General features: G+C 30.5%; 56 protein-coding genes (2 of these 56 cut by a window edge). 21 read left to right on the top strand and 35 right to left on the bottom strand.

Features of this window, described 5'->3' with window-relative positions; translation table 11 throughout:
• From J3S90_RS10045 to J3S90_RS10065, 5 genes are all read left to right on the top strand, one after another.
• A protein-coding gene (locus J3S90_RS10045) for a DUF1684 domain-containing protein (RefSeq protein WP_210646090.1) crosses the window boundary here: on the top strand, positions 1-541 show its 3' portion. 62 nt of this gene lie to the left of the window's left edge; only the last 541 of its 603 coding nucleotides appear in the window; the start codon falls outside the window, past its left edge; its stop codon occupies positions 539-541.
• The gene (locus J3S90_RS10050) at positions 541-1,209 is read left to right on the top strand and encodes a TatD family hydrolase (protein ID WP_210646091.1); all 669 of its coding nucleotides are present in this window, start codon (positions 541-543) and stop codon (positions 1,207-1,209) included. Before J3S90_RS10045 ends, J3S90_RS10050 begins: the two co-directional genes overlap by 1 nt.
• A 43-nt stretch (positions 1,210-1,252) precedes the next feature.
• Complete coding sequence (locus J3S90_RS10055; protein WP_210646092.1) at positions 1,253-1,969, top strand: tRNA threonylcarbamoyladenosine dehydratase; 717 nt, start codon at positions 1,253-1,255, stop codon at positions 1,967-1,969.
• Between the two features lie 197 nt (positions 1,970-2,166).
• Positions 2,167-2,841, top strand: coding sequence for an HAD family hydrolase (locus J3S90_RS10060; RefSeq protein WP_210646093.1), 675 nt, complete (start codon positions 2,167-2,169; stop codon positions 2,839-2,841).
• Between the two features lie 56 nt (positions 2,842-2,897).
• The gene (locus J3S90_RS10065; RefSeq protein ID WP_188050700.1) at positions 2,898-3,743 is read left to right on the top strand and encodes a DUF2911 domain-containing protein; all 846 of its coding nucleotides are present in this window, start codon (positions 2,898-2,900) and stop codon (positions 3,741-3,743) included.
• Between the two features lie 238 nt (positions 3,744-3,981).
• On the opposite strand, the gene J3S90_RS10070 is transcribed toward J3S90_RS10065, so the two are convergent.
• The 15 genes from J3S90_RS10070 to J3S90_RS10140 form a co-directional block, all read right to left on the bottom strand.
• Entirely contained in the window at positions 3,982-4,392 is a 411-nt protein-coding gene (locus tag J3S90_RS10070; RefSeq protein WP_210646094.1) for a hypothetical protein, read from the bottom strand.
• Between the two features lie 183 nt (positions 4,393-4,575).
• Positions 4,576-5,409: a prolipoprotein diacylglyceryl transferase gene (gene lgt, locus J3S90_RS10075; RefSeq protein WP_210646095.1), complete on the bottom strand. Its 834-nt coding sequence runs from the start codon at positions 5,407-5,409 to the stop codon at positions 4,576-4,578.
• Between the two features lie 131 nt (positions 5,410-5,540).
• A complete protein-coding gene (locus J3S90_RS10080; protein ID WP_188050698.1) occupies positions 5,541-7,280 on the bottom strand; it encodes a sodium:solute symporter in 1,740 nt (579 codons plus the stop codon).
• A gap of 123 nt (positions 7,281-7,403) precedes the next feature.
• Positions 7,404-9,932, bottom strand: coding sequence for a PIG-L family deacetylase (locus tag J3S90_RS10085; RefSeq protein WP_210646096.1), 2,529 nt, complete (start codon positions 9,930-9,932; stop codon positions 7,404-7,406).
• Positions 9,933-10,087: 155 nt separating this feature from the next.
• Positions 10,088-10,612, bottom strand: a complete 525-nt coding sequence (locus tag J3S90_RS10090) for a hypothetical protein (RefSeq protein WP_210646097.1) — start codon at positions 10,610-10,612, stop codon at positions 10,088-10,090.
• A 179-nt stretch (positions 10,613-10,791) separates the two neighbouring features.
• Positions 10,792-11,274: a hypothetical protein gene (locus tag J3S90_RS10095; protein ID WP_210646098.1), complete on the bottom strand. Its 483-nt coding sequence runs from the start codon at positions 11,272-11,274 to the stop codon at positions 10,792-10,794.
• A gap of 225 nt (positions 11,275-11,499) precedes the next feature.
• Entirely contained in the window at positions 11,500-11,817 is a 318-nt protein-coding gene (locus J3S90_RS10100; protein WP_188050694.1) for a hypothetical protein, read from the bottom strand.
• A gap of 202 nt (positions 11,818-12,019) precedes the next feature.
• The gene (locus tag J3S90_RS10105; protein ID WP_210646099.1) at positions 12,020-13,666 is read right to left on the bottom strand and encodes a serine hydrolase domain-containing protein; all 1,647 of its coding nucleotides are present in this window, start codon (positions 13,664-13,666) and stop codon (positions 12,020-12,022) included.
• Between the two features lie 37 nt (positions 13,667-13,703).
• Positions 13,704-15,524, bottom strand: a complete 1,821-nt coding sequence (locus J3S90_RS10110; RefSeq protein WP_210646100.1) for a BamA/TamA family outer membrane protein — start codon at positions 15,522-15,524, stop codon at positions 13,704-13,706.
• A 90-nt stretch (positions 15,525-15,614) separates the two neighbouring features.
• A complete protein-coding gene (locus tag J3S90_RS10115; protein ID WP_210646101.1) occupies positions 15,615-16,811 on the bottom strand; it encodes an AI-2E family transporter in 1,197 nt (398 codons plus the stop codon).
• Between the two features lie 186 nt (positions 16,812-16,997).
• Positions 16,998-17,528 carry a mechanosensitive ion channel domain-containing protein gene (locus tag J3S90_RS10120; RefSeq protein ID WP_188050690.1) on the bottom strand — a complete coding sequence of 177 codons (531 nt, stop codon included), beginning with the start codon at positions 17,526-17,528 and terminating at the stop codon, positions 16,998-17,000.
• A gap of 14 nt (positions 17,529-17,542) precedes the next feature.
• Positions 17,543-18,127, bottom strand: a complete 585-nt coding sequence (locus J3S90_RS10125) for a Maf-like protein (protein WP_210646102.1) — start codon at positions 18,125-18,127, stop codon at positions 17,543-17,545.
• Complete coding sequence (locus J3S90_RS10130) at positions 18,120-18,989, bottom strand: geranylgeranylglycerol-phosphate geranylgeranyltransferase (protein ID WP_236023928.1); 870 nt, start codon at positions 18,987-18,989, stop codon at positions 18,120-18,122. Before J3S90_RS10130 ends, J3S90_RS10125 begins: the two co-directional genes overlap by 8 nt.
• Positions 18,990-19,130: 141 nt before the next feature.
• Positions 19,131-19,658, bottom strand: coding sequence for a KdsC family phosphatase (locus J3S90_RS10135; RefSeq protein ID WP_210646104.1), 528 nt, complete (start codon positions 19,656-19,658; stop codon positions 19,131-19,133).
• Entirely contained in the window at positions 19,651-20,415 is a 765-nt protein-coding gene (locus J3S90_RS10140) for a Rossmann-like and DUF2520 domain-containing protein (RefSeq protein ID WP_210646105.1), read from the bottom strand. The genes J3S90_RS10135 and J3S90_RS10140 overlap by 8 nt, the downstream gene beginning before the upstream one ends.
• Before the next feature lie 199 nt (positions 20,416-20,614).
• On the opposite strand from J3S90_RS10140, the gene ccsA reads away from it, so the two are divergent.
• Positions 20,615-23,821: a cytochrome c biogenesis protein CcsA gene (ccsA, locus tag J3S90_RS10145; protein ID WP_210646106.1), complete on the top strand. Its 3,207-nt coding sequence runs from the start codon at positions 20,615-20,617 to the stop codon at positions 23,819-23,821.
• Positions 23,822-23,875: 54 nt separating this feature from the next.
• Here the strand turns inward: ccsA and J3S90_RS10150 are convergent, their stop codons facing one another.
• Positions 23,876-25,048 carry a helix-turn-helix domain-containing protein gene (locus tag J3S90_RS10150; RefSeq protein ID WP_210646107.1) on the bottom strand — a complete coding sequence of 391 codons (1,173 nt, stop codon included), beginning with the start codon at positions 25,046-25,048 and terminating at the stop codon, positions 23,876-23,878.
• Between the two features lie 267 nt (positions 25,049-25,315).
• Between J3S90_RS10150 and J3S90_RS10155 the strand changes: the two genes are divergently transcribed.
• The 4 genes from J3S90_RS10155 to J3S90_RS10170 are packed head-to-tail and all read left to right on the top strand — an operon-like array spanning position 25,316 to position 32,633.
• Entirely contained in the window at positions 25,316-25,792 is a 477-nt protein-coding gene (locus J3S90_RS10155; RefSeq protein WP_210646108.1) for a T9SS type A sorting domain-containing protein, read from the top strand.
• Positions 25,789-26,400, top strand: coding sequence for an outer membrane beta-barrel protein (locus tag J3S90_RS10160; RefSeq protein WP_210646109.1), 612 nt, complete (start codon positions 25,789-25,791; stop codon positions 26,398-26,400). The genes J3S90_RS10155 and J3S90_RS10160 overlap by 4 nt, the downstream gene beginning before the upstream one ends.
• Positions 26,401-26,410: 10 nt before the next feature.
• Positions 26,411-29,890, top strand: a complete 3,480-nt coding sequence (locus J3S90_RS10165) for a beta strand repeat-containing protein (RefSeq protein ID WP_210646110.1) — start codon at positions 26,411-26,413, stop codon at positions 29,888-29,890.
• Positions 29,891-29,927: 37 nt separating this feature from the next.
• Positions 29,928-32,633 carry an NHL repeat-containing protein gene (locus J3S90_RS10170; RefSeq protein ID WP_210646111.1) on the top strand — a complete coding sequence of 902 codons (2,706 nt, stop codon included), beginning with the start codon at positions 29,928-29,930 and terminating at the stop codon, positions 32,631-32,633.
• A 135-nt stretch (positions 32,634-32,768) separates the two neighbouring features.
• On the opposite strand, the gene J3S90_RS10175 is transcribed toward J3S90_RS10170, so the two are convergent.
• Positions 32,769-33,554, bottom strand: coding sequence for an anti-sigma factor (locus tag J3S90_RS10175; RefSeq protein WP_210646112.1), 786 nt, complete (start codon positions 33,552-33,554; stop codon positions 32,769-32,771).
• Positions 33,554-34,084, bottom strand: a complete 531-nt coding sequence (locus tag J3S90_RS10180) for an RNA polymerase sigma factor (RefSeq protein WP_188050678.1) — start codon at positions 34,082-34,084, stop codon at positions 33,554-33,556. The genes J3S90_RS10175 and J3S90_RS10180 overlap by 1 nt, the downstream gene beginning before the upstream one ends.
• 607 nt (positions 34,085-34,691) lie before the next feature.
• On the opposite strand from J3S90_RS10180, the gene J3S90_RS10185 reads away from it, so the two are divergent.
• Positions 34,692-35,282 (top strand): glutathione peroxidase, encoded by a 591-nt coding sequence (locus J3S90_RS10185; RefSeq protein WP_210646113.1) that lies wholly within the window; start codon positions 34,692-34,694, stop codon positions 35,280-35,282.
• A gap of 81 nt (positions 35,283-35,363) precedes the next feature.
• On the opposite strand, the gene J3S90_RS10190 is transcribed toward J3S90_RS10185, so the two are convergent.
• From J3S90_RS10190 to J3S90_RS10200, 3 genes are all read right to left on the bottom strand, one after another.
• Positions 35,364-36,314: a tRNA dihydrouridine synthase gene (locus J3S90_RS10190; protein WP_210646114.1), complete on the bottom strand. Its 951-nt coding sequence runs from the start codon at positions 36,312-36,314 to the stop codon at positions 35,364-35,366.
• A gap of 67 nt (positions 36,315-36,381) precedes the next feature.
• Positions 36,382-36,879 (bottom strand): GNAT family N-acetyltransferase, encoded by a 498-nt coding sequence (locus J3S90_RS10195; RefSeq protein ID WP_210646115.1) that lies wholly within the window; start codon positions 36,877-36,879, stop codon positions 36,382-36,384.
• Positions 36,880-36,885: 6 nt separating this feature from the next.
• Positions 36,886-38,061, bottom strand: coding sequence for a thioredoxin family protein (locus J3S90_RS10200; protein WP_210646116.1), 1,176 nt, complete (start codon positions 38,059-38,061; stop codon positions 36,886-36,888).
• A 112-nt stretch (positions 38,062-38,173) separates the two neighbouring features.
• On the opposite strand from J3S90_RS10200, the gene menD reads away from it, so the two are divergent.
• Together menD and J3S90_RS10210 are read left to right on the top strand one after the other, a co-directional pair.
• Positions 38,174-39,835 (top strand): 2-succinyl-5-enolpyruvyl-6-hydroxy-3-cyclohexene-1-carboxylic-acid synthase, encoded by a 1,662-nt coding sequence (menD, locus tag J3S90_RS10205; protein ID WP_210646117.1) that lies wholly within the window; start codon positions 38,174-38,176, stop codon positions 39,833-39,835.
• Positions 39,836-39,923: 88 nt separating this feature from the next.
• Positions 39,924-40,265, top strand: coding sequence for a DUF2853 family protein (locus tag J3S90_RS10210; protein WP_210646118.1), 342 nt, complete (start codon positions 39,924-39,926; stop codon positions 40,263-40,265).
• Positions 40,266-40,387: 122 nt separating this feature from the next.
• On the opposite strand, the gene J3S90_RS10215 is transcribed toward J3S90_RS10210, so the two are convergent.
• The 3 genes from J3S90_RS10215 to J3S90_RS10225 form a co-directional block, all read right to left on the bottom strand.
• The gene (locus J3S90_RS10215) at positions 40,388-41,740 is read right to left on the bottom strand and encodes a M28 family metallopeptidase (protein ID WP_236023929.1); all 1,353 of its coding nucleotides are present in this window, start codon (positions 41,738-41,740) and stop codon (positions 40,388-40,390) included.
• A 222-nt stretch (positions 41,741-41,962) separates the two neighbouring features.
• Positions 41,963-42,301, bottom strand: coding sequence for a cupin domain-containing protein (locus J3S90_RS10220; RefSeq protein ID WP_188050671.1), 339 nt, complete (start codon positions 42,299-42,301; stop codon positions 41,963-41,965).
• Positions 42,301-42,771, bottom strand: coding sequence for a hypothetical protein (locus J3S90_RS10225; protein ID WP_210646119.1), 471 nt, complete (start codon positions 42,769-42,771; stop codon positions 42,301-42,303). The genes J3S90_RS10220 and J3S90_RS10225 overlap by 1 nt, the downstream gene beginning before the upstream one ends.
• A gap of 175 nt (positions 42,772-42,946) precedes the next feature.
• Between J3S90_RS10225 and J3S90_RS10230 the strand changes: the two genes are divergently transcribed.
• From J3S90_RS10230 to J3S90_RS10265, 8 genes are all read left to right on the top strand, one after another.
• The gene (locus tag J3S90_RS10230; RefSeq protein WP_188050669.1) at positions 42,947-43,801 is read left to right on the top strand and encodes a CvfB family protein; all 855 of its coding nucleotides are present in this window, start codon (positions 42,947-42,949) and stop codon (positions 43,799-43,801) included.
• A gap of 730 nt (positions 43,802-44,531) precedes the next feature.
• On the top strand, positions 44,532-45,362 hold the full coding sequence (locus tag J3S90_RS10235) for a 1,4-dihydroxy-2-naphthoyl-CoA synthase (protein WP_210646120.1): 831 nt from the start codon (positions 44,532-44,534) through the stop codon (positions 45,360-45,362).
• 190 nt (positions 45,363-45,552) lie between these two features.
• The gene (locus J3S90_RS10240; RefSeq protein ID WP_210646121.1) at positions 45,553-46,074 is read left to right on the top strand and encodes a PH domain-containing protein; all 522 of its coding nucleotides are present in this window, start codon (positions 45,553-45,555) and stop codon (positions 46,072-46,074) included.
• Complete coding sequence (locus J3S90_RS10245) at positions 46,074-47,576, top strand: PH domain-containing protein (RefSeq protein ID WP_210646122.1); 1,503 nt, start codon at positions 46,074-46,076, stop codon at positions 47,574-47,576. Before J3S90_RS10240 ends, J3S90_RS10245 begins: the two co-directional genes overlap by 1 nt.
• A gap of 111 nt (positions 47,577-47,687) precedes the next feature.
• On the top strand, positions 47,688-48,647 hold the full coding sequence (gene menA / locus J3S90_RS10250; RefSeq protein WP_210646123.1) for a 1,4-dihydroxy-2-naphthoate octaprenyltransferase: 960 nt from the start codon (positions 47,688-47,690) through the stop codon (positions 48,645-48,647).
• Positions 48,648-48,828: 181 nt separating this feature from the next.
• On the top strand, positions 48,829-49,506 hold the full coding sequence (locus tag J3S90_RS10255; RefSeq protein ID WP_210646124.1) for a metal-dependent hydrolase: 678 nt from the start codon (positions 48,829-48,831) through the stop codon (positions 49,504-49,506).
• 125 nt (positions 49,507-49,631) lie between these two features.
• Positions 49,632-50,837 (top strand): tetratricopeptide repeat protein, encoded by a 1,206-nt coding sequence (locus J3S90_RS10260; protein WP_210646125.1) that lies wholly within the window; start codon positions 49,632-49,634, stop codon positions 50,835-50,837.
• A 103-nt stretch (positions 50,838-50,940) separates the two neighbouring features.
• Positions 50,941-51,981, top strand: coding sequence for an o-succinylbenzoate synthase (locus tag J3S90_RS10265; RefSeq protein ID WP_210646126.1), 1,041 nt, complete (start codon positions 50,941-50,943; stop codon positions 51,979-51,981).
• Between the two features lie 182 nt (positions 51,982-52,163).
• On the opposite strand, the gene J3S90_RS10270 is transcribed toward J3S90_RS10265, so the two are convergent.
• The 11 genes from J3S90_RS10270 to J3S90_RS10320 all read right to left on the bottom strand — a co-directional run.
• Positions 52,164-52,634 carry a nuclear transport factor 2 family protein gene (locus tag J3S90_RS10270; protein WP_210646127.1) on the bottom strand — a complete coding sequence of 157 codons (471 nt, stop codon included), beginning with the start codon at positions 52,632-52,634 and terminating at the stop codon, positions 52,164-52,166.
• A 289-nt stretch (positions 52,635-52,923) separates the two neighbouring features.
• Positions 52,924-53,277, bottom strand: a complete 354-nt coding sequence (locus J3S90_RS10275) for a hypothetical protein (RefSeq protein WP_188050658.1) — start codon at positions 53,275-53,277, stop codon at positions 52,924-52,926.
• A 1-nt stretch (position 53,278) separates the two neighbouring features.
• Entirely contained in the window at positions 53,279-53,626 is a 348-nt protein-coding gene (locus J3S90_RS10280; RefSeq protein ID WP_188050657.1) for a zinc ribbon domain-containing protein, read from the bottom strand.
• Between the two features lie 44 nt (positions 53,627-53,670).
• Positions 53,671-53,997, bottom strand: coding sequence for a YtxH domain-containing protein (locus J3S90_RS10285; protein ID WP_188050656.1), 327 nt, complete (start codon positions 53,995-53,997; stop codon positions 53,671-53,673).
• Between the two features lie 50 nt (positions 53,998-54,047).
• Positions 54,048-54,200, bottom strand: a complete 153-nt coding sequence (locus tag J3S90_RS10290; protein WP_188050655.1) for a lmo0937 family membrane protein — start codon at positions 54,198-54,200, stop codon at positions 54,048-54,050.
• A 38-nt stretch (positions 54,201-54,238) separates the two neighbouring features.
• Complete coding sequence (locus tag J3S90_RS10295; protein WP_121926380.1) at positions 54,239-54,391, bottom strand: lmo0937 family membrane protein; 153 nt, start codon at positions 54,389-54,391, stop codon at positions 54,239-54,241.
• A gap of 40 nt (positions 54,392-54,431) precedes the next feature.
• Positions 54,432-55,070 carry a porin family protein gene (locus J3S90_RS10300; protein ID WP_236023930.1) on the bottom strand — a complete coding sequence of 213 codons (639 nt, stop codon included), beginning with the start codon at positions 55,068-55,070 and terminating at the stop codon, positions 54,432-54,434.
• 192 nt (positions 55,071-55,262) lie between these two features.
• Positions 55,263-55,727, bottom strand: coding sequence for a sll1863 family stress response protein (locus J3S90_RS10305; protein ID WP_210646128.1), 465 nt, complete (start codon positions 55,725-55,727; stop codon positions 55,263-55,265).
• A 334-nt stretch (positions 55,728-56,061) separates the two neighbouring features.
• A complete protein-coding gene (locus tag J3S90_RS10310) occupies positions 56,062-56,274 on the bottom strand; it encodes a hypothetical protein (protein WP_188050653.1) in 213 nt (70 codons plus the stop codon).
• Positions 56,275-56,411: 137 nt separating this feature from the next.
• On the bottom strand, positions 56,412-57,296 hold the full coding sequence (locus tag J3S90_RS10315) for an MlaD family protein (RefSeq protein ID WP_210646129.1): 885 nt from the start codon (positions 57,294-57,296) through the stop codon (positions 56,412-56,414).
• Positions 57,297-57,313: 17 nt separating this feature from the next.
• On the bottom strand, positions 57,314-57,671 hold the end of the coding sequence (locus J3S90_RS10320) for an ABC transporter ATP-binding protein (protein WP_188050651.1). 419 nt of this gene lie beyond the right edge of the window; the window shows 358 of its 777 coding nt (coding positions 420-777); the start codon falls outside the window, past its right edge — the gene reads right to left on this strand; it ends in the stop codon at positions 57,314-57,316.

Consider the following 57,671-nt stretch of genomic DNA (forward strand, 5'->3'; position numbering starts at 1 on the left):
ATTTGATGTTAATGCAGTGACTAAATTCCAAGAGGAATTAAATGCAGAATATGCAGATGCTAAAACGAGCCCACTAATCCCTGAAGATTTAACAACATTTAAAACCTTAGACTTTTATCCTGCTAATGAAAAGTTTTTTGTTGTTGCGAAATTTGTTCGTACCAAAAAGGAGAAACCTTTCGAAATGAAAACTTCTACCGATAGAAAACCTATGTATGTAAAATACGGTGTAGTTTATTTTACAATTGATGGATCCAATTTCAACCTAAATGTTTACAAGAATATTGCACTTTCACAACAAGAAAAATACAAAGATCATTTGTTTTTACCATTTTCAGATTTGACTTGTGGTAACGAAAGTTATATTGGTGGAAAATATATTGATTTAAAAATTCCAAAAGGAAAGACGTTGGTGATCGATTTTAATACTTCATATAATCCTTATTGTGCTTACAATCATAAATATTCTTGTCCGATAGTTCCTTTAGAAAATGATTTGAATATTGAGATCAAAGCAGGAGTCAAAAAATTTCATGACTAATGGATTTTTTTAATCTACATACGCATAAAGGAACAAACCAAGCGAATGTTACGGAATTAGTGAATCAATATCCTCGAGAATTTGATTCTGAAATACCGTATTATTCGATCGGAATTCATCCATGGTACATTTATAAAGAGCAAGTAGAAGCTAATTTAGCAATTATTGAAACCAAATTAAAAGAAAGAAATTGTCTTGCTGTTGGTGAATGTGGATTGGATAAAAGAATAGAAATTCCGTTAGATTTGCAACAAATAGTTTTTGAAAAACAATTACTTTTGGCACAAAAATATAATAAACCAGTTGTTATTCATTGCGTAGCTGCTTTTCAAGAAATTATCGAAACCAAAAAAAGATTGCTTATTTCAGTTCCGATGATTATTCATGGATTTTCAAAAAACGAACAGCTAGCAAAACAATTATTGGATAACGGATTTTATCTTTCCTTTGGGAAATACTTATTACAATCCCGAAGTTTGGGTACAGCATTGGAAACTGTTTTTAAAAATGTTCCTAATAATCGTATTTTTCTAGAAACCGATACGGTTGAGGAAGGAATTGAAAAAGTATATGAAGTAGCTGCCAATTGCAAAGAAATCTCAATTGTTGCGATGCAGGAAATAGTAAGAAGTAATTTCACAGCAGTTTTTAATAATAAACATCAATAAAATACTTTAAGTTTTCAAAAATTTAAAGAGTAAATAATAAAAAATGGCAGAGTGGACAGAAAGAAGTGAACTTTTATTTAAAAAAGAAGGTTTAAATAATTTACAAAATGCAAATGTTTTAATAGTAGGATTGGGCGGTGTAGGTTCGTTTGCAGCGGAGTTTTTGGCTAGAGCAGGAGTAGGAGCGATGACAATTGTAGATGGGGATGTTGTCGATATTACCAACATTAACAGGCAATTACCAGCGCTACATTCTACTGTTGGCCAACCCAAAGTAACTATTGTTGGAGATCGTTTGATGGATATTAATCCCGAATTGAAACTAATACGTGTAGAGGAATTCCTTTCGCCGGAACGTGCTTTTGAAATCGTTACTGAAGAGTTTGATTATGTTTTGGATTGTATTGATAGTGTTACTCCAAAACTGAATTTAATCATTGGTGCCAAACGAAAAAGAGTGAAAATCATTAGCAGTATGGGTGCTGGTGGGAAAATGGAAGCCGCTAAAGTAAAAGTAACAGACATCAGTAATACGGTAAATTGTTTTTTAGCAAAAACCATCAGACGACGTTTGAAAGAAGTTAAAATTGACAAGTTAAAAGTGGTTTTTTCATCAGAAATTCAAGATGACGCGAGTTTAAAAATGACAGACGGTTCTAATTATAAAAAATCATTTTACGGAACCAACAGTTATATGCCAGGATTATTTGGTTTATATGCTGCCGAAACGGTAATTCGTTACTTGCTTAAAAAAGACTGATCAGTTTTTAGTGCTTAGTATTCAGTGGTAAAGTAATAAGTTTTAATCTTTTCAATCATTGGCAAATTTTATTTTTTGGGAAATATTGAAAAAAAAAATGACTTTATTACTTTGTGTATTGATGGCAATACCGAATTTGTCTTCTAATAATAATTAAAAAAGACTTCGTGTCTTAGCGCCTTAGTGGCAAAACAAGAATGATACAAACTGTAATTTTCGATATGGATGGCGTAATAGTAGATACAGAACCCGTACACCGTTATGCCTATTTTAAACATTTTGAGGAATTGAATATTCCAGTAACTGATGCGATGTTTACTACATTTACCGGTAATTCTACTCGTAATGTTTTTCAAAATTTAAAAGAAATTTTTAATCTGGAACAAGATGTAGAAGATCTGATTCAAAGAAAACGAACTATTTTTAATGATGCTTTTGATAGTAAAGAAGATTTAGAATTGTTAGAAGGAGTAGAAAAACTAATAAAAGATTTACACGAAAACGGAATACAATTAATATTAGCTTCTTCAGCCTCTAAAGTTACTATAGAACGCGTTTTCCGTAGGTTTAAATTACATCCTTATTTTACACATTTAGTAAGTGGTGAAGATTTTCCTAAATCTAAACCACATCCTGCTATTTTTGAGCATGCGGCTTCCTTGTCAATTGCAACAAAAGAGTGTTGTATTGTAATTGAAGACAGTACAAATGGAATAAAAGCTTCTACAGCTGCAGGAATTTTTTGTGTTGGGTATAATAGCATTCATTCTAAATCGCAAGATTTATCTGAAGCAAATGTAATTATCAATAATTTTAATGAATTAAATTTCGATAAAGTAAAGAATTTAGATTCTAAATTAAGAAGTAATTAACAATTTTGAGCAACTGAATTTGTAGTTTTGCGAGTCACAAAAAAAAACGATTAATCATGAAAAAAATAATTATTGCCCTTGCTATTCTTTTAGCCAATTTTACCGTTGAGGCACAAATTCAAACACCTCAATCAAGCCCAAAAGCGACCATTAATCAAACGGTTGGATTAACAGATGTAGAAATTGTTTATTCAAGACCAAGCGCTAGAGGTAGATCTGTTGTTGGAAATTTAATTCCTTTTGGAAAAGTTTGGAGAACTGGAGCAAATGAAAATACAACAATATCTTTTAGTGATAACGTAATTATCGATGGTAAAACATTAAAAAAAGGTAAATACTCTTTGTACACTATTCCAAAAATAGAAAGTTGGGATATTATTTTTTATAAAACAACGGATAACTGGGGTAATCCAGAAGAATGGAAAGAGGAGAATATTGCTCTTAAAGCTACTGTTAAGCCAGAAACTTTAAATAAAAGTGTTGAAACATTTACAATTGGAATTAGTGGTTTAGACAATAATTTTGCTTATTTAGATATCTCATGGGAGAACTCTTATGCAGCTTTAAAATTTGAAGTACCTACACAACAAAAAGCAACAGCCAATATCGAAAAAGCATTGTCAGGTCCAGGTGGAGCAGATTACTTTGCTGCAGCACAGTTTTTATTTCAATCTAATGGTGACAATGTAAAAGCATTAGAATATATAAACAAGTCGTTGGATATGTCTAAAGAAAAACCATTTTGGTATAATAGATTAAAATCATTGATACAAGCAAAATTAGGCGATAGAAAAGGAGCGATTGAAAGTGCTAAAGCGTCACTTACAGCAGCCGAAGCTGCTAAAAATCAAGATTACGTAAAAATGAATAAAGACAGTATTGCAGAGTGGAGTAAAAACTAAATTTCTATTATACGCAATATATAAAATCCCGTTAAGGTATAATCTAAACGGGATTTTTTATGCTTTTTTTATATGTATTTATAATAATTTAACTAGTATAACGTCATGACACTACAAGATGCTTTAGATTAAAAACTCAAGATTTTTCCATTAAACACAAGTTTTTCAACTTTAAAACAATCTTTAAATTCAACCTAAACCCAAATATCTTGTAAGGCCTGTTTTGCGATCGCTTTTTTTATTCAATTCGAGTTTTAATCTTACATTTCGTTTTTGAATTATTTTCGTAAACGTTTATAAAGTTATTTTTGGTTTCTATTTTGATATAATCGTCAAATTCTCCTAAATAATTGTCTGCTATTTTATATTTTTTGATTGAATCATTTTTAAATTTAATGAATAACCAATATTTCGGCATTATTTTTAGAAGTTCAGATTCTTTTTTTGAGTTCAAAATTTCGACAATTTTTTTAATTTGGTTTTTTTTTAATTCAACACAAAGTGTATCATATAAGCCTTTTTTGATTTCAGCAATTTCAATTTCTGAATATTTAATTTCATTCAATGTTTTTTTCTGTACTATTTTCTGATTTTGGCAAGCAAAAATATTTAATAAAATTAACAAAGCTATAAATGTCATTATTTTCATAATTTATATTTTTTTGAATATGAAACTTTAAAGTATAAAAAGTATATTGTCAATTTTTGTTTCTGTTTCCTGTTGCTCGAAAGTTTTGCACAACTCTTGATATACCAACTTTCAAATGGACTGTTTTCTAAAAATAAGAAGATTTTGTAAAGATTAAAATATTCAAAATATATTTACTAAAAGTTATTGTTTGTAATTTTCTTTATTTCTTAAATTATAAAAAATAAAATATATACCAATTATTATAAAGGGAACACTCAAGATTTGACCCATATTTAATGGCATCTTATCTTCAAATTGTACTTGATTTATTTTTACAAACTCAATTAATATTCTCATCAAAAAAATTAAAGTTATTACCAAGCCAAAGTAAAAACCTCCTCCTAATTCTATATTTTTAGTTTTATAAATTGTATATACAACTAGAAAAATTATTAAATAAGATATCGCTTCATAAAGTTGAGCTGGATGTCTAGGAATATTATCAATTTTTTTAAATATAAAGGCCCAAGGCATATTTGTTGGATTACCAATCATTTCAGAATTCATCAAATTTGCAAGCCTTATAAATGTCGCTCCTATTGTTGCAACTAATGCTATTAAGTCAAGTACCTTAAGATATTGAATTTTGTATTTTTTTGAAAATAGATAAAGAGAAAATATTAAACCAATTGTACCACCATGACTTGCTAAACCTGCATAACCTATGAATTTATATCCTCCATTTAATGTTTTTTTAATGGGCAATATAATTTCTAATAAATTTTTTGAATAATAATCAAAGTCATAGAATAAGCAATGCCCTAATCTAGCTCCAACAAAAATTCCAAGTATTCCATATATAAATAATGCTTCATAGGCATTATCATTTAAATTTTCAGTTTTGAAAATCTTTTTTAGAACCCTCATTGAAATGATTAAACCACAAGCAAATAAAAGGCCATAGTATTTTAATGGGAATCCTAATATGTTAGCTATTTCTGGATCAAAATCCCAATTTATATAAAATGAAATCATATTAGCAATTTAAATATATAAATAAAACTACTACAAAATAATCAATCATTAAAAATTTGTTTGTTATTATTCCATAAAAATTAAACCGCAGATTCTCTAATTATAAAATTAGCTAATCTGCGGTTTATTAATTATTCATTTATTGTTTCTAAAACCATGGGTTTCTGATTTCTAAATATAGTACTTTGGAGGAGTAAAGAAATAAGAATAGTTAATGTTGCGCCAATAAAATTCAACCATAAATACCCTAATTTTTCTTGTCCACTTGGATAAATATAAATAGCATAATAGTAGATAATAAAAATGGTGATTTGGCTTACCACTGCACTATAAAAGATTGCTTTAGACTGTACGTTTTTTAAATAAAAACCAACTAGAAAAATTCCCAACACAGTACCATAAAATATAGATCCAATAATATTTACTAATTGGATCAAATTTTCAAATAAAGTCCCAACACAAGCAAAGAGTATGGCTATAACACCCCAAAGTAATGTAAAGAATTTGGTTGCGTATAAATAATGACGTTCTGATTTCTCTTCTTTTAGATTTCTTTTGTAAATATCAATAGCAGTTGTAGAGGCTAATGCATTAAGGCCCGAAGCAGTAGAAGACATGGCGGCTGAAATGATTACAGCCAACAATAAACCAATAAGACCTTTGGGTAAATAGTTTAATATGAAATGAAAAAACACATAATCTTTATCATTGGTTTCACTGTTACTATCTGCTTTTAGAATTATTTCTTTTGCTCGATCTCTGAGGTCTTTTTCTTTATTAGAAAGTGCTACTAATTCCTTTCGAAGTATCGGATTATCATAATCTTGATTCAGCTGATCGATATACAATAAGTTGATTACCTTTTTATCTTCGGATAAATCATCTAATTTTTTTTCTAAAGCATTGTACTCTCCTTTGAAAGCTGATTTCTCAATCATGGCTTTATTGTTCGGATTAAAATTTAATGGAACAGGATTGAATTGAAAAAAAACAAAAACCATCACACCAGTCAATAAAATGAAGAACTGCATTGGTACCTTTAAAAGCCCATTCATAATCAGTCCCATTTGACTTTCCTTAACCGATCTTCCTGATAAATAGCGTCCTACTTGAGATTGATCGGTTCCAAAATAAGCTAATGCCAAGAAAAATCCTCCCGTAATACCACTCCAAAAAGTATATTTTTCTTCGGGATCAAAAGAGAAATTCACTATATTCATTTTGTCATTCGCACCCGCAATATGCAAAGCACTAGTAAAAGTCATGTCATTTGGTAAATAATGCAAGATTAGGAAAAAGGTAATAAACATCCCGGACATAATCACAAACATTTGTTGTTTTTGGGTTACGTTTACTGCTTTGGTACCTCCAGAAAAGGTATAAATTATGACTAATACACCAATGACAATATTCATATACGTAAGATTCCATCCTAATATTGCGGACAAAATAATTGCTGGAGCATAAATGGTTAGTCCAGTTCCTAAACCCCTTTGAAATAAAAATAAGATAGCTGCTAATGATCTAGTTTTTAAATCAAACCTTTTTTCTAGATACTCATAAGCAGTGTACACTTTATATTTGTGGTACAAAGGAATAAAGGTCACACAAATTACTACCATAGCAATAGGAAGTCCAAAATAAAACTGCACAAATCCCATCCCGTCATGATAGGCTTGTCCTGGTGTCGATAGAAAAGTAATGGCACTTGCTTGTGTAGCCATAACTGATAAACCAACTACATGCCATGGCGTTTCATTGCTTCCTAAAATAAATTCTTCTACGTTTTTACTTCCTTTTGTTTTCCATGCACCATAAATTACGATGAATAATAAGGTGACGATAAGAATAATCCAATCAAATAATTGCATAATTTAAGAGTATAATTTCATGATTAGATAAAAAAACATTATGTATATAACATTGGCTAGAAGTACCCAAGTATAATTCTTTGTCCAGGTTTTCGTTTTTTTTGTTTCCATTAGAATTGTTTATTACTTTTTTATTGAAACAGGAATTGTATCAGAGGATTGAATCGAAATGATATTAGATAATAGTTTGTAAGCGCCAGTAACGCCTTCTGGTAACTCTCTAAAAAAGCTCAAACCCGTGTAAATATAATGTCCTTTTCCGTAAGATGCAACGAGTAAAGCACCATTTTTAGGTGTCTCTCCTTTATCATTTGATGAAAGAATAGGAGTAAAGGCTTTGTCAAATTCGTTTGGATAATATAAACCTTGCTCTTGTTTCCAACCTTCAAAATCTTTAGAAGTAATTTTGTTTGGAAAATTTAATACAGGATGATTGGGTGCTAAAAATCGAACTTCCGCATCTTCTTCCGTAACACGATCTTTAGATAGTTTTAGCGGGTAAGGAGCTATATTTTCGGTTACAAGATCGCCGTTAGTATTATACTGAACTACCATAGTTTTTCCAGATTTTACAAAATCAAAAAGTAGGTTTTGTTTGAATGCTAATGCGTTGATTGTATTATAGGCACGAACGCCAGTCATAACCACATCAAAATCAGCTAATTTTTCAGCGCTTATTTCTTCTGGCTTCAATATGGTTACTGCATATCCTAGTTGCGTCAAACTACTTGGAACTTCATCTCCAGCACCCATGATATAGGCTATTTTTTCCCCATTAGTTTTTAAATCTGTTTTAATCAATTTAGCTTCTGCAGGTTTTAAAACTTGTTGCTTTGTTATATGATCATAATTGATAAAAATCTGTTCTTTATCAAATCGTTTATTGTCTACAATAGCAACACTTTTTACAACTCCTTCTTCAGGTTTATTCGGAGGAGTTATTTGAAAATTTACCATTTGTTCGGTTCCTTTTTTGGCAATGTCAAAAGGAATTGATTTTGGCTCAACGCTCCAACTTTTAGGTAAATCAAGTTGCAGGTTACCTTTTATTCCATCTTTTCCTGCTCTAATTTTGACAGTAACATTCTTAATTTTATTGTCTTTAAAAAGTAGTACTTTATCAGTTATAGCGGTAGTGACTTCTGGTACAATGTCAAGGTAATTGTATATCTCTCCCTTTACATCATCATTGTATTTGTAAACAACTATTCGTTCAAAAGGCATTTCTATTTCGTTCACTTTCATATTAAACACCACTTTTACTTCGCGAATAATATCTGGTATACCTCTATTTTTTTGATCATTTACAGTGTACATTCCAACTGTTCCATTTTCTTGTAACCAATAAGGTTGTGTGTAATTGATAGCTTCTGGTAACTGTAAATCTAAGTTGATGTTGTTTAAAATATTATTTTTCAACTCTAAATTTTGACTTGTTTTTATTTCATTTGGTAATGTGGTAACACTCAATAATTGCATCGGAACTGAACTTCTATTAATAGCTTCGAGTTTCAATTTGATATTAGTTCCTGGAGTTGCCTCTTGATTTTGAGCAACAGCTTCTAAATACAAACCAGAGCATGCTGCAATAATTTCCTTTATTTCGGCTGATTTTAGTGGGGACCAATGATTTTCATCTAATGCCTGAATCATACTATAGGCTTTTGCGAGATTAGGAATGCTTAACGATGGATTTTTGTGGTCAAATTCAGCTTCAATTTTTGTCAATAATTCTCCAATAGTTTTTCCTCCTTTTACACGATTCCATGTCGTGTCAATTCCTTCAAAAAGTGATTTTTTATTTTTTAAAGCTTCTCCATTTATAAATTCTAAATATTCAGTGTCTTCACCACGCACACCAGTGCTTCCAAAACCTTGTGACTGATGACGGCTGCGGCTCAATGCAGCTATTTCTTGATTTGATTTACCTACAGAAGGGTAGTAAGCACCCGTTTGCATAGCCATTAAATTGGTTTTGTCCGCTGCATTGTACTTTTCCATACTTCCATAAAACCACCAAGAAGTATTAAAAAACTGGCGTTTAGCTTGCCAAGGTTTTACATATTTTAATTGTTCAGGAAAAATAGTTGGATTATTAGTTAAATTAAAACTTTCTACACTTAATAATGCTGATGCGGTATGATGTCCGTGAGTTGTTCCCGGTGATCGATGGTCAAAACGATTGATGATTACATCAGGTTGAAATTTTCTGATTGCCCAAACTACGTCAGCTATTACTTTTTCTTTATCCCAAATTTGCAAAGTTTCTGTTGGATTTTTAGAAAAACCAAAATCATTAGCACGTGAAAAGAATTGCTCACCGCCATCAATTTTTCGGGCTTCAATCAGCTCTTGAGTGCGTATTACGCCTAATAATTCTCGAAGTTGTGTACCAATAAGATTTTGTCCGCCATCGCCACGAGTTAAGGAGAGATAACCTGTTCTTGCTTTTTGCTCATTTGATAAATAGGAAATCAAACGGGTGTTTTCATCGTCTGGGTGTGCAGCAATATACAAAACGGAACCTAAGAAATTTAATTTCTGAATTTGATTAAAAATTGCATCAGAAGATGGCTTTTTGGGATTTTGAGCACTTATAATTTGAAAAAATATTAGCAATACTGTTAGGACTATAAATTGTTTTTTTTGCATTTTTATTATTTTAATTTGCAATAGCTCCAAATGTAAGTATTAAATATTTTTTTCTGAAATGTTTTTTACTTTCTTTATATATTGTTGAACTGGTACAAAAAAACGAGAGAGAACTAGTTATAGCTCTCTCTCGTTCGATTCAAAATTGTTATGAATTAGTCTCTATCATGTCCACGACCATGACTGTTTTTGCGACCGTGATCATGATTATCTCTTTTATTATCATGTTTTCTATACTCTCTGTGATTATCGTATTTTTTATAACTACTATGATGACGATCGCTTACATAAACCCTACGGTTGTTATTATAAACTACAGGTCTATTCCCATTATATCCTCTGTAATATTTTACTTTATGATTTCTAAAATTATTATAAGGTCTTGAACCATGATAATCATTTAAGACTACTGTACGACCAGAATATAAATCATAGTTTCTATATTGTCTTGGTAGTGATCTGGAACGAATCCAGCTCCCGTTGCCATAATAAATAAATTGTGTGGCTCTTACATCATAGTATGCTTCTACATCTGGCAAATAATAATATTCAGCTTCAGAATAACCTGCTGGAGCCCACGCTGGAGCTGAACCAATATTTACATTAACTGAAACTTGTGCATGTATTGAACTTGATGCTAAGAGGATAATTCCTGCGGCGATTAGTTTTAATGTTTTCATTTTTCTTTAATTTAATTGAGTATATTTTATAATGGAATTGTATTCCTATTGAGAGATTTTCAAGAACTGTGCCAATGCAAAATAATTAACTTTTTTTTTAGATTTAATTATTCAGATGTTTTAATTGCTTTATAATAACTAAAGTTTAAAAATCTTTAGCAGAATGACTTATAGTTTATTTAATGTTTTTTATGATCTTTTTGATGCCCCTTATAACCTTTTCTATTATCATGATGATCCTGTTTTTTATAATAGGTTTTATTTTTTTGTACAAAAACTTTTCGGGATCCAATTGTTCTTTGTGGACTTCCTTTATATCCTTTACGATATTTAATTTTATGTTGTTTGTAATGCCCATAAGGTTTGTCACCATGATAATCCTTTAACACTACTTTATAACCCTTGTATAAATCGTAATTTCTATAACGGCTCGGTAAGTTTCTAGAACGAACCCATTTCCCTCCGCCAAAGTAGATAAATTGTGAAGATCTAGTATCGTAATAGGATTCGATATCCGGTAAATAATAATAGTCCACTGCATTATATCCTGCAGGACCCCAAGCTGGAGGTTTACCAATATTTACGTTAACAGAAACTTGTGCTTGAATACTACTTGAAAAAAAAAGTATAATTCCAAGTGCGATTAGTTGTAGTGATTTCATATGGTAATGTTTTTAATTACTAATTCCATTTTTTTAGATTATAGTGATACTTTTTTAGTACTAGCCAAACTGTGTGCCAGAATGTGTTATAAAAAAAATGTACTGACGAATATGAATATTTAATTATAAAATTTATTGTTAATCATTTAGTATTAATATAGTTATGCCATAAAAAAAAAGGAAATGATTTCTCATTTCCTTTTCTAAATATTTTTGTGATTCTTATTACAACAAAAGAATCAATAATAATATGATAATGATAATTGCACCTACTGATAAATAAACACCATTACCTGATGATTTTAAATCTGCTTTAATGGTACGAACTTCTTTTCTTAATTCTTTTTTTTCTGCTGAACTTAAATCAGACTTATCCATTGCTTTTATTTCTTCAAGACGATCAAGCATTACTTTAACTTCAGCAGGAACTTCTTTAGGATTGTTAGAAATTGCTGTTGGATTTTTTTCTGCAGCTAATACTTGGTTTGGTACGAAACTTAATGACAACACCATCATCATTAAATAAAAGGTAACTTTTTTCATTTGTTTTTGGTTTTTAATTATCAGATAAAAGTAAACATTAATCATTTGAATAATTTTATACAATTAGATATTAAAGTTATATAATTCACATTATATAAATTAATAACCAATTTATAAATTCCCACAAAAATATATTTGATAAAAATGCTACTAATATTATAGAATCTCTTTCAAAAGAGTTGCCTTATATTTTTATCAGCATTTATTTTACTATAGCTTGAATTAAATATTGCTCCATAATTTTATCAGCTTGCTTTTCTCCATATACAGTATTGTATGCAGTCGAAGTAATCACAATTACAAGTGGTTGGTCTTTAAATATAAAAATTTTATTACCACCGTTACCGCTTGAATAATAAACTTCATAATTTTTACCATTTACGTTATATGTTTTATTCCAGAACAAATAACCATAATATTCTTCCTCTGCTATTTTCATTTGGTGTGATAAACTTTTATCAACCCATTGTTTTGTCAAAATTTGTTTGCCATTCCAAGTGCCATTGTTTTTATATAATTGTCCAAACTTTGCAAGGTCAATTGAACGTAACTGAACGCCACCTGCTGTGTTAACCACCTTTTGTGGTGTAAATTGCCATCTGTAATTTGTAATTCCTAATGGCTTAAATAGATTTTGGTGTGCATATTTTTCTAAACCATTAGGAACCTTTTTATCAATGATGTCGCCAAGAACTACCACACCCGCTGTAAAATAGTCCCATTGCTTTTGGGCTAATTTTGTTTTATCAATTGGAAGATTTAAAGTAAATTCAATCCAATTTTTAGTGGGATACATATTTTCTTCGTTTCCTGCTGATTCTGAATTCATATCGGAACCATCGAAAATAGAACTCATTGTGAGTAAATCTTTCAAAGTAATGCTGTCTTTTGCTACAGCATAATTTTGATAATTATTAAGGTTATAAAACTCATTCAAAGTTTGTGTTTCCGATTTTATGTAATTGTCTTTGATAGCAATCCCTAAAAGTGTAGATGCAAATGATTTTCCAACAGACCTTGTATCGTGTAATGTTGCTCTATTTGCTGCATTAAAATATTCTTCAAGGAGTATTTTACCTTCTTTTAGCACTACAATACTTGTAATGTCTTTAAAGGTTTTAGCTGCAATTTTTCGGTTCAGCTCTTCAATTTTTTGGATATCAATTTTACTGTTTGAAATTTGTAACTCTTTAATTGGCTTTATACTTTGAACTTTAACCTGTTCTTCATTGAAAATAATTTCGGGAATTATAATTTTTAATTGTCCTTCGGCAATTAGGTTACCAACTATAAGTTCATTATTTTTTAAGTAAGGTCTAATTTCAATTTTAAGTAAATGTGTTCCGGTGCTAAAAGCATCCTCTCCGCCATTATAAAAAAACCTATTCCATAAAAATCTACCCCAAGAGTCTTCATTATTAGAACTTATTAGCGGAACTCTAAAAGTTGTTTTCTGTTTTTTGCTGCTAGCATTTCCGGCTCCAAGATTGAGGTTTTCAATATACACTATTTTGTTATCCACGATAAATGTAAATTGATAATTTCCATTATTAGTAAGCTCATCCGCGGATAATTGAGGGGAAATTAAATGAAGATAATTCGTTAATGAATTACCCATAAAAACTCTTATGTTTAGATCCGTTTTATCTTTTATATGAAACTCTTTTAGAAAATCAGTTTGCTTTATATTTTCAATAGGAACATTATTAGACATAAATGCAATTTTGCCAACATTTTCTTTATGAATTGCAAAAGTAATACTATCACTTTGCACAAAATCTATTTTCTGTGCCAACGATTTAAGAGTTATCAATAAAATAGTTACTAAAAGGGCAAATTTTTTTATCATATTTTAAATTTTAATAATCAATAAATTAAAAAACAATTTATTGATAAAGTACCGTTCTTGGTTTTGCTAATTGAAAATCTTGAAAACCAAAATCGGTAGTGTCAAAAGAGTTTGTTTTAAAAATATTTTGTCCACTTCCTGGAATTGAAGGGTAGTAGCTTAATGAAAGTTGGAAAGAACTAAAGACTAAATAATCGTTGCTAATAATTATTCCGATTCCAACTTTAGAATAGGCTCTACTCTCGTGTAAGCCTTTAGTAGCAGACCCAAGCATAGCAATGGAGTAATTAAAGTAAGGATTGACTCTAAATCCCCAAAGATCCCAAGGAGAATAAAACTGAGTTTGTAGCGTGACAATGGCTTTTTTAGTTCCATATTCAGCTATCGAAAATCCATTAAGGCCATAATTGTCATTAATGGAAATTTGATCTCCTTTTACAGGCACACGATTGGATCCTAAAACTAATTGTGGCTTAGCAAATTGTCTAACTTTCCATCTTCCCATGGTCATAAGATTAGTAAAATAATTGGCTTGGAAAGAAAATGCGGTTTGTTTTGCATTTGATTTTTCAAAAAAACTACCTAATTCAAAGTTTGCACTCAAAAATCCCCAACTATAAAAATTACCAAAAGCGGCACGTCCTCCCAAGTAATATCTTCCCGTACTATTTTTATACTGATAGCCACCCGTTAAACCATAAATTTTTCCAATGGGAACATCTTCAATAATTCCATTTTGAAATATATAACGGTCTCGAATAAACTTACGGGAAGAAATACCAATTCCAATAAGTCCCATTTTTTGATTAGAATAAAAATTGGTGCTATCGTATGCTATAGAAGGACTTTCTAAATATTTTATATTAGAAAAACCTACTGATGTAATTAAGTTTGTAGTTCGTTCTCTCTCCGTATTTCCTTCAAAAAGTTTGAAGGATCTTCCCATCCAAATATCGTGCGTACTGTATTTGAAATTCTGAGAGGCAAATTTTAAATTAGCATCTTGAAGGCTATCTTTTCTAAACTGCTGATCCAGGTAAATTCCACCAGCCCATTTTGTTAAAGGAGAATAAAATGGACGATCTATAGCAATGCTTTTACTATAGTAATTATCCAAATCAATTTGGTAGCTAATTTTAGAACTTATAAAAGTGTTTTTTATATTAGGAACCGTATAGGCAACATCGTAGGCATTTTTGCCATCACTAAATCTATTTTTAAATTTATTTTCCAGTTGATGACCAGTACCCAAAATATTGCGTTCAATTATTTTGAAATTAACTTTTGTATTTGAAACAGAACCTTTTGGAATAAGACTCCACGAATCTAAAACCCGTATCGAAATATCTACAGAATCTGGACTGTTCCCAATTGCTTTTGGATTAATTTCAACCCGATTTATATACCGTTGTGTACGAATTAAACGTTCAGATTCTTTTACTAAATAACTATCAAAAGCTTGATTTTTTTTAATCAACAATAAATTCATTATGGCAAATCGCTTGGTTTTTAAGTGCAATTTGTTTCCACTTCTTTCCGCCCAATTTTTAGGTTTTCTTGCAGTATCTGTCTCTGAATATCCAAAAGGATCAAGCGTAACAATATTTATGTTTCGAATTATTTTACCTTCAAAAGCGTCAAAGTTTCTTTGAACCTCTTTAATTTTTTTTTTGTTTAAAACAGGAGCCCTAAAGATAAGCTTGTGCATGACACGCGTGAACTTATTTTTTTTAGAGTAATTTTTAATGTTATTGTAAACTGCAGCTGTGTCTTTCTTTACAGTTGTTTCTTGCGCTATTGCCACTTGAAAACAACTAAAGAATATAAAAAATAAAACTAAATTTATTTGTTTTGGCATGATTTAAAGATCCATATTAAATAATAAAATATTTAGCATTTTTTACACTATTAAAATAGTTAACAAGGTACACAACTTTATACAAACTAATTAAGTTGTACTATTAGGGTTTTTTTCGGTTGTGGTTTCGGTAAATACAGGAACTACAACATCTGCTTTTATTATATTTTTATCTGGAACAGTTTCTGAATCGAAAAGTGGTAATTTTATCTTGCGCCAAGTATAGGTTTTAGGTAAATGATCTCCCATTAAATAGCCCCAAGGTTCTAATGATTCTATTCTGTCAAAAATAACTTTTAAAATAGCTAATATTGGAAGTGCTAAAAACATACCTGAAACTCCTGCAATTGCACCACCTATAATAATACCTATTATAGATATAAAAGCATTTATCTCTACTTTAGAACTTACAATCATAGGTACAATGATATTATTATCTATTAATTGAACTACGACTGTAATTGCAATTACACCTATAATTATAGATAAATCAGGTGTTCCTGTCAAGGAAGCAAGTATGCTTAATACACCAGCAACAAGAATTCCAATATAAGGTATCAAATTTAAAATTCCTGTAACCAATCCTAATAGAATAGCATATTTTACACCAATTAGCATGAATCCAACAGTTGTCATTGCCGAAACTAATATCATTTCAATAATCAATCCTACGATGTAACTATTGATGGCTACTCTAATATTGGTTAAAATATCTTTTAATTTCTCATGGTTTTCTTTTTTAAATAGTTTAGATAAAAAAAGTAAAAAATGAGTTCTGTATAAAAGAATTAAAAAGGTATAAATTGGAATTAATGTTAAATTCATCAAGGTGTCTGTAAAAGACATTAAAGTAGTACCAATTAACTCTTTCCCTTTTTGAACTGAATCTTCTGTAGCACTGTCAATATATTTTTTTTGCTCGCGAGTACTTAAATTAAAATTATCATGAATAAATCCTTGAATATTATTAAGATGAATGCTTATATTTTTTTCTATTTTATCAAAATCATTTGTAAAATCACTTATTTGATAGGACAATACCACAAAAAGACCTACGAATACCAATACGAATAGAAGTACTGCAATCATTACGGCTACTACATGTGGTAACCTAATTTTTGCTTTCAAAAAGTTTACAATAGGATATAAAAGGATTGCAAACAAGAGTGACATCATTACAGGAACTAAGATGTTCTGACTGATATAAAAAATAAAGGTAATTGCTATTAGTCCCAGTAAAACCAGAGTTAATTTTGCATAAAATGGAAATTTTAATATATCGTTCATTGTTTTAAGTATTGAATTAGAACTTGTAAAAAGTAAGTTATTTTATAACAACAAATATGTTCTATTTTAAATAATAATCCCTTATACTTTTTTTAACATAACTTATATAATTATCACTTTTTTATCAATATTAAATCTTTAATAAAACAAAAGAGATTGATCAAATTAATATCTATTGAAAAATGTTTAATCAACAAAATCTTTATCTTTAAAATGATCTTTTAGAATCGATATTCCTTTTTGCAACATCAGGTTATTTGGATAAATGATGAGTTCTCCATCATAGGTTTTCAAAAAAACATGAAAAGCACCAATATCTTCTATTTCTGCTATTATTGGAAAATCTTTATCATGGATTTTTATCACATCACCAATTTTAAAAGGGAAAGAAAAAAATAAAATTATTCCTGCAGTAATATTACTCAAAATAGACCACTGGGCTATCAGAGCAACTCCTACAACTGTTGTAATAGAAGAAAAAGCCCAAATAATATCCTGTGGTTTAACTCCCCATATCAGTATTAAAGCAATAATTGCTAAAACGTAAAGGAATAAATGCATGTATTTGACCACTAGATTTGTTCTATGTTCTAAGGTGTGGTTTGTTTTGGCATAACGCAACACTAATTTTGTAGTGGCAGTACGCAATAAAATTAGCAAAAGAAGTAAAACTCCACTTGCTATTAATTCTTTTGAATACTCTTGTAATGTTAACATGTCTTTAATTTAAATTAAGCTAATTTACTCAAATATCCGTACACTTTATCAGTGGGCATTCCCATGACATTCGCATACGAGCCTTCAATTTTAGAAACTCCTACAAAACCAATCCACTCCTGAATACCGTAAGCACCAGCTTTGTCGTAAGGCTCAAAATTATCAATGTAATACAAAATGGCTTCGTCACTCAATGTGTTAAAGGTGACTTTTGTTATTTCATGTAAAACTGCTGTTTTTTCTTTGGTTTTAAAACAAACCGAAGTAATAACTTCATGTGTTGCATTTGATAATGATTTTAAAATTTCAAATGCATTTTGTTTGTCCTTTGGTTTACCCAAAGCTTGGTTATTGTGCCACACGATGGTGTCGCTAGTTATCAGAATTTCATTCTCCAGTAATTCTCCTTCAAAAGCACTTGCTTTTAATTGAGCTAAGTAGTCAGTAATTTCGTGTGCATTTAATTCTGGCGGATAGATTTCTTCAATATCTTTTAAGCGTATTTCATAATCCAAGTCTAAATCCTTGAAAAATTGTTGCCGTCTTGGTGAACCCGAAGCGAGTATTAGATGATATTTTTTTAATTGATTTCTAAGCATTGTATTTCATATTTAAACTGATAACTACTACGGATATTATACCAAAAAACAGAATCCATTTTAAGAGTGAACTTAAAGTATGAAACTCTTTCTTCGATTTTGCGGTCCAAATTTTTATAGAAAAAAAAACTAAAGGACTGCAGACAAAAAGCAACAAGTAAACGCTAACAAAAAGTAAATCTAATAAGTACTTGTTAATGTAATAAAGAAGCGAAAACAAGGGGGTAAAACTTAATACAAACACTATTATAGTTGTGTTTTTTTTGCCTGCTACAATTGGTAGGGTGTTCATTACTTCAGCATAATCGCCGTCGAAATCTTCTAAATCCTTAACAATTTCTCTTATAAAATTAATCATAAAGGCAAAAATGGCGTAATCTAATAATATTGAAAAAAAGATTTTCATCTGTTGTTGATTGTCTAAACCTGTAGCAGGGAAAAGGTCAAATATTCCAATAATTATAACACTAAACGATAACAATAACGCCACAACAATATTTCCTATGATCATCATTTGTTTTAAACTCGTTGCATACAAATACAGTGTTGCGGCTATTAAAATAAAAATAGAAGCAAATCCTGGTTTTTGAATAACATTTGAAAGATAAAAACCAATACAAACGCCAGTTACAGTAAGTGCAAAATAGATATTATAGGCTTGTGTTTCTGAGATGCTTCTACCAACGATTACTTTATTTGGTTTGTTTTCATTATCAGTATTTTGATCAAAAATATCATTAATTACATAACCACCAGCAGCTATTAAAATAGTTGCTGCTATTAACAAACCGTATTGCCAATTGGCTAATGCCAAAGGAATATTTTGTAATTTAAAAAAACCAAATCTAAAAATAAGCTGCATTATAGCGAGCATTAAGAGGTTTTGGTATCGAATTAGTTTAAGAAAATGCACTTTTTTTGCTGTAAATTAATATTAATATATAAAACGTATTAGTAAAAGGAACTACTCGTTTTTTGATTTTTTCTTGTTAGCAATCAATAATTAATCGTGTTTTCCATCAAAATGAGCCATCCATTTTCCTTGTGCTTTCATAACTTGTTCGATAACATCTCTTGCCGCACCTTTACCACCGTTTTTATGCGAAATGTATTTAGAGATTGTCTTTATTTCGGGACTTGCGTCTTGCGGACAGGTCGCTAATCCTACTAGTTTCATGACATGATAATCAGGAATGTCATCACCCATATATAAAACCTGTTCTGGTTTTATTTGATAAACATCAGTATACTCATCAAAAGTTTCTACTTTGTCAGGAGTTCCTAAATAAATATCTGTTATGCCAAGATTTCTAAGTCTTACTCGAACACCTTCATTGCTTCCTCCAGAAATAATACAAACATTATAACCACTTTCTACAGCTGCTTTCATTGCATAACCATCACGGATATTCATCGTTCTAAGGATTTCTCCTTCATTAGTCACAAAAACAGAACTGTCTGTAAGTACTCCATCGACATCAAAAATAAAAGTAGTGATGTCGTTCATTATTTCTTTATAACTTTTAGCCATTATTTTGTATTGATTGGGTTAGTATTTTATAAATTGTAAGGTGATTTGTATTGGTTATAAAAGTTTCCTGTACTTTAATAGTTTCAATATCATTGCGTTTTGCTGGACCAGTTTGAGCTTCGTTAGGAGAAAGTGCCAATATTTTATGAGCAGTTTCCACAATTAAAGGTTTTAATATGTCAAATGGAACTTGATTTTCTTGACAAATTTCATTCCCTATTTGGTATAAATGATTTGTAAAATTATTAACAAAAACAGCCGCAACGTGTAAAGCTTTGCGTTGTTCTGAATTTATGGCATAAATACTTTCTGAAATAGACTTTGCGATTGTATTTAATAATTGAAAATCAGTTGCATTTTCACTTTCTAAACAAATAGGAATAGTTCGAAAATCAACTTCTTTATTTTTAGTGAAGGTTTGAAGCGGATAAAAAACACCTTTTCGATTTTCGTTGTTTAAACTACTTAAAGGTACACTTCCTGAGGTGTGAACTACTAAGCGATTTTTGAAAGGAAGATTTGAAACCACCTCTTGAATGGCATCATCATTAACAGCAATTATATATAAATCAGCTTCTAATAATTCATTGTATTCAGTTGTAATTCGATCGTAATCGAGCAAATGTACTAGGCTTTCTCTCTTTCTGGTAAAAACCTGAATAAGTTGTACTTCATTACTCGCTTTTTGAGCTTTTTCAAAGGCAAAAATTAAATGCTGTGCTACATTTCCAGAACCAATAATAATTACTTTAGTCATTTGGCAAAATTAACAAAAAAAACGGTTTCATTTCATCAGATTTCAGTAGGAATCAAAAAATGATATTTTCAAAAAAAAACGTTCAATTTATTGCTAAAAAAGAAGCTGATTTTTTGGTTTAAATTAACAAATGTGTCAATATGAAAGTCAACAATTTTAAGTACTTTTGTGGCAATTTACATAACGTAATCCCATAAAAATGGATAAAAAAATATTTTCTTTTTTGTTTTCTACTCGATTAATGGCTTTTTTATTTATCGCATACGCAGTAGCCATGGCTACCGGAACTTTTATCGAAAGTAAATACAATACCGACACCTCAAAAATTCTAATTTATAATTCGTGGTGGTTTGAAGCCATTCATGTTTTTTTTCTAATCAACTTTATTGGTAATATCAAACGTTACCAGCTTTTAAAGAAAGAAAAATGGGCTACATTAATCCTGCATTTGTCCTTTATATTTATAATTTGTGGTGCTTTTGTAACGCGCTACATTAGTTACGAAGGAATGATGCCTATTAGAGAAGGTGCTTCTGAAAATCAAATTTTTTCAGATAAAACTTTTTTAACGGTATTTGCAGATGGTGAGTACAAAGGTGAAATGAAACGTAGGGTTTTTGAAAAACAATTGCTACTTTCTCCCGCTACGAATAACAATTTTAGTATGTCAGAAAATTTTGCAGACACAAAATTTGAAGTAGAGTATCAAAATTTTATCATGGGCGCCAAGGAATATGTAAAACCTGATCCGAAAGGAATACAGTATTTAAAAATTGTTGAAGCTGGTGATGGCGGACGTCATGAACATTTTTTGAAAGAAGGGGAAGTGCAAAACATTCATAATGTTTTGTTTTCATTGAATAAATATACTGATGGAGCCATAAATATTACTACAACTGGAAAAGAGTACACGATACAAACTCCTTTTGAAGGTAATTTTATGCGAATGGCAGATAAGCTAGAAGGAAAAGTGGCAAAGGATAATGTTCAGCCATTAATGATGCGTTCGCTTTACAGTATCGGTGATATGCGATTTGTATTTCCAGATCAAGCCGTAAAAGGAATAATTGATTACGAATCGGATAACGATTATAAAGCGAAAACCCACGAAGATGCATTAGTAATTAAATTACAAGCTGAAGGACAAGAAAAAGTGGTTACCGTTATTGGATCTAAAGGTAAAATAGGAGATCCTAAGACAGTTAAAATAGGAAAAATTGATTATACCTTTTTCTACGGAAGTAAGGCTTATATTTTACCTTTTAAAATAAAATTAAATAAATTTATTGCACAAAAATATCCTGGTACAGAAAAAAGTTACTCTTCCTTTGAAAGTAAAGTAACCGTTGAAGATGAAAAACCATTTGACGCCAGAATATTTATGAATAACGTTTTAGATTATAAAGGATACCGTTTCTTTCAATCGGGATTTGATCCAGATGAGAAAGGAACTATTTTATCAGTAAATCACGATTTCTGGGGAACAGGACTTACTTACATTGGTTACTTCTTATTGTATTTTGCTATGATGGCGATAATGTTTACCAAACATTCTCGTTTTGCTGATATTAAACGAAAACTAGAAATTGTAAAAATGAAGAAAGCAAAATTATTAACCATTCTGATGCTATTATTTAGCTTTAGTAGTTTTGCTCAAGAAAAAGAACACGATCACGCAGACCATGCGGGTCATGCTCATACCGAAGCTGAAGCAGTTCCCGAAAGTCACACCAATCATACTAAGAAGGCTTTAAGTCAAGAGGAATTAGAAGGTTTAATTTTAAAATTTAAAGTCCCTGAAGCACACGCTTCTAAATTTGGACGATTGGTTATTCAAGATGGTGGTGGGAGAATGAAGCCTATTAATACATTCTCTTCTGAATTGTTGCGAAAAGTAAGCCACAGCAATAGTTATAAAGGAATGAATTCCGATCAGGTATTTATGTCAATGACACAATATGCCGGTTATTGGATCGAAATCCCAATTATTTACCTTAGAACTGGGAATGATAGTATTCGTAAAATTATTGGTGTTGATAAGGCAGCAGAATTTGCTCCTTTTGTATCTTTTTTCGATGACAAAGGGAATTATAAATTGTCTAAATATCTAGAAGAGGCATTTAAATCAGGAAATCCGAATCAATTCGAAAAAGATTTTATTGAGACAGATAAGAAAGTAAATTTAATGGAATCTGCTTTAAGTGGAAGAATATTAAAAATTTTCCCTATTCCAAATGATAAAAATAACAAATGGATTTCTTTCTTAGAACTCAACGAAGCAGGCTTAAAAGGAATGGAAGCAACTTACACCAAGAGTGTATTGCCTCTTTATTTTGGTTCATTGGCTAACGCTGCAAATTCTAAAGATTATAAAACTGCTGACGAACTATTAGAAAGTATACACGGTTTTCAAAAACGTTTTGGTAGTACAGTAATGCCAAGCGAAGAAAAAATCACTTCTGAAATATTGTATAATAAATATGATGTTTTTCAAAAACTACCTGTTGGTTACATTATTGCATCTATTTTAATGTTGTTTTTTACTATTTTAAAAATATTTAAAGAAAGAAAATCTTTGAATTATTTGGTGAATTTTATGCATGTCACCGTTCTTTTATTATTTTTAATACACACTTTTGGTTTAATTGCAAGATGGTATATTTCGGGTCACGCACCTTGGAGTAATGCGTATGAGTCTATAATATATGTGGCATGGGCTACTATGTTTTTTGGACTTGCTTTTGATAGTAAATCGAAACTAACAGTTGCTTCCTCTGCCTTTGTAACGGCGATGATATTAGGAGCAGCTTATATGAACTGGATCGATCCTGAAATTGCAAATTTACAACCCGTTCTTAATTCCTATTGGTTAATGATTCACGTTGCCGTAATTGTGGCAAGTTATGGTCCTTTTGCATTGGGAATGATTTTAGGTTTTGTTTCTTTATTATTGATCTTTTTTACCAATGAAAAGAATAAAGCCAAAATGGATTTAAACATTCAAGAAATCACTTATATCAATGAGTTAGCTTTAACTATAGGTTTGATTATGTTGACTATTGGTAACTTTTTGGGAGGACAATGGGCTAATGAAAGTTGGGGACGTTATTGGGGTTGGGATCCAAAAGAGACTTGGGCCTTAATTAGTATTATGGTTTATGCCTTTGTTATTCATGCTCGATTTGTACCTTCATTACGCGGTAAATGGTTTTTTAACCTGATGAGTATGTTTGCCTTTGTATCGATTTTGTTCACGTATTATGGTGTTAATTTCCATCTAGTTGGTTTGCACTCTTATGCTAGTGGAGAAGCACATTCTTTAAGTTGGATTTGGTATTCAATGGGAACTATTTCTTTAATCGGAATATTGACGTATCCAAAATATAAAAAGTATTACAAGAAATAAGATTAGTATTCTTTTCTATAAAAAAAAGGTTCAACTGTATGGTTGAACCTTTTTTTATGCTTCTAATTCTTTTTTATAGAGCTTATAATATTCTAAAGGTGGCATTCCTGCTATTTCCTTGAAACTAGTAAAAAAGGGATTATAAGATGTAAAACCAACTTTTTTCGACAATGATTCTAAGGTATTGTTACTAAGGAAATTTAATTCAATAAGATGAATGGCATCGTGAATTCTGATTAATTTTTTAAATTCAGAAAAAGAGAGAAAAGAGTGGTACTTAAAAAGATATGAAATGTGGCTTTTTGGTATTTTTAAGTTTGTAGACAAATCTGTAATACTTAAATCGGCATTTCTAAACAACTCAAACTGTAGTGCTACTGTTTCAATCTGAGAAATATAAACCATTATATTTAAATCTATTTTTTCTTTAAGAATTGAATGTTGGCAGTTTTTAAGTTCGATATCTGAATTGATTTTCCAAATATCTTTTAGTGCTAAGTTATTATTTTTATTCTCATTAAACTTTTGATGTAATAAATTGTATCCAAAAAGAATTTCGGGAGAAATTAGAATTTTGAATAGTATTACAGCCCAAATTAATGCAGAGATCCACTGATACAAAAATCCCTTAATGCTTTCATTTGAATATATTTCTACGCAAACGGATATAAAAAGTCTTATGAGCGTTAAGATTAGCCCAACAAATAGGAATAAGGTCCAATTATTTATTAATTTATTTTGCTTTTGAAGCACTTTGATTTCTCCTCTTCTGCTCCAAATTTTTGTTTTTAGAACGTCAAAACATAAATATATATATGTTATCGCAAAAATAAAAAACAAAATATATAATACTATTTCTAAGGAATGACTTCCGAGATTAATTTGATCTTGACTATTTATTACCAATAACAAAGTAATTGGAAAGATAAAATGCAAAAGATCTTTAGAATAAATTTTGTTTTTATTTTCTGCTAAATTTTTAAAATAAAGATAACATATTGGTATCACTATAATCGAAGCATTCGAGTATTTTGAAAAAGTAGTTTTAAAAGAAGGATCAAAAATAAAATAGGTCAATCCCGAGAATAAAAAGCGAAGTGAAATAATAAGAATTAGAATAATGATATATGGATTCATCATTCTATTTACAGTGTAGTTTCTAAAAATTAGAAAGGCTGTTGTAACACCAATTATTCCCGTTACAATAAAAAGTAAGCTTGTTAACATTTTCTTGTTTTATTAATTTATAAAGTAAATGTGCCGTTACAGAAAACAATAAATGTAATGTATTTAATAATACTATATTTCTTTCAAATAGAAATTGATTCTATGGAGATCATTTTTCCTTTATCCTTTTTTTTGACCATTAAAACTTAATTTAAGAGTTACTAATAACTGAAAAGTTTTTACTAATTAATCAAATATTCGTTTAAAAGCATTTTTTATCGATAAAAGGTGTTAATTTTATTATAATATTGACTTAAATTAATTTCTATGAAATATTTATTACTTCTTTTTTGTTCTACATTTTATGGTCAAATATTGCATCATCAAATGATTTCTTCGCAAAGCAAATCTGCAACTTTATCTAATGGTATGCTTGTCAAACAAACCGTTGGTCAACAAAGTGTAATTGGAAATTCGAAGGGTGATTTTATTGTCATACAAGGCTTTCAACAGAATTATTGGGCAAAATTGTTGACAGATGTTCCCATAAAAGGAAATCTAGTTGTTACTACATATCCAAATCCATTTGTTACTAGCATAAATTTTGAATTTTCTAAACCTATTAAAGAAATTTCTATAACTGTATTTGATATTGGTGGTCGTTTATTATTCAATCAACTTAAAGAAGTTAGGGAAGGTATGTTAACATTAGATTTATCGGGCTTACCAAACTCTCTTTATTTAGTTAAAATTACCAATAGTGAAATTAATCAATACGTTAAAATCATTAAAAAATCATTATGAAAACAAAACTACTTTTATTTAATTTACTTGTCTTTAGTCAGTTGGCATCTGCTCAAGAAATATTTTTTAAAGCTGGAAAAAATCTAACTTCCTATAGTTATAGTAGTTCCGCTGAAAATCAAATTTTGAAATTAAAAAGTAAAATTGGAGCTAATTATGAAATTGGATATCAAGAAAATTTTAAAGAAAAGTTCAGTTATCAAGCCAGTGTTACCTTAAACCAATTTAATAGTTTTAGTACAAATGAAGTACAAACCTATTCTTGGAATACTACTTATATAGGCTTAAAAAATGGTATTGGATATGTTCTTTTTAAAAATCAAAAAAATCTTTCAGTTGAACTTAAAGGAGCAGTAAATCTTGCAACAATAATAGATGGTAAGGAGGAGATTAACGGTGTTATTTATGATATAAAAAAACTTCCAGAATTTAAAGGTTTATTTTTTCAACCCAGTATTGGTTTAGATTTAAAATATCCTATAAATGATAATTGTATAGTTAATTTAGGTTATAATTTTTCGAATGCCTTTAAATTTTCACATCCTACCGATGAGAAGTTAGCCTTTATTACAAATCAAATTCAATTTGGACTTCATTTCCCTTTATAAAAAACTTATTATGAAAAAAATCTACTTAATATTAGTTTTTATAGTTAGTACCATTGCGCATTCGCAAACAAATGGAATCAGCTATCAAGCCTTAATTTTGAATCCAAATGCTCAAAAAATGCCAGGTATAAATCCTGCGAATACAGCATTAATAAATCAGTCAGTTTGTTTGCAATTTAGTATTGAAGATGAAACGCAGCAATTAGAATATAAAGAAACGATTAGCGCCGTTACGGATGAGATGGGTATGGTTAATTTAGTAATTGGCTTAGGAAATCAAACGGGTGGTTATGCTATTAATTTTAAAGCTGTAAATTGGATTTCGGGTTTAAAAAAATTAAAAGTTGGTGTAAATACTACAGGTAATTGTTCTTCTTTTATGGAAGTTAGTGATCAAGTTTTGAATGCTGTTCCTTTTGCTTTTTCAGCTCAAACGGTAAGTGGAATTGTGGGTATTGAGAACGGAGGAACTAACGCATCTAATATTGTGGATGCCAAAATAAATTTAATTCTAAATAATGTTGATAACACCCGTGATTTTGATAAACCCATAAGTAATGCTACTCAAAGTGTTTTAGATTTAAAAGAAGTGCTACTTAATAAATCAACCAATGTTATTGTTGATGGTTCGTCAGATGTTAAATATCCAACTGTTAAGGCATTAAAAACCTATGTAGACAATCAATTTTCAAATGGTGTTGTGGTTGATGCAGATGCTACAAACAAAGGTAAAATACAATTATCTGGTGATTTAGCTGGTACTGCAGCACTTCCTAAAGTACCAGGATTGTTATTAAAAGCGAATATCGATTCTCCTGTTTTTACTGGAACGGTTACCGGAATTGATAAAGCGATGGTGGGATTAGCAAATGTTGAAAATACAGCTGATGCCGATAAATTGATTTCAACAGCTACACAAACGGCATTAAATTTGAAAGCGAATATCGATTCTCCTTCTTTTACCGGAACTGTTACCGGAATTGATAAAGTAATGGTGGGTTTATCCAATGTAGAAAATACGGCTGATGCTGATAAATCGGTTTCAACAGCTACGCAAACAGCATTAAATTTAAAAGCAAACATCGACTCTCCCGCTTTTACCGGAACAATTACTGGAATTAATAAAGCGATGGTGGGATTATCAAATGTAGAAAATACGGCTGATGCAGAGAAATCGGTTTCAACGGCTACGCAAACGGCATTAAATTTAAAAGCGAATATCAATTCTCCTTCTTTTACCGGAACGGTTACCGGAATTGATAAAGCAATGGTGGGATTATCCAATGTAGAAAATACGGCTGATGCAGATAAATCGGTTTCAAACGCTACACAAACAGCTATAAATTTAAAAGCAAATATCGATTCTCCCACTTTTACGGGAACGGTTACCGGAATTGATAAAGGAATGGTGGGTTTATCCAATGTTGAAAATACGGCTGATGCAGATAAAGCGGTTTCAAACGCTACACAAACAGCATTAAATTTAAAAGCGAATATCGATTCTCCCGCTTTTACCGGAACAATTACTGGAATTAATAAAGCGATGGTGGGATTAGCAAATGTAGAAAATACGGCTGATGCAGATAAATTGATTTCAACAGCTACACAAACAGCTTTAAATTTAAAAGCGAATATCGATTCTCCTGCTTTTACTGGAACGGTTACCGGAATTGATAAAGCAATGGTGGGTTTATCCAATGTAGAAAATACGGCTGATGCCGATAAATCGGTTTCTACAGCTACGCAAACAGCTTTAAATTTAAAAGCGAATATCGATTCTCCTGCTTTTACCGGAACAATTACCGGAATTGATAAAGCAATGGTGGGTTTAACTAATGTAGAAAATACTGCTGATGCCGATAAATCGGTTTCAACGGCTACGCAAACGGCATTAAATTTAAAAGCGAATATCGATTCTCCCACTTTTACGGGAACAGTTACAGGAATTGATAAAGCAATGGTGGGTTTATCTAATGTAGAAAATACGGCTGATGCCGATAAATCGGTTTCTACAGCTACGCAAACAGTATTAAATTTAAAAGCGAATATCGATTCTCCCTCTTTTACCGGAACTCCCAACTTACCAGCAACTACAATAGCTGCAACACAGTCTGCAGGAAATAATTCTACAGCAATTGCCACAACTGCTTTTGTTGGAGATGCCCTAAATACTGCCATTAACGGAAATTTTGTTGATATAATATCTGATCAAACTATTGCAGGTACAAAAACGTTTTCTAATTCTATTCAAATACAGGATCAATTACGCTTTTTAAATACTTCTGGAGCGGTAAAATGGGAATTGTATTCCTCTGGAGATGACATTTCATTTTCGCAATCTGGTGTTGATTTTAATCAATTTATGGTAAAATCTAATGGGGAAGTTTCCTCTAGAGGAAGTATGACTGTCAACGAGTCTGGAGTTACGGGAAAAGGTCTTATTTTATCTGATGATGGTGATTTTGTAGATATGAATGATGGATATGGAACTTTAAGGTTCTCCTCTGGTGTAAAAGTTACTGATGCAAATAAAGGAGGTGCTACTGTAATTACATTAGGAGCAAATGGGAGAATTGAAGCAACAAATCAAATAGTTGCTGGAGAAGTTACCTATACAAATATTCATGGAACAGTTGGTCAAGTATTAGCTACAGATGGTTCTGGAATTACTTATTGGATGACGCCAACAGTACCTACAAATAACGATTTTGTAGATCTAACAACTGCACAAACTATTCTTGGAGTAAAATCTTTTGATAAAGATATGGTTGTAAATGGCATTACAGTAGGGAGGGGAAATTTTAATGAAAATTCTAATACAGCAATAGGCTTAGGTGCTTTACAAAATAATGCTGGTTATGCAAATACTGCTGTGGGAAGGGCTGCTTTACCAGAGAATGTGGATGGTAATGGTAATACAGCTTATGGTTATTTATCCCTTGGAAATAATGTTTCTGGAAACAATAATGTTGCTATAGGTTCTCAAGCATTATTATTAAATACTAATGGTTCAGAGAATACTGTAATTGGTCACAATGCGGATGTATCCGTAGATGGAATTTCTAATTCTATTGCGATTGGGTCTGAGGCAATTGTTACTACTTCGAATACCATCCAACTAGGGAATAGTAATATAGAAAATGTAAAAACGACAGGAACCTTAACTTCTGGAGCCATCACTTATACCAATACAGATGGAACAACCGGACAAGTTTTGTCTACTAATGGAACTGGTACAACTGTATGGGTTAATGCTGCACATGAAATTACTGATGCATCTGAAGAAATTTTATCAACATTATCTCAAACAACTTTTACGCTTGCACAAATTCCATCTATAAAAAGCAAAGTAAAAATGTATGTGAATGGTATAAGGATCAGTAATACGGCCTATAGTGTTACTAATGACGTTTTGACCTACATTCCAGCAAATAATGGAAATGCTATATTGAGTGATACTGATAGAATTCAGTTTGATTATTTTTATTAAATAGGGGTAGAGATATCAAAACAAAAATCAGGAAAAAATGAAAAAATATTATTTCATAGTAGGCTTATTTTTCTCGCTAATGAGTTATGCTCAAGGGAATTATACCATTACTAATTTAAATGATGATGGTGCTATTGGAAGTTTGAGATATGCTATTGAAAATACTACAGCCACTACCATTGATTTTGATTTAAATCTTATAGGAACTTTGACCTTAACAGGTAATTTACCCAATATTTCTCGAGATTTGACAATAACAGGAAACGGAACTAGTAATTTGATCTTATCTGGTAATAATTCTTATAAAATGTTTCAGGTTACTAATGGTGCTTTATTGACAATTTCTAACATTACTTTTACAAAAAATGCAGCGGGAATGGGTTCGATTTTTAGAGCCCAGAATAATAATTCTGCTGTAATGGCGAGCTCTATAAACATAATAGATAATGTTAATACTTATGCTTTTTATACCAATGATTCGTCTACAATAACTATTTATAATAGCACATTTATCTCTAACTCTAGTTTTTTATTTGGAAGTGATTATGGAAGCACACCTAATACTACATCAGATATTGAAACGGATTATTCCAATAGAATAACTGTTTTAGGATGCGCATTTACTGCAAATTCTGGAACTATATTTAATACAGAACGTTACGTTAAAATAGATAATTGCAATTTTTACGATAATACGGGTCAAATAGGAAATTTTCGAGGTCTAAATAGATACCAAGTTTTAAATTCCACCTTTATTAATAATTCTGCATGGTCTTTATTTTCTTTTTATTCAGATATAGTTAATGGTACTTTTTTGGCAACACTAGGTACAAATCAGCACTTATTTGAGGGCAATACATTTAAAGATAACTCGGGTACAATCATAAATACAGGAAGCGTTAATGAACAAAGTTTAACCACAATAAAAAATAATATTTTCATCAATAACGGAACTACTTATTCAGGAACTCCAGCTGTAATTACTAATAATAGTTTAGATAATTTCTTCAATTCAATTGTACATTCTGTATCTCAAAATACGGTGAGTATTACCATGAATCGTGCTGTTTTTAATACAAATTCTGGAATTGGAAATTTAGAAACTACAGATTTTGAGCTTTCAATAGCTGGCGGTAATGCAATTTTAGCCTCTCAAACACCTTCTAGTATTAGTTCAAGCGGAAATACTTATACATTAGGAATTGAATTGATAGGAGAAATTTCTGGTGAAGAAGTGCTTACTGTTTCTCCAGTCACGAATTCTATTTTTGATAGCAGTTTTAATATTGCAAGTAATAGTCAAATAAACAATTCGGTAAAATTAAATTTTTTAGACGATGATTCTGATGGCGTTTCTAATTTTCTAGACCTATGTCCTAATACGCAAGCCGGCGTTAGAGTTTATCCAAATAATGGTTGTGAGGATACCACATATCCATTTATAACTTATTTTGATTATAATTCTTACTCTATTAATTACACTAATAATTTTACTTCTACAACAAATCGCAATTTGTATTTTTTAAGTTATGATAATAATTGGAATAGTTCTCTAAAAAAATTGACACCTCAAAAGGTTTTATCGGATATATTTTCATCAACAGAATTAAATATAGAAAAATTAACTACTGATGGTTCAAATAATATCTTTATTTCCTGTTATAACAATAGTAGTGGAACTTATGAAATAAAGAAAATTAATCAGGATAATGTAGTTGAAACTATTTATAGTTTCAACAATGAATACTATATTCAAGATTTTACAGTCGATAAATTGGGTGTTGTTTATTTGTTTTTATATGATAATAGTACAAGTTCTAGATCTTTAAAAAAAATTAATTCAGACGGAACATTAATAACTTTAGAAAATAATTCAACTGGATATTACCAATATTTGACTATTGATGGATTAGGCAATCTATATTTTGTGTACAATGACAATAATTTTAGTACAATAAGAAAAATGACAAGTGATGGAAATATTTCTGATTTCTACACCGATAACAATACATATATTCAAAATTTTAAATTCGATAGTTTAGGAAATATGTATGTTGTTAGCAACAATAATATGTCTAATTTTTATCAAATAAAAAAGATTTCTAATGCGGGAATTGCTACAGATTTATTTACATTAAATGATGGTTATATCCAAAATATTGCAATAAACACAATGGGCAGTTTGTATTTTTCTACTTATAACTTTATTACAAATGAGAGAGCGATTAACATAAGGAGTGATGATGGAATTATAGTTTCTTATTCTGATTTTTTAGGACAAGAATTATATAATGATTCATTTGGTAATATCTATTTTTCTGATAATCAAAACAAAAAAATAATAGCTACAAAAATGACAACTCTTTCTGCCGATTTATCAAATTTTGCTGCTATTAATAAATATTATTTCGACCAATCATTTACTATAATTAATCCAGACAGTTCTAGTAGTGGTGCATTTACTTTTACCAGTGATAATACAAACGTAGCTACAATAACGGGTAATACCATTACTTTTACTGGTATTGGAACGGCAAATATTACTGCAAATCAAGAGGCAGATGCTAATTATGAAAACGGTTCTATTTCTGCTTTACTAACGGTAAAGGGTTCAAAAGTGGTATCTAAATATGGCGTTATTTCTGAGACTGATACTAATTATGTTAATAAAAATGGGAGCATAGGAACCATAAATGCTGTTGATGCTAATGGAAAAGAAGTAAAAGTGAAAACTCAATTATAATAAACAATTGAATTGAAGAAATACGATATAGTCTTATTTTATAAAGTATCTAATAAACTATGCTAATTTTATTTTACAACATAAAAAAAAGGTTCAACTTGATGGTTGAACCTTTTTTATTAAACTAGATTTTCTTTATACCTTTCCTAAAGTATATAATTTTTCCATTGTAGGAGTTAAGCTTCCACCAGCAGGTTCTAACGTAATTCCAAAAGCTTCTGCTTGATCCGTATTGTTTACTGCAAACAGTTTTTGATCATTCGAATCAAAATTATCTAACAAACCAATACTAGTTGGCGTAAGCGGATTTAATTTCAAAGCCCAAACTTGATAAACCATTCCTTCTGGAGGTTCTGGTAATCCCGCTGCGTCAATATAAACCACTTTTGTGTCCTTATTCCAATATACTTTTGCCGAAGATTCTGGAGCAACGCTTTGTCCTCCAAGAGCAACTACAATATTTTTCACATCTCTTACTACTGCCAAACTGGTTTCGCTTGCCTTATTTTTAAGTTCTAAATTTTTAAGGTCTTTTTCTAATTTTACTTTTTCTACATTGGCATTAGCAACTTGATTGGTAGACATTTCCATTTGATTGTATTGATATCCAATTCCAACTAATAATAAAACTGCCGCCGCCCAACCTATATATTGAGACCAATTACTGGTAGGTTCTAACTCAATAACCTTAGAATGCTTTAATTCTAATTTTTCTTTTATTTTCTCGTAATTCGCTACAGAGTGAAATGGTGAAAAACTAGATGATAATGCTACAATTGCTTTCTCTATAGCAATGATTTCGGCATCAATCTCTGCATTATTTTTTGCCATTAAAGCAACTTCTTCGTTTTCAGTTTCATTAAGCAAACCGTAAACATAGAGTTCCAAGACACCTGATTCTATATATTCTTTTGTTTCCATTATACTTTCAAATAATTTCGTAGATCGTTAATACAATTTCTATTTTGCGTTTTAACTGTTCCTAAAGGAATTGCCAACTCATCCGACGCCTCTTGTTGGGTGTAACCTTTAAAAAACAGTAAATCTATTATTTGAATACATTTTGGTTTTAGTCTTTTTACAAATTCCTGTAAACCTATTGTATCCACTTTGTCAGACAATTTAGAACTGTCTTCAAAGTGATTTACGAAATTATCAGTAGAAAGGTTTTTTTGACTGTTATTAAAGTTTTTAGAACGAAGTTTATCTATAGATGAATTTCTAGCAATATTCAAAATCCAAGTATAAAATCTTCCTTTACTTTCATGGTAACTATCCATGTTTTTCCAAATTTTTACGAATACTTCTTGTAGTACATCTTCTGCCTCTTCTCTATTTTTTATCAAAACATTAATGACAGAAAATAAACTTTTGTGATACATATCATAAAGATGTGTAAAAGCTCTTTCATCCTTTTTGTAAATTAATACCAATAACTCTTCCTGACTCATATACTTATAATTTTACTAATGCAAACTTATGCAATCTTACCTACAATTAAAGAAATTAATATTGATTATTGTAATTTAATAATTTGGTTTTTATGCGATTGATAAACAAACTAAAAAAAAACATAACATTATTGTTATCATAAAAGTATCAAAATATTTGATTTAACTATAAAATGTTATTTTACTTTTATTTTTGATAAAAATATTCAATTATGCAAACACAAAAATTTAACAATAAAGAAATAGATTTTTGTAAATTGTAAACTATAAATATACTAAAAAAATAAATTTTGCTATTTCAAAATAGAATAATTTTATTTAAGATATATTTATATTTAAAAAGTTAATTTTCTGTTTTTAAGGATATTAATATTAATAACAAATATTTATTTTATGCAAAATATGAAATAGAATTTTTATAGTATATAGAATTTATAGTTAGTACTTTTTTTATATTAAGTAAAAATTAATGTGAATTCTTAAAGAGTTATCAATCTGTATTATGAAGCTGAATCGACTGATTTAATCTTCTTTTTTTTAACTTCTGTTTAACTAAAATAAGTTTTAATGAGACAATTAATTGTTTAATTTTATAAAAAATTAAATTATGAAAAATGTAGTATTAATAGCGAGCTGTGCTTTGTTTATGTTTAGTTGTCAAAATCAAGCACAATCAAAAAAAACAAAAGCTAACATGAATGAATCAGCAGTAGTTGCCAAAGAAAATATTTATCAGTTTAAAGTGCAAGATTTATCAGGAGATATGTTTGATTTTGCCACTTTGAAAGGTAAAAAAGTATTGATTGTAAATACAGCTTCAAAATGTGGTTTAACCCCACAATACAAAGATTTAGAAGCTACTTATAAAGAATATAAAGACAAAGGTTTTGTAATAGTAGGATTTCCTGCTAATAATTTTGCTTCACAAGAGCCAGGATCTAATAAAGAAATTGCTGCTTTTTGTCAGCAAAATTATGGTGTGTCTTTTCCTATGATGGACAAGATTTCTGTAAAAGGAGATGATATGGCGGCAATCTATCAGTTTTTGACTCAAAAATCTAAAAACGGTTTGCAAGATTCGAACGTAGAGTGGAATTTTCAAAAATACTTAATTAATGAAAAAGGAGAGTTAGAAAAAGTAATTGCTCCTCGTACTTTAGTTACTTCTCCAGAAGTTATAGACTGGATAAAAGCATAATTACAAAATATAGATTTTCAAAAAAAGCGATTTACAGTTTTATGTAAATCGCTTTTTTTTTGATTAGGATATTATAATAAATTAAAACTTTTCGTTTCTAAAAATTTCAGCTACAGCCGCTTCGTAGTTTCGAAGACTTTGTGCTTTTTTAATTTTCTTTAGCACTTTATGAGGATTAGAAAAAGTAGCAGAGAAATATTCCCATAAATGATACATTTTTAATAAAATGTGAGTCGAACCAGATAGGGATTCGCTGTATATGGCATATAAAGTATCGTGAAAAGCATTGAATAATTCAATCTTATTTTCAGGATATTCGATGGTATTATTTTTTATCATGCTTGGCAAAAAGGGATCAGAAATCAATCCTCTACCAATCATCCAATGATCAATGCTAGGAAAACGCTGTTGCATTTCATGAAATTTAGTCACAGATGTAATATCGCCATTGTAATAGAGTTTGTGCTTGGTATTGTCAATACATTGCTGAAAAGCGTCCAAATGAACACCACCTTTGTACAGTTGTTTGCCAATGCGGGCATGAATTGCAATATTTTTTATAGGATAGGTGTCTAAAATAGGTAATACATCAAGGATTTCTTCACTGTTTTCATAACCCAAACGCATTTTCATAGATACAATAATATCAGATTCAGAATGCGCTCTTTGTAGAACGTGATTAATTTTTTCTGGATTACTAATCAATCCAGAACCCATTCCGGATTTAGTCACCATTGGATAAGGACAACCTAAATTCCAATTTAATTCTTTGTAGCCTAATTCCCGAACATATTTGGCTACGAATAAAAATTCGTCAGCATCATTTGTGATCACTTGCGGAATAACTTCTAAATCGAGATTATTCTCAGGAAGTAAGTCTCTTTCGTAAGAGGGTTTGATCACCATTTTACCATTTAACCTGATGTAGGGAGAGTAAAAAGTATCAATGCCACCAAAAAGTTTATTTTGGGCATTTCTAAAACGAAAGTCGGTAAATCCTTGTAAAGGAGAAGAAAGTAGGGTATAGTCCATGAAAAATTTAATTGTGCAAATATACTATTCTTTCTACACTTCTGTTTTTTCTGGGAGTAATAACTTTTTATTCCAATATCAATTGCATAAAAACAGAGTCCAACCAACGATCAAATTTATAACCTGATTCCTTGATGATCCCTGCGGTTGTAAAACCAAATTTTTCATGAAAATGCACACTGCTTTGATTCTCAGCATCAATTACTGCAATCATGGTATGAATATTTTGATTTTTAGCAAGATCAATTAATTCTTTAAGGAGTATTTTTCCAATTCCTTTTCCGTGTTGATTTTGATCTACATAAACTGAATGTTCGACGGTAAATTTATAAGCTTCCCGAAAGCGGAACTCACTATACATACCAAAACCAACTACTTCTCCGTCTAATTCAGCTACAATGACAGGGAATTTTTTTGCGATTTTTTCTTCTAGAATTGCCTTTTGCTGTTCTAATGTTCGTATGTTATAATCATAAAGTGCAGTAGAATGAAGAATGTTGTAATTAATGATCGTTAAAATCGCTTGGGTATCATTATTAATATAGGGTCTAATAGTAACAGACATAGTATTTTATTTAGTATTTAATTCTTTTAGCAAGTTATCGGCGTCTTTTGTATTCCAACCCATTTCTTTTGTAATTGCAAGTGCATTTTTAGCGTAAAGTTGTGCTGATTTTTTATCTTTAATTTTAGCATATATGCGAGCCAATACCAAATTTGCTTCAGCAGAATTGTTTAATTCAATTGCTCTTTTTCCCCATTCAATTGCCTTTTTTAAGGCGGTAATATCTTTTATTTCAGTTTGATATATTTGAATAATTTCTAGCAGTTTACTGGCTGTATTCCAAACGTATTTTTCGGTTCCTTCAAATGTAGTTTTTTGATATAATCCCCAGTTTTTAGTGCGTTCTGCTACTAATAAATCATATGAAAAAATAAGCGAATCTATTTTTTGTAATTGAATGGTTTTTGCAATTTGTCTTTTTTGAAAGTAAGAAGTACTATCAAGATTTATAGTGTAAGGTTGCAATAATTCTGAAACAATATTAGTGATTTTTGCATCCACTCGTTGTGGTGAGGTTATTTTTTCAAATTCTTTTTTATGGTTTAATACATATTGAAATTCACGAGACTGAATATCCGTAACACCATTCGAAATAACGCGCCAATTGGTTTCTGAAAGCAATTGCTGATCCGTTTGAGTCTCTAGATAAAGATGTGTTGGTTTTGATAACTCGTTACGATCTGCTCCTTTTCTAAGGGTTTGAATATAGGCCAAACAAGTAGTTACGTTACTTGGATCATTCAAAAACTGTTTTTCTAAATACGGCAATTGTAATTTAGGGTTTAAAGCATTCGTAGCTTCATTCATAAAAGTTTCTGTTTTCATCTCTCCCTTTATACTATACAAAAGAGTTTCATTAGCATCTATAAATAAAAAAGTTGGCAAACCATTGGTATTATATTGCTCTTTAATTTGTTTTCCCTCTTCTTTTTCGATGTCTTTCCAAATAGAGATGTAATTGGTATTCATAAAAAGTTTGACTTTAGGATCGCTAAAAACTGTTGCTTTCATCGTGTTACAGTGAGGGCACCAAGTAGCATAAAGCATAATAAAAATAGGTTTATTTTCCTTTTTAGATTGCACAAGGGCTTCCTTATAACTTATTTCGGTGGGATTTAAGTTTGCTTGTGACCAACTAAATTGAAATGAAAAGTATAGTAAAAAAGTGAAAATAAAACGCATAATGAATAGAATTATCGGTTATTTAAAATGAATCTCAAAAATAAGAAAACTAATCTACAATAAGGAATAAGCTGGCTAACTTTGTATCTTTACGTTTTTAAAAAATGAATTCATGATTTACCCCAAAATACCTTTAGCGCAAAGCATTATCGAACTTTGTTTGGCTAAAGGAATCACGACTATAGTAATTTCTCCCGGTTCTAGAAACGCTCCTCTAACAATAGGTTTTGTAAACAATCCCTCATTTCAGTGTTACAGTATTGCGGATGAACGCGCTGCAGCATTTTTCGCATTAGGAATCGCACAACAAACCAAGCATGCTGTGGCTTTAGTATGTACTTCAGGCTCTGCATTACTGAATTATTATCCGGCTTTTGCAGAAGCATTTTACAGTCAAATACCATTGATTGTTATTTCTGCAGATCGTCCGCAAAGTAAGATAGATATTGGTGATGGGCAAACTATTCGTCAAGAAAATGTTTTCGAAAATCATTCGTTGTACAATGCTAATTTGCAAGAAAATGTTTCTGAAGAAAATGACGCTAAAATAAATTTCGCCATAAATACAGCATTATTAAAAAAAGGTCCCGTTCACATTAATGCTCCTTTTGAAGAACCTTTGTATCAGACGGTTTCTGAAATTTCTGTAAATGTGGTTTTAGATGTATCGGAGGATTTTCTTCCAATTCCTGTTGTAGAAGATTTATCAGAATATAGCAAAATTTGGAACCAATCCACACGAAAAATGATTTTGGTGGGTGTAAATGATCCAAATGCTATTGCTGAAACTGCTATTAACTTTCTTGCAGCAGACGAGTCGGTTGTCGTTATGACTGAAACGACTTCTAATTTGCATCATCCTACTTTTATAAACAACATTGATACCATAATTACGCCTTTTACAGATGCTGATTTTGAGGATTTTCGTCCAGAGATTTTAGTAACTTTTGGCGGAATGATTGTTTCTAAACGTATTAAGGCTTTTTTACGAAAATACAAACCCAAACACCATTGGCATATTGACACTTTGAGAGCGTATGATACTTTTGGAGCCTTAACAAAGCATTTTGAAGTTGATCCCAATTATTTTTTTGAAGCTTTTTTCCCATTGGTAACCGAAATAAGAAGTGATTATTTTATCAAAATGGATAAAGTAAAAAAATTACGGGAAGTAAAGCATGAACTTTATTTAGATAAAATTCCTTTTTCTGATTTTGTAGTTTTTGATACAGTTATTAAAAGTTTGCCAAAAAATTCTCAGTTACAAATAAGCAATAGTTCTGCCATTCGATACGCGCAGCTAATTGATATTGACCCAACTATCGAAGTGTATTGCAATCGAGGGACAAGCGGCATTGATGGAAGCACTTCTACGGCTATTGGTGCGGCTGTTGTCAATGATAAACCAACTGTTTTTATTACAGGAGATATTAGTTTCTTGTATGATAGCAATGCACTTTGGAATCAATATATCGCAAAGAATTTCAAAATCATAGTAGTAAATAATGGTGGTGGTGGAATATTTAGAATATTGCCAGGACACGAAGAAAGTCCCGTTTTTAATACTTTCTTTGAAACTTCTCATTGTTTAACTGCGGAACACTTAGCCAAAATGTTTGGTTTCGAATATAGTGTATCCAGCGATCAAAAAACTTTAGAAACAAGTCTGAATGCTTTGTATAATCAAAATCTAAAACCATGTATTTTAGAGATTTTTACACCCACATTGGCGAACGATAAAATTTTGTTAGATTATTTTAAGGAGTTGGTTTAATTATTTTATTTTTCTCTTAAAATAGATATTTAATTGTTTAAATTTGAGAATATAAACTAATTACTAAAACTAACCTTAAAATTTTATTATGAGTGCAAGAGAAGAATTAATTGTAAAGTATGCAGCCGATTTGAAAGACAAATGTGGCGTTACTCCAGATATGGATTTATTAACGAAAGTAACCATTGGTTGCGGACCATCGATTTATAATGCCGATGCTGCAACGGTTGCAGGAAGTCAACAAGCAGAATTGGATACGGTGAAGAAAAATTTCCTGATTAAAAAATTAGGACTTGCGGACGGACTCAATTTGGATGCCGGAATCGATGCCGTTATGGAAAAATATGGTCGTTCTAACAGAAACAAATATAGAGCAGTAGTATATTATTTATTAACTGTTCACTTTAAAAAAGAAAGCGTTTACAATTAATTAAGACATTTCTAAATGTAAAAAGCGTTCGACTCTTTAGTCGAACGCTTTTTTTTATCTCTAACTTTTAGTCTTAATTATAGATCTCAAAGAAATATTTTTTCGCTTTTGATAATTGTTTTTTATCGAACTGGTACAGGAAAAACAGGTAAGCTAGAATGTCCCAAAGCATCAATAGTTTGAACAGCAAAGAAAAAATTATCTTTTGAATAAGGAATTTCTATTTTGGTGTCTTTTGTAAAAATTGTTTTTTCCCACTGTGATGAGGATGTTTCTCTAATAAGAATATTATAACCGAAAACTTCTTTGCCTTCTGGAGCTTTCCAAACCAAAGTCGAAAAGTTAGTTAAGTCTTTTACCTCAATTCCTACGTTTGTTGGCGCTTTTGGCGACCATGCTAAATTGCTAAAAGTAGCCAAGTTGGAGCAAGTCACTTTTTTTAGGTATTCAAAATCCATAAATTCAGGAAGATCACCATATTGAATATTATTTTCTTTTCTTACATCTTGGTGTTGGTGATCAAAGTTTTCGTTCATTTCACAAAAACGAATTGCCGTAAATCCATTTTGACTGAACGGAGTGTGATCGCCACCACGAAGAAAACGGTCGTTGCGATACACTAACTTAATATCTAATTGATCTACATATTGATTGGTAACCGTTTTAATATAGCGTGCTAATTGTCTTGATGGACTGTCATTGTCGCGATTAGTTGATTTGCGCATTTTAGATTCTGCTTCTGTCTCTAAATACGGAATTGTTTCGCTAAAAACGCGAACTTGTGTATTGTCTCTTAATAAAGTACCGCTTGACAAACTGTTTCCAATCATATCATTATTAATCATAGCAACTACATTCCATTTTCCTTCCTTTGCTGCATCAGCTAAATGTTTGGCTCCATACAATCCTTGTTCTTCTCCAACTACTGCTACAAAGATCAATGTAAAAGGAAATTCTCTCTTGCTCATTATTCTAGCAAGTTCCATCATAGCAGCAACTCCTGAAGCGTCATCGTTAGCGCCTGGCGCATCAATTTTTGCATTCATCACATCAGATGCACGAGAATCTAGATGTCCACTGATAATTAATACGCGATCATCATTAGGATCGGTACCTTTTAAGGTAGCCATCACATTTCCTAGTTCACTGTCGGCAGCAATCCGTTTTCCATCCGCTTTAATCGTAAAAAAGTCTATTTTCGAAGTTAATCTTCCGTTAGAGGATAAAGCATATTTATCAAACTCTGATTTAACCCAACGTTGTGCTGCTCCAATGCCGCGCGTATTACTTTTGGTATCGCTCAAGGTGTGTCGCGTTCCAAAAGAAACGAGCTTTCGAACCGTTGCTTCCATATTTTCCGATTTTACTTCGGCAACCATTTTTTTTATTTCAGGATCATCAACTGTTGTCTGAGCGTAATTGGTGTGAGATACAATTGTAAGTAGTAATAAGCAGTAAATTGAGGTTAATTTCATAAGTGGTATTTTTAGTTTTCTCAAAGTTAATAAAAAAGTAAAATAATAGGGAACCGAAATTAGTTTTTAGTATTTGTTGAACGCTAATCATTCTTAGGAAAAATTCTAAAGAAGTTGGATGAATTAAAATAGGACTTTATATTACAATAAAATATCCCACCTTTTCAGAATGGGATATTGTAAATATAAAGTGTAAAAAATGTTATTTAGCTTTATATGCACTTATTCAAGTACTTTTTTTACTCTTTCAACGGTATCTAACTTTGACAAAGTCAATCGTACGATGCTATCTTCCTCAGCATGTAAATCATGAGGGACATTGGCCTCTAACGATATTAAATCTCCTGCTTGTAAAATCATTTTTTCATCGTTAACACCAAAAGTAATTGTCCCTTGATGAATTTCTACTGTAATAGGAAAGCCTGCTTTATGCTCTTTCATGGCTTGTCCTTTTTTAAATAAAATTCTAATTTCCTTTGCTGTATCTGTTTCCATCATTACTTTGATAGCAACTTTGTCTTCATTGTATTGAAGATCTTTTCTTAAAGAGGCAGTTTTCATTATTTGAAATACGTTTTATAAATTAATAAGTGTTTGTTTATTTGATCAAAACTTTCTTGACATTCTTTCAAATCAGAAGAAGGCAAGGTTTTTAATAAATCTTTAATTGGAATTAAAAAATTATGCAACTGATCATGTGCTGCACCAGTCATTGTGCATTTTTGAAAAATCATTTTAAAATCTAATTCTAAATTTTCCGTAAGTTTTTTGTATGCTTCAACATTATCCTTTTCAGTAAATGAATTCATGGTTTGTTGCATTTTTTCTACTCCTAAAGTTGTTTCTGGATTCGCAATCCAACGTTCGCCATTGTCCAATACAAGGGAATGATTTTCGGAATGATGTTGTTCTTCTATTTCTTTATTTTCGGTGGTTGGGCTCGCGGACTGAATTTCCTTATTCTGTCTTTTACAAGAATAAGCAGTGGAAAGCGCTACAATTAGAATTATAGAAAGTGTAATCTTTTTCATGATCGTATTATTTTTGATTTTTAATTGTAAAATAGGACTGATTTACTAGTAAATACTAGCGATTTAATTAATCTTAAAAATAGGAGTTTATAAGTTTAAATCAAAATTATTTCTTAATTAAATCTTTGTACCTTTGTGCCTTATATAGTGGATAAAGACTAAGAATTTTAAGAAAATGATTGAAATAGGAAAATACAATACGCTTACCATTTTACGAGATACCAAAGTAGGTTTGTTTCTTGGAACACCCGATACGGATCCAGAAGGAATACACGATATACTTTTGCCAAACAAATATGTTCCAAATGAATTTGAAATAGGAGAGGAGCTGATTGTTTTTGTGTATTTAGACCATGAAGAGCGTCCCGTTGCTACAACATTAGAACCTTATATTTTACTGAATGAATTTGCCCTTTTGAGAGTGAATTATGTCAATCAAATTGGTGCTTTTATGGATTGGGGAATGGAAAAAGATATTTTAGTTCCTTATAAAGAGCAAGCGCGTCCTATGGAAAAAGGAAAACGTTATTTGGTTTACCTTTATATGGATGAAAAAACAAATCGTTTAGTAGCTTCTAGTAAAACCAATCAATTTCTAAAAAATGAAAATCTTACCGTTGAAAAAGGCGAAGAAGTAGATTTGATTGTCTCGCACATTACAGAAATTGGAATTAATGTAATTATCAACGAAAAGTACAAAGGACTTTTATACAAAGATGAAGTGTATGATGATGCCATTCGTACTGGTGATCGCATGCGAGGATATATAAAGACGATTCGTCCAGATAATAAAATAGATGTAGCACTACAAGTTCAAGGATATGAAAGTATAGAGCCTAATGCCGAAAAAATTCTAGACGAACTCAGAGCCAGTAGAGGTTTTCTGCGATTAACAGATAACTCTCATCCAGAAGATATCAAAACAGTTTTGAAGATGAGTAAAAAAACCTTTAAAAAAGCGATTGGTGCACTCTACAGAGAAAAATTAATCGAAATCAAGGAAGATGGGATTTACTTGGTAAAAGAATAATAAAAAAGAAAGACTAATCAAAAACGATTAGTCTTTCTCTTTTTAATGCCTTTTTAGAATTTTAAATTCGTAGTAGCAGTAAAATAATAGAAGTTTAAAGTAGCTTTATCCGCCTGCAAAATAATAGTACTATTTTTTACTATTTAAAATGTAATAACTTAAGCGTAAATTACTTTAAAGATTTTTTTTGTCTTTATTGAAACAATCGTTTGCTTGATACTGGTTATCTAAGTTCACAGTTAGCCATTGGTTGTTTTTATATATTGAAAGAATATTTTCTAAATTATTTTTATTAATGCCTCACTCATGCAAGCGCAAGAAAATAAATCTTTTTTTTAACCGTAGGTGTTACTTTTTAGAATTTCCTAAAATAGCAAATGATGGTATCAAATACTCATTTCTCCCTGTTTTTGAAATACTATAATTTTTTATAAACATAGAAAAAGGAGCCACAACATTTTTTAGTGTTTGCAATACATTCTTTTTTTAAGTTAATAAATCAGTGTAGAATCAATAATTAAATCGATAAATAATTGGTATTTATTAGATTAGCTTGTTATAAATTTAAAAATAATTTCAATTAGTAAGTGTTAAAAATTACTTTATCAGTTGATTTTTAACATTTTAGCCTCTTTAATCAGATAAGGATTACTACAAGCTTCTTTTAATAGAATAGATATACTGCGAAAAATGATTTATTTTTACGCTAAAATAATTTAAATCAATAATTATGGATTGGATTACTGCCAAAGAATACGAAGATATCACTTATAAAAAATGCAATGGTGTTGCCAGAATCGCCTTTAATAGACCGGATGTGCGCAATGCTTTTCGCCCAAAAACGACTGCAGAGTTATACAATGCTTTTTATGATGCACAAGAAGACACTTCAATAGGAGTAGTTTTATTGTCTGCTGAAGGACCGTCATCAAAGGACGGAATTTACTCTTTCTGTAGTGGTGGCGATCAAAACGCACGTGGACACCAAGGATATGTAGGAGAGGATGGGCAACATCGTTTGAATATTTTAGAAGTGCAACGTCTCATTCGTTTTATGCCAAAAGTGGTTATTGCTGTGGTTCCTGGTTGGGCTGTTGGTGGCGGTCATAGTTTACATGTAGTTTGCGATCTTACTTTAGCCAGTAAAGAGCATGCTATTTTTAAACAAACGGATGCCGATGTAACTAGTTTTGATGGAGGTTACGGATCTGCCTATTTAGCCAAAATGGTCGGACAGAAAAAAGCACGTGAGATTTTCTTTTTAGGACGTAACTATTCTGCTCAAGAGGCTATGGATATGGGAATGGTAAATGCGGTTATTCCGCACGATGAATTAGAAGATACGGCGTATGAATGGGCTCAGGAAATTTTACATAAATCACCAATGGCTATTAAGATGTTGAAATTTGCAATGAATCTTACGGATGACGGAATGGTTGGTCAACAAGTTTTTGCTGGCGAAGCTACGCGACTCGCTTACATGACTGAAGAAGCCAAAGAAGGTAGAAATGCCTTTTTAGAGAAAAGAAAACCAAATTTCGAAAAAAAATGGCTTCCTTAATATAATCATCAAATTTTAAATTTCTTAAGAGTATTCCACTTTGATTGTATTGTGAAAGCAAAAGTATTGGTGTAAAAAAATGCTAAATTAAGATTCAATAATTGTACTCTGAAATGCGAAATCAAATTTAAGCCTTTGATTATTTGCATTATTGAAAGAATAGCTTCTTGTTAAAAACAAATAAAATTAAATGGAAAATTTTACAAACAAAACAATTGATATTAAACAACTTCCTAAATTTGAGGAAGTTGTTTTTACAGCTTTGCATACCAAATATTTTAGAGTGGTTTTGATTAATTTAGGGATAGTGATTGGTTTATTTATATTGGCTCCAATGGTTCTTTCAGTTATTAATCCAGAACTATTCTCTGGAAGAGTTTGGTTAATTTTAGGAATGGTAATTCCAATACTTTTGATTTTTATTGTATCCTTTTCCATTATTGGATTTCGAAAAAAAGGATTTGCCTTTAGAGAGCATGATGTATTGTATAGATATGGTGTGATAGCAACAAATACAATTGTAATTCCTTATAATAGAGTACAACATGTTGCCTTACATGAAGGGTTTATGTCACGATTTTTTGGTTTAGCCAAAATTGAAATCTTTACAGCAGGAGGAAGTTCTAGTGATATTGCAATTCCCGGAATAGCCAAAGAGGAAGCAGAAAACATAAAACAGCTGTTAATGGGTAAAATACAAAAACAACTGTAATGGAAGACGACTTTAATCAACCGCAACGACAATCTCCAATTGGCGTTTTGGTTATGTTTGTTGATACCCTGCAATTATGGGCTCGAGGTTTATGGCCTGTTTTACTTGTTTATATTGTAAAATTTAAGGATCTAAATACGATTTACCTTGGTCTTGGAATCGTTTCTTTTTTAATAATAATTGCTTTTGTTGCTTATTTAAAATACTTGAATTTTAAATTTTATTTAGATGATAAAAATGAGGAGTTTGTCATAAATGAAGGGATTATAAATAAAAAGAGTACCATTATTCAATTGGATAGAATTCAACAAGTCGATATTAATCAGTCCTTAATTCAACGAATTATAGGCGTTTATGAACTTAATGTTGACACTGCAGGAAGTGCTAAAAAAGAAGGTAGAATTCGCGCTATTTCACATACACTTGCGCTTAATTTAAAAGCAAGATTGCTAGAAGGGAATGCTGTAAATGAAAAAGAAATAAGTGAAGAAGCAACAGTTCATAACTCAATTAATCAAAATCAACCTTTTGTAAAGATTAGCTTTCTAAGTTTGTTAAAGGTTGGAATTACAACCAATTATGTAAAAACGTTAGGTTTAGTTTTAGCCTTTATAATGACAATTTTTGATAATGTAAAAAGAATAATTCCAGAATATGAAGTTGATGACGAACAATTAGAAAACTTTGTTGACAGCCAATCGACTATTCAATATGTTGGATTTGTTTTTTTAATACTGATATTTTTGATATTGATTATCAACTTAATTCGCGTTGTTTTTAAATATTTTGACTATAAAGTAACCAGGCATAAGGATTCTTTGCTATTATCATTTGGATTACTAAGCACTAAAAGCACGATAGTCAAGCCAGAAAAAGTACAAATTGTTACGGTAACTCGAAATTATTTCCAGAAAAAATTTGATATTTTAGAGATAAAAATAAAGCAAGCAACGAGCAGTGATACTGATATTAAAAAAGCAATTATTGAAATTCCTGGTTGTAACGAAAAAGAGAAAATAGCTATTTTTAAGCTTTTATTTCATATCATGCCTGAAAAAGGAATAGTATTAAAACCAAACTATCGCAAATTGGTTTTTTCAATTTTCTTGTTTATTATACTTCCGGTTGGGCTTTTTTTTATTTTTGCTTTCTATTTAGATCCAACCTTGCTAACTTATAGTTATGTATTGCCGTTTTATATTGTGTTTATTGGACTCGTTTTGTGTTTTGGATTTTTAAATAATAGACTTTATATTAATGACAACTTTATTATAAAACAAAGTGGTGCTTGGGATATTGATAACGCAATTATTGAAACTTCAAAAATTCAAGGGGTAACCACTTCGCAATTATTTTGGCATAAAAGAGTAGACATTGGTTGTATAATTATTCATACAGCAGGAGGGGATTTAGCCTTTCAATTAGGTAATTTTACAGTGATAAAACAATATGTCAATCAATGGCTGTACGAAATTGAAACTTCGGATAGTAATTGGATGTAATTAGGATATTAGGGTTTTTATTTCTAAAAAAACACACCTTATCACCGATGGCTTAAAAGCCAAAATTTTTAAAAAATAGCATACCTTCGTGGTAAAAATAAATTGAATAAAATGAAACATTGGATTGAAGCAGCGCGTTTGAGAACATTACCATTATCGGTATCTGGAATAATTGTAGGTAGCATGTATGCCTTGCGTCCTACAGATAATATAGAAACGCCTACAGATGTTTTTAGCTGGACTATTTTTGGTTTAGCAATATTAACGACTTTAGGACTGCAAGTGTTATCAAATTTCGCTAACGATTACGGAGATGGTATAAAAGGAACAGATAATGCCGATCGAGTAGGACCACTACGCGCCATTCAAAGTGGTGCGATTTCGCCTCAAGCCATGAAAAAAGGAATTATAGTAACTTCATTCCTTACTTTAGTATCAGCAATAACCTTGATTTATTTTGCATTTAGCGATACTAATATTTGGTATTCTTTATTCTTCTTGGTATTAGGAATAGCAGCAATTGCTTCGGCTATACGCTACACTGTTGGTAATACGGCGTATGGATATCGTGGCTTTGGCGATATTTTTGTATTTGTGTTTTTTGGGTTAGTGAGTACAATTGGAGTAAACTTTTTATATTCTGAACAATTGGATTTTGATTTGTTTTTGCCAGCAGCGGCTATAGGTTTGTTAAGTACAGGAGTATTGAATCTAAATAATATGCGTGATGAGGCCTCCGATAGAAAATCGAATAAAAATACAATTGTTGTTCAAATAGGCGGAGAAAAAGCAAAGAAATATCACTTTTTTTTAATCATTACAGCAATGATTTTAGTTGTACTTTTTGCAATTTTAAGTGACTATCGTTGGGATCAATATTTGTTTTTATTGGCATATATACCTTTAGTAAAGCATTTAAATACGGTGTATAAAAATAAAGATGCCAGAGCATTAGATCCAGAATTAAAAAAATTAGCACTTAGTACATTTGTACTTTCTATTTTATTAGCGTTGTGTATGGTTTCTCTAATTCCAGATTTGATAGTGAATTTATTTTTAGGAGGAAGATAAATTCAAGTTTATAATATCAAACTTCCTTTTGAATATTAATATAAATTGAGTTTTAACAGCATTTGCAAAATATAATTCAAATATCTAAATTCAAAAAAATCACAATTAATAAATTTTAATCATACTGTTTTCTATTAGCTTTTTCTAAGAGAGCTATAGATATAATTTAAAACATAATCATATGAAAATAACTTTTTATGGTCACGCGTCTTTAGGAATTGAAGTAGCGGGTAAGCACATTCTAGTAGATCCTTATATTTCTGCAAATCCAAAAGCAGCACACATTGATATTAATGCACTACAAGCCGATTTTATTTTGTTAACTCATGCACACGGAGATCATATTCTAGATGTTGAGGCAATTGCTACTAGGACGAATGCGGTAATTATTTCAAATGCTGAAATTACAACTTATTATGCCGCTAAAGGCTTTAAATCCCATCCTATGAATCATGGCGGAAGCTGGAATTTTGATTTTGGTAAACTAAAATATGTAAATGCAATTCATTCTAGTTCTTTTCCCGATGGCACTTATGGAGGTAATCCTGGAGGTTTTGTTATCGAAAGTGAACATAAAAACATTTACATCGCTGGCGATACAGCTTTAACAATGGATATGAAACTGATCCCAATGCGTACCAAACTTGATTTGGCCATTTTACCAATTGGTGATAATTTTACGATGGATGTCGAAGATGCTATTATTGCTTCCGATTTTGTGGATTGTGATAAAATTCTGGGTTATCACTACGATACATTTGGTTACATAGAAATTAATCATGAAGACGCCATTCGTAAATTCTTTAATAAAGGAAAGGATTTAATGTTACTTGAAATAGGCGAATCAATAGAATTGTAATTTTATTCGGAGCTATTCCAGCTATCCGTTGCAATCTTTTATAAAGTTTCTAGCCTTCAAAAGGCTAGAAACTTTATAAAAGGATTTTCACTTCTATCTGGGCTAAAATCATCTTAATTAAGAATATGAATACTATAAAAGGACTTTTTTTGCTGCTAACAATGTTTGCTTTTCAAATCAATTTAGCACAAAAAGACGGTTATTGGGATAAAACACGCGCTACAAGCGAGGAAATTACTGTTTCTGCACGAGAGCGAATTATTATTAAAACACAAGATTTTCCGGAAGGAACTACCGAAGTTGTTTTTAGAATAACACTATTGGATAAAAACCAACAAATGGCGGGTAGTTTGGTTTCTGTTCTTAAAGCCATTCCTGATCCCACCGGAATTTCCCAAGGTTCTGCTGGAGCAGTTTTTATTCTTTCTAAAATTTCAGGAGACGACAAATGCAAATATGCCATTTTCTCCTCTGCAGATTTAGCTACAAAATACAAAGAAAACGGTAAAACAGAAAACGCGTGCTTAGTACAAGATACACCTGTTAGTAAAGATGCTAAACTTCTTTCAACGGATAAATCGGCCTGCATGAAATCAAATTCAAGTAATTTATGGTTTGGATTTGAAAGCAAAAATTGGATCATGAATCAGAAAGTAGTTCTAGAAGTAGTTCCTTGGGTTGATAATAAGTTGAGTCGTGGCTGGACAGCAGAAAATAGAAAATCTATTATAGATCAGTGTAAAACATCTAATCTGGCTCAAAAAATGAGTAATTCAGATGATTTTTGTGTCTGCATTTTAGATAAAATACAGTCGAAGTATAAGTATAAGGAATTTCAAAAATTATTGGCTGTAGAGCGCGCTAAAGCATTTAAGGATTTTGGCAACAGTTGTTTTGGCGAAAGTACTCTTTCTTCAGCTGTTTATGAAGATTTACGCAAACAAGCAGCCTCATTATCAAAACAAGGGAAACCTGGTGAAGCAATTACTAAATTAGCAACGATAATTAATGATAATAAAGCCAATGCACTAGATTATAACGCTATTGGAAACAATTATATTTTGACCAAACAATACGGAAAAGCAATTAAATTTCTTAAAGAAGGCGAGAAGCTCGATGAATCAGAATTATTAATAAAATTAAATTTAGCACACTCTTATTTATTAAATGATAATTATTCAACAGCCAAATCTATTTATAAGGAATACCAATATCAAAATGTTACAGATAGCTTGAGTTGGACTGAAAAGATAAAACAAGACTTTGAGACATTTAAAAAGGTTGGAATAGAAAACGACGATTTTAAAAGAGTATTAAAGTTGTTCAATTGATTTTTTATAAAATGAACTTCACTCTTAAAGCATAACCGAAAATTTTTATAAATGGTCTTTTGAAACTTATAAAAAACATAATCAGCTTTGCAGCTAAGAAAATATGAAAGCAACCTATCATAAATATATTCTAAATTTCAAACGTCCCTCGGGTACCTCTCGTGGTGTAATGAATGAAAAAGAAACTTGGTTTATTGTACTTGAAAAAGAAGAAAAAAAAGGAATAGGCGAATGCGGAATTCTCAGAGGATTAAGCATTGATGATCGACTTGATTATGAAGCCAAATTAAAATGGACTTGTGATCATATTCACCTCGGAAAAGATTTGCTTTGGGAAGCGCTTTTGGAGTTTCCTTCTATACAATTTGGAGTTGAAATGGCCTTTCAATCTTTAGTGAGTGAAAACCCTTTTTTACTCTTTCCTTCAGACTTTACAAGTGGTATAAAATCAATTCCAATAAACGGATTGGTTTGGATGGGAACAGAGGCTTTTATGAAGGAGCAAATTCAAGAAAAATTAGCCGATGGTTTCAAGTGTATCAAGCTCAAGATCGGTGCAATAGATTTTGATAAAGAACTACAATTATTACGCTTTATAAGACAGCATTTTTCTTCAGAACAAATAGAAATTCGAGTTGATGCTAACTGCGCATTTAGTTTAGATTTAGCTTTATATAAGTTATATCAATTATCTGAATTTGAACTACATAGCATTGAGCAGCCAATAGCGAAAAACCATACTGACAGTATGGCAGAGTTGTGTAAAAACACTCCTTTTCCTATTGCTTTAGATGAAGAGTTAATAGGTATGTTTACATTAGCAGAGAAAGAAGCTTTAATACTCAAAATAAAACCACAATATATCATTTTGAAGCCTAGTTTTATTGGTGGTTTTCGAGGGACACAAGAGTGGATTACTTTAGCTGAAAAATACAAAATAGGGTGGTGGATTACCTCAGCTTTAGAGAGTAATATTGGATTAAATGCAATCGCACAATGGACTTTTTTGCAGCATAATTTAATGCCTCAAGGATTAGGAACTGGCGCACTTTATACCAATAATTTTGACTGTCCGTTACAAGTAAAGCAAGGACAATTATGGTACGAAAAAGAAGTGGATTGGAAATTCGATTTAAACGGATAATGAAATGTAAATTGTTTTTTTATAACTAATTTATTCCTTAAAATTAGTCTGATTTTAAAGAACAGGAATTACTAATCCTATAATTTTAACAGAAAAAAACCATTACAAATAGTACTATTTGTAATGGTTTTTTTCTGTTAAATACGGTCATTATTTTTTTTGTCTTTAAAATTTGGAAAAATCTAATGAGATTCGCTGTATTTTTTTAAGGATGCTACAGCTTGTTTTTCTACTTTTTTCTGGAAAAATCCCGTCCAACCTAATAGATATCCTGTAATTCCAAATGCTTGTTTTGACCATTTCCAAATGTCAAATTGATCCGTTTGTTTAATAATTAATCCCTCTTTAAATTGAAACTCAGATAAAACAGTATTGACTACAGTTCGTTGGTTTTTACCAAATTTATAGGTAGCAATCCATCTTACAGATCCTGTATATTCGTCTGCTTTGATAACAGAAAATTCAATTTTCATGTTTCCTTTACTCTTCTCAGTTAGCATTTTCCACATTTCACAAACCTCATTCCCCTTTAATAAGCCAAAAGCAGGATCCCTAAATTGAATGTTTACATCATAGTTTTTGCACATAGTTGTAGCATCACCATTTGAAAAAGCGGTGTAAAATTCAATAAGTATATCTTTGGTTGTTCTCATTTTTATAAATATAATTGAAAGTAAAAATACTCTATTTTTTCAAATATAAATTTGATTAGATTTAAAAATTTGTAGAAATAAACTGATGCAAAATTTAATTTTAGAAATAACATCAACAATTAAAGTACTTTAATCTTTAAAAATAATAAAGCTATTTAAAAAATTATAATCATCGTTTTTATCTCTGGTGTGTTATATGGATGACGTATTAAAACAAAAAAACTTTCCATAATAATATGGAAAGTTTTTTTATTTAAGAGAATTTCATTGCTTGTGTTTAATTTTTAAATTAGTCACGAAGCATTTCATTATCTATAGTTTTCTCGGTTTTCTTAGTTACCACATTTGTAATTACAAATTGCAAAAGTGTTCCTAATATCCTTTTTACTGGATTATGTGTCGATCCAACTAGCACTTTTTTTGTTAAATATCCGGAAGCAATACCTATTACGTTACTGAGAACATTTCCTCTAAATTCTGATGACTGAGTCATTTGTCCAAAGGCTTTTTTTATTATGTTCACAGGTTTTAAACTTTCATACGTATAATAGTATTGATCTTTAAGTTCTAGTAATTCTTGATCTTGCTTTAATTTTAATAAATGTATGGCTTCTTTAAGCGTTGTTGTGTGATTATTTTTCATATTAACTTTTTTTAAGCATTCTTACAATAATAAAGTTACTCACTCGTACTTTAATCAGCGCATCTCTAAAAAGATAAATCAAGATCGATATTAGTAGATAAAAACTAGAAACTGCAAAAAAGCCATAATATACTTTTCCAAGCAATTCACCAATCCATATAGAAAGACCAATGTTTACTAAAAAGGCAAACATTCCAAAAACAACAGAAACGGCTATTCGAGAAATCATTGACGACAATACATCAGCCGTTTTATCAACTGCTTGTAACTTCATTAATTCTACTGTAGTTCTAGTGTAATCCTCCGCTTTGTCGAAAAGCATTTCTATTGTTGATGTGTTGTTTTCCATGATATAATTTTTAACATACTTATTATTGAAATTTTACTATGCGATTAGCTATTTTTAATTTCGCTTTTTGCTTCGTAATATTTTGATTTTCCTTCTGCTAACAAATCTTCACCTTCTTTTTTTGCATCGTTCAATTTTGATTTACCATCAGCAAGTAAAGATTCGCCTTCTTTCCAGATTTTTTCGTATTTGTTACTAATAGAACCTAATAAACTGTCTAGTTTATCTTTTAATTCTTCTGCATAATCGTTGCTTTTATCCATTATTTTTCTTCTAGTTTTGTCTCCCTTTTCTGGTGCAAACAATACTCCTAATAATGCTCCTACTGCAACTCCACCTAAAACTCCTAATATTACTTTATCTGCTTTCATAATTATTGATTTTTATTATTAAATTTTTTTACTTTTTTTTAAATTTTTAGTTATACACTTCTACCAGAGATAAGTCTGAAAAGTATTGCTATTACTGCAATTACAAGAAGTATGTGAATAATTGATCCTACACTGAAGGCGAAAAAACCGATTGCCCAAAAGATCACTAATATTACTGCTATTGTATAAAGAAGATTCCCCATTTTTTTATTTTTTAAATTGATTATTTATTATTTTTGGTTTAAACTTTTCTACCAGAGATAAGTCTAAAAAGTATTGCGATTACTGCAATAACAAGTAGAATATGAATGATTGATCCTGCACTGTATGCAAAGAATCCAATTGCCCAGAATATTACTAATATTACTGCAATGGTGTAAAGTAAATTTCCCATGATTTCTAGTTTTTGTGGTTAGTTAATAGTTAATTTTTTATTAGTTTAATCTCAATCCAACATAAACGCTCAAAACACTGTTTTTTGCATCTGGAAAAGTATAATTTGTTCCACCGTAGTTTCTTTCTTTTCCTACGTTAGTCAAACCATAGTTGTAACGAACTCCAAAGTTTACAACATCTAAATCAACTCCAACACCTCCAGCAATACCAGCATCAAACTTGTTGAAATCATTAGTATCTAATTCGCTTTGAGAATTAAAAAGGTTAGAATCGTTTGTTGTTTTTCCGCTAACCATATAAGCTGCGTAAGGTCCAACGTGTACATTAAAATTGTCTGTAATATTCATTACTAACAATACTGGAACTTCAATATAATTAGTATTAAATTTTGCTGTTCCTTTTACACCAAGTGTGTTGTAAACTAATTCAGCTCCTTTAGTAGTATAACTAATCTCTGGTTGAATAGCGATGTTATTTGTAATTGGAAATTTAGCATAAACACCTGCGTTAAAACCAGTCAATACATTATTGTCGTCTACATTATCTGCATAAAGATTTGAGAAGTTTACTCCTCCTTTAAAACCGTAAGACGCTGTTTTGTCCTGTGCGTGAATACCTGTTATAGACATTAGTCCTAATGCTAGTGATGCGAAAATTAAATTTTTTGACTTTTTCATTTTATTAGTTTTTTGTTTGAATTATTATATTACAAATATCCGCATCTTATATAAGGTTATTGTTACAATACTTTTTCTTAAATTTATAAAATTCACACTTAGATAATTTAAAATGTAATAAAAAGTATATTTAATATTCTATTAATCAGTTAGTTGTAATAAAAAAGGCGAGTATTAACTCGCCTTTTAGATTTATTTTTTGTCTTTTACTGTGAAGTTTTTTAATGATTGTCCTAAATCATCCATGTCATGTCTGAACTCTTTTTTGAAAGATTGCCAATCACTATTAGTGTCATTTTTATACACCTCTAATTTATTTTTAATCTCTTTGTTTTTTTCTTCTAATTCTTGAATGTTTTTAGAATACTCGGAATCAATTGTTTTTCCTGTTTTCTTTAATTCTGCCTTCATTTCAGCAATTCTAATTTCGTTTTGTTTGATGGTTGCATTTGTACTGTCTTTAAATGTTTGCCATTCTTGCTCTGTTGCTGCTCTTCTTGCATCAGATAATTCAGCTTTTGCATCATCTAGATTCTCTTTTGCATTTTCTACGTTTTCTTTTGCTTCAGCTTCTTGTTTAGATTTGTCTTGACATCCTACTAATACAGTTGCAACAATAAATGTTGTTAAGGCTAAATTTAAAATTGTCTTTTTCATGATAAATTATTTTAAGTTATTTAAATAGTTTTGTTTTAATTTTATTTTTTTGTTTAAAATTAAACCTGTTGCATCAAAAGAAAATAATTGAAAAATTATAATAATTCTAAAAATTTTTTTTGAAACAATTTGGTTGAATTTGTAATACAAAGTTGAATCATTTTAACTAAAAAATAATTACATAACTTTTATTAAAACTTATCTTATTTACTGATTGTTTTTTCAAAAATTAAAATTTAATATTTATACGCTTAAGAAAATACTAAACGAAGAAGGAGTTGAAATTTCTATAATATAAAAGGAGTAGTTTAATATTTTATAAACAAAGCTAGCTCTAAGATAATGTATGAGTAGAACTGTATTTTTTTATTATGTTTTCTAAAGATTGATAGTAATCCATTAATACTTTTGTATTTATTTCAGGATTGCTGATGTCTGGTATAGTTACAGGTAATTCTGCTAAGTATTTTATTAACTCAGGATATTCATTACGAATTTTCATTGTAATTTCGAGAATAGCAATAGTAAGTTGATTTTCTGTTTTCATAAATAAGTTATGTATTAGAAACGGCAATATTATTTAGTAAAAGCCATAAAAAAAATGGTAAATTCAAAGTGCAGTTTTTTTAAATTAACTGAACTGTGAATTTACCATTTTATAATTGTTATTCCTTTGAAAATGAGTTATTTTATCGAGTCATTTTTAACATCCATTTGTAATTCTTTTTTCATTTGTTCTTCTTCAAGATTATCTAGTTCTTCTTGCTTTTTTTCTTCTTCTTTTTTCTTTTTCTTAAAGAATCCTCTTAAAAGAAAATTATGTTTTGCAGCTTCAATAACTTCGTTAAGTCCTTTAGTAGCTGTTTTTACATTTGTTAAAGAGGAATCAACCGATTTTCCCATTCTTTCGTCGCCCACTAATTTAGATAAAGCTCCTTTGCCGTTATTCATATTTACAGTAAAGCGTTTAAACTCTGTTGTACTTTTTTCAAGATTCAAAATAGTACCTTTTATACTGTTTCCAAATTGTTCATCCGAAATTAATTTTGATAAAGCACCGTTACCATTATTCATGTTGTAACTAAACTGCGCTAATTCTGCAGTAATTACTGCGGCATTGTCTACACTTTTTTTTACGCTAACCATTAGATCATCCATTTCTATGGCTCGTTTTGACGCGATTTGATCCTTATCTTCAACTATAACATTAGACTTTTTGCCTGCAGAAATCACCAAAACCTTATCACCCATTAATCCGTCAGAACTAATACTTGCGATGGCATCTTTTTTTATAAATTGGCGCACTTCATCTTTAATGACTAGTCTTACAATAACTAAAGTGTCATTTAGAAAATCTATATCATCAACTGTTCCAATATTAATACCTGATAAACGAACATTATTACCAATTTCAAGTCCACTTACCGAATTAAATTTTGAATACAATTCAAATGTAGAACCGAACAAGTTTTTTTGTTTTCCAACAAAGTAAATAGTTCCTACAAATAGAACCAATCCAATTATTACAAACATTCCTAATTTCCACTGGTATCCAGATTCTTTTTTCATTTTATTTTTTTTATTAGTTATAGGAAAAACGAGCGAACCCATTCATCCTCACTTTTTTCTAGTTCTTCGTAAGTACCTTCAGCATGCATTACACCTTCTTTTAAAACCATTAATCGGTTTCCCGTTAATTTTGCACAAGGCATATCGTGTGTAATTATAATTGAAGTAGTTTTATATTTTTTTTGAATTTCAATAATTAGTTCACTAATTTCTCTTGAAGTAATTGTATCTAATCCTGTTGTTGGTTCATCATACAAAATAATTTCAGGTTTTAAAATTAGAGTTCTAGCTAACCCAATTCTTTTTCTCATTCCGCCAGAAAGTTCCGAGGGCATTTTGTCTATGGCTTCGCTCAGACCAACACTATCTAAAATT

Source organism: Flavobacterium flabelliforme (genome assembly GCF_017948675.1).
Taxonomy (GTDB): domain Bacteria; phylum Bacteroidota; class Bacteroidia; order Flavobacteriales; family Flavobacteriaceae; genus Flavobacterium; species Flavobacterium pygoscelis.

Excerpts from the sequence above, each read along its gene's own strand:
- J3S90_RS10105 (WP_210646099.1), bottom strand. The coding sequence starts at position 13,666 with ATGATAAAAAAATTTGCCCTTTTAGTAACTATTTTATTGATAACTCTT.
- J3S90_RS10080 (WP_188050698.1), bottom strand. The coding sequence starts at position 7,280 with ATGCAATTATTTGATTGGATTATTCTTATCGTCACCTTATTATTCATC.
- J3S90_RS10240 (WP_210646121.1), top strand. The coding sequence starts at position 45,553 with ATGGAAAATTTTACAAACAAAACAATTGATATTAAACAACTTCCTAAA.
- J3S90_RS10135 (WP_210646104.1), bottom strand. The coding sequence starts at position 19,658 with ATGGCTAAAAGTTATAAAGAAATAATGAACGACATCACTACTTTTATT.
- J3S90_RS10175 (WP_210646112.1), bottom strand. The coding sequence starts at position 33,554 with ATGGAAACAAAAGAATATATAGAATCAGGTGTCTTGGAACTCTATGTT.
- J3S90_RS10310 (WP_188050653.1), bottom strand. The coding sequence starts at position 56,274 with ATGAAAACAGAAAATCAACTTACTATTGCTATTCTCGAAATTACAATG.
- J3S90_RS10060 (WP_210646093.1), top strand. The coding sequence starts at position 2,167 with ATGATACAAACTGTAATTTTCGATATGGATGGCGTAATAGTAGATACA.
- J3S90_RS10110 (WP_210646100.1), bottom strand. The coding sequence starts at position 15,524 with ATGCCAAAACAAATAAATTTAGTTTTATTTTTTATATTCTTTAGTTGT.
- J3S90_RS10055 (WP_210646092.1), top strand. The coding sequence starts at position 1,253 with ATGGCAGAGTGGACAGAAAGAAGTGAACTTTTATTTAAAAAAGAAGGT.
- J3S90_RS10125 (WP_210646102.1), bottom strand. The coding sequence starts at position 18,127 with ATGCTTAGAAATCAATTAAAAAAATATCATCTAATACTCGCTTCGGGT.
- J3S90_RS10300 (WP_236023930.1), bottom strand. The coding sequence starts at position 55,070 with ATGAAAAAGTCAAAAAATTTAATTTTCGCATCACTAGCATTAGGACTA.
- J3S90_RS10130 (WP_236023928.1), bottom strand. The coding sequence starts at position 18,989 with ATGCAGCTTATTTTTAGATTTGGTTTTTTTAAATTACAAAATATTCCT.
- J3S90_RS10065 (WP_188050700.1), top strand. The coding sequence starts at position 2,898 with ATGAAAAAAATAATTATTGCCCTTGCTATTCTTTTAGCCAATTTTACC.
- J3S90_RS10225 (WP_210646119.1), bottom strand. The coding sequence starts at position 42,771 with ATGAAAAAGATTACACTTTCTATAATTCTAATTGTAGCGCTTTCCACT.
- J3S90_RS10170 (WP_210646111.1), top strand. The coding sequence starts at position 29,928 with ATGAAAAAATATTATTTCATAGTAGGCTTATTTTTCTCGCTAATGAGT.
- J3S90_RS10090 (WP_210646097.1), bottom strand. The coding sequence starts at position 10,612 with ATGAAAACATTAAAACTAATCGCCGCAGGAATTATCCTCTTAGCATCA.
- J3S90_RS10200 (WP_210646116.1), bottom strand. The coding sequence starts at position 38,061 with ATGCGTTTTATTTTCACTTTTTTACTATACTTTTCATTTCAATTTAGT.
- J3S90_RS10265 (WP_210646126.1), top strand. The coding sequence starts at position 50,941 with ATGAAAGCAACCTATCATAAATATATTCTAAATTTCAAACGTCCCTCG.
- ccsA (WP_210646106.1), top strand. The coding sequence starts at position 20,615 with ATGGATAAAAAAATATTTTCTTTTTTGTTTTCTACTCGATTAATGGCT.
- J3S90_RS10255 (WP_210646124.1), top strand. The coding sequence starts at position 48,829 with ATGAAAATAACTTTTTATGGTCACGCGTCTTTAGGAATTGAAGTAGCG.
- J3S90_RS10220 (WP_188050671.1), bottom strand. The coding sequence starts at position 42,301 with ATGAAAACTGCCTCTTTAAGAAAAGATCTTCAATACAATGAAGACAAA.
- J3S90_RS10305 (WP_210646128.1), bottom strand. The coding sequence starts at position 55,727 with ATGAAAAAGACAATTTTAAATTTAGCCTTAACAACATTTATTGTTGCA.
- J3S90_RS10290 (WP_188050655.1), bottom strand. The coding sequence starts at position 54,200 with ATGGGGAATCTTCTTTATACAATAGCAGTAATATTAGTGATCTTTTGG.
- J3S90_RS10155 (WP_210646108.1), top strand. The coding sequence starts at position 25,316 with ATGAAATATTTATTACTTCTTTTTTGTTCTACATTTTATGGTCAAATA.
- J3S90_RS10180 (WP_188050678.1), bottom strand. The coding sequence starts at position 34,084 with ATGAGTCAGGAAGAGTTATTGGTATTAATTTACAAAAAGGATGAAAGA.
- J3S90_RS10195 (WP_210646115.1), bottom strand. The coding sequence starts at position 36,879 with ATGTCTGTTACTATTAGACCCTATATTAATAATGATACCCAAGCGATT.
- J3S90_RS10315 (WP_210646129.1), bottom strand. The coding sequence starts at position 57,296 with ATGAAAAAAGAATCTGGATACCAGTGGAAATTAGGAATGTTTGTAATA.
- J3S90_RS10185 (WP_210646113.1), top strand. The coding sequence starts at position 34,692 with ATGAAAAATGTAGTATTAATAGCGAGCTGTGCTTTGTTTATGTTTAGT.
- J3S90_RS10235 (WP_210646120.1), top strand. The coding sequence starts at position 44,532 with ATGGATTGGATTACTGCCAAAGAATACGAAGATATCACTTATAAAAAA.
- J3S90_RS10215 (WP_236023929.1), bottom strand. The coding sequence starts at position 41,740 with ATGAAATTAACCTCAATTTACTGCTTATTACTACTTACAATTGTATCT.
- J3S90_RS10230 (WP_188050669.1), top strand. The coding sequence starts at position 42,947 with ATGATTGAAATAGGAAAATACAATACGCTTACCATTTTACGAGATACC.
- J3S90_RS10190 (WP_210646114.1), bottom strand. The coding sequence starts at position 36,314 with ATGGACTATACCCTACTTTCTTCTCCTTTACAAGGATTTACCGACTTT.
- J3S90_RS10165 (WP_210646110.1), top strand. The coding sequence starts at position 26,411 with ATGAAAAAAATCTACTTAATATTAGTTTTTATAGTTAGTACCATTGCG.
- J3S90_RS10120 (WP_188050690.1), bottom strand. The coding sequence starts at position 17,528 with ATGTTAACATTACAAGAGTATTCAAAAGAATTAATAGCAAGTGGAGTT.
- J3S90_RS10285 (WP_188050656.1), bottom strand. The coding sequence starts at position 53,997 with ATGAAAGCAGATAAAGTAATATTAGGAGTTTTAGGTGGAGTTGCAGTA.
- menA (WP_210646123.1), top strand. The coding sequence starts at position 47,688 with ATGAAACATTGGATTGAAGCAGCGCGTTTGAGAACATTACCATTATCG.
- J3S90_RS10115 (WP_210646101.1), bottom strand. The coding sequence starts at position 16,811 with ATGAACGATATATTAAAATTTCCATTTTATGCAAAATTAACTCTGGTT.
- J3S90_RS10070 (WP_210646094.1), bottom strand. The coding sequence starts at position 4,392 with ATGAAAATAATGACATTTATAGCTTTGTTAATTTTATTAAATATTTTT.
- J3S90_RS10095 (WP_210646098.1), bottom strand. The coding sequence starts at position 11,274 with ATGAAATCACTACAACTAATCGCACTTGGAATTATACTTTTTTTTTCA.
- J3S90_RS10140 (WP_210646105.1), bottom strand. The coding sequence starts at position 20,415 with ATGACTAAAGTAATTATTATTGGTTCTGGAAATGTAGCACAGCATTTA.
- J3S90_RS10150 (WP_210646107.1), bottom strand. The coding sequence starts at position 25,048 with ATGTTAACAAGCTTACTTTTTATTGTAACGGGAATAATTGGTGTTACA.
- J3S90_RS10280 (WP_188050657.1), bottom strand. The coding sequence starts at position 53,626 with ATGGAAAACAACACATCAACAATAGAAATGCTTTTCGACAAAGCGGAG.
- J3S90_RS10245 (WP_210646122.1), top strand. The coding sequence starts at position 46,074 with ATGGAAGACGACTTTAATCAACCGCAACGACAATCTCCAATTGGCGTT.
- J3S90_RS10275 (WP_188050658.1), bottom strand. The coding sequence starts at position 53,277 with ATGAAAAATAATCACACAACAACGCTTAAAGAAGCCATACATTTATTA.
- J3S90_RS10210 (WP_210646118.1), top strand. The coding sequence starts at position 39,924 with ATGAGTGCAAGAGAAGAATTAATTGTAAAGTATGCAGCCGATTTGAAA.
- lgt (WP_210646095.1), bottom strand. The coding sequence starts at position 5,409 with ATGATTTCATTTTATATAAATTGGGATTTTGATCCAGAAATAGCTAAC.
- J3S90_RS10260 (WP_210646125.1), top strand. The coding sequence starts at position 49,632 with ATGAATACTATAAAAGGACTTTTTTTGCTGCTAACAATGTTTGCTTTT.
- J3S90_RS10295 (WP_121926380.1), bottom strand. The coding sequence starts at position 54,391 with ATGGGAAATTTACTTTACACCATTGCAGTAATATTAGTAATATTCTGG.
- J3S90_RS10085 (WP_210646096.1), bottom strand. The coding sequence starts at position 9,932 with ATGCAAAAAAAACAATTTATAGTCCTAACAGTATTGCTAATATTTTTT.
- J3S90_RS10270 (WP_210646127.1), bottom strand. The coding sequence starts at position 52,634 with ATGAGAACAACCAAAGATATACTTATTGAATTTTACACCGCTTTTTCA.
- menD (WP_210646117.1), top strand. The coding sequence starts at position 38,174 with ATGATTTACCCCAAAATACCTTTAGCGCAAAGCATTATCGAACTTTGT.
- J3S90_RS10160 (WP_210646109.1), top strand. The coding sequence starts at position 25,789 with ATGAAAACAAAACTACTTTTATTTAATTTACTTGTCTTTAGTCAGTTG.
- J3S90_RS10050 (WP_210646091.1), top strand. The coding sequence starts at position 541 with ATGGATTTTTTTAATCTACATACGCATAAAGGAACAAACCAAGCGAAT.
- J3S90_RS10100 (WP_188050694.1), bottom strand. The coding sequence starts at position 11,817 with ATGAAAAAAGTTACCTTTTATTTAATGATGATGGTGTTGTCATTAAGT.